The sequence below is a fragment of the Streptomyces sp. NPDC044106 genome (assembly GCF_056433985.1).
This window is the reverse complement of the sequence record NZ_JBWKFZ010000025.1, coordinates 1-57,172: the sequence shown is the minus strand read 5'-3', so window position 1 is coordinate 57,172 and position 57,172 is coordinate 1. Positions and strand designations below refer to the sequence as shown.

Here is a 57,172-nt window from a genome sequence, read left to right as displayed (position 1 = left end):
TCCGCGCGCAGCCCCGGTTCGGGAGGCAGCGGCCACCAGCGCGCCAGCCAGTCGGCGTCCGGCCCCTCGACGGGGCCGCCCAGACTCTCGCTGCCGTCGTCACGTACGAGCACCCTGCGGGGCGTTCCGTCGGCGGCCACCTCGGCGACGTCCACGGGGACGTTGTCCAGCCACTCGTTGGCGAAGAGCAGGCCCGTCACGCCGGCCGGCGGAGCGGGGTGCCACTCGACGCGCGGGTCGAGGCCCGCGGGGCGCCCGGCGCGCTCCACCGCGTACGCACGCACGCGTGGCGCCACATCGGCGGGCAACGCGGCCAGGACACCCGCGGTCAGTTCGCCGCGGCCCGCGCCCATGTCCACGAAGGCCACCTCGTCCGGGTGACCGAGCGCCGCGTCCAGGCGGCACAGCAGGAGCGCCACGGCGCGCGCGTAGAGCGGCGACGCGTGCACGGAGGTGCGGAAGTGTGCCGCGGGTCCTTCAGGGCGGCGGTAGAAGCCTTCTGGGCCGTACAGCGCGGCCTCCGTCGCCTCGCGCCAGCCGCGCGGGGCGGGGCGGGGCCGCTCATCGTCGTCGTTCGTCACAGCCCGCAGGCTAAGCGGCCTCCACCTTGGGGAGTACATGTGCCCGACAGGGATCGGACCTTCGGTTGACCCTGGGGCGCCGCCGGGCTACTTACGCTGGGTTATGTGCAGCGCCTCTATGACTTCCTCCGCAGACACCCGACGTGGGTCGACGGCTTCTGGGCTTTCGTCCTCCTCGGGATCTCCGGGCTCGGTCTGGTCACCATGGCCGAGGGGGGCGGCCGCGACCCGGGCGTGGTGGCGGTCCCGGTCGCCGTAGGCTTCTCCCTGGTGATGGCGCTGCGCCGCCGGGCGACCGACAAGATGCTGGTGTTCGCCGTGGTCCTCGGCTTCGTCCAGCTCATCTTCGACGTGGGGGCGATGCCGGCGGACTTCGCGATGCTGGTGATCATCTATACGGCGGCGGCCGTCGGGTCGACGTGGGCCTCCCGGCTCGCGCTGGTCGGCGGCTTGTGCGCGGCTCCGCTCTCGATGCTGCGCTCGCCGGTGGAGAACACCAGCGTCTCCGGCAACGTGCTCTTCACGATCTTCCAGATCGTTCCCTTCGCGCTCGCCTGGGTCCTCGGCGACTCCATCCGCACCCGCCGCGCCTACCTCGCCCAGCTGGAGGAGCGCGCCGACCGCCTGGAGAGGGAGCGCGAGGCGCAGTCGAAGGTCGCGGTGGCGGCCGAGCGGGCCCGGATCGCCCGCGAGCTGCACGATGTCGTGGCGCACAACGTCTCCGTGATGGTCGTCCAGGCCGACGGCGCCGCGTACGTCCTCGACAGCGCGCCCGACCAGGCGAGGAAGGCCCTGGAGACCATCTCGGGCACCGGTCGGCAGGCGCTGGCCGAGATGCGCAGGCTGCTCGGTGTGCTGCGCACCGGCGAGCCCGAGGAGAGCGGCGAGTACGTGCCGCAGCCCGACGTCGAGCAGCTCGACGAGCTCATCGAACAGGTGCGTACGGCGGGCCTGCCCGTCGACTTCAAGGTGGAGGGCACCCCGCGCCCGCTGCCCAGCGGCGTGGAGCTCACCGCGTACCGCATCGTGCAGGAGGCGCTGACCAACACCCGCAAGCACGGCGGGGAGAACGCCGGTGCGAGCGTGCGCCTGGTCTACTTCGACGACGGCCTCGGGCTGCTCGTCGAGGACGACGGCAAGGGCGCGCCGCACGAGCTGTACGAGGACGGCGGGGCGGACGGCAGCGGGCACGGCCTGATCGGCATGCGCGAGCGCGTCGGCATGGTCGGCGGCACGCTCGACGCGGGGCCGCGCCCCGGCGGCGGGTTCCGGATCAGCGCGCTGCTGCCGCTGAAGCCCGCACACTGACGCCGCGTCCGCACACTGACGCCGCGTCCGCACACTGACGCCCGGCCCGCCCACCGCCGCGGTCACCGAAAGCGCACACTGACACCGTCACCGAACTCTTTGAAGGGATCCCTTTGATGTCGATCCGCGTGATGCTCGTCGACGACCAGGTGCTGCTGCGCACCGGGTTCCGGATGGTGCTCGCCGCCCAGCCGGACATGGATGTCGTCGCGGAGGCGGGCGACGGCGTCGAGGCCCTGGAGGTGCTGCGCGGGACCGAGGTCGACGTGGTCCTCATGGACGTCCGCATGCCGAAGCTGGACGGCGTGGAGGCGACCCGGCGCATCTGCCAGGACGCGAACCCTCCGAAGGTGCTGATCCTGACCACCTTCGACCTCGACGAGTACGCCTTCTCGGGGCTGAAGGCAGGTGCGTCCGGCTTCATGCTCAAGGACGTGCCGCCGGGCGAGCTGCTCGCCGCGATCCGCTCCGTGCACAGCGGTGACGCGGTGGTCGCGCCGTCCACCACGCGGCGGCTCCTCGACCGCTTCGCGCCGATGCTGCCGAACGCAGGCGGGCAGCCGCAGCACAAGCAGCTGGAGCGCCTCACCGACCGGGAGCGCGAGGTGATGATCCTGGTCGCCCAGGGCCTGTCGAACGGCGAGATCGCGGCGCGGCTCGTCCTCTCCGAGGCGACAGTGAAGACCCACGTCGGACGGATCCTCACCAAGCTGGACCTGCGGGACCGGGTGCAGGTGGTGGTCCTCGCGTACGAGACGGGGATCGTGCGGGCCGGGGGCGGCGCCTAGTCCCCGATCCGCCTGGATGCGTACTGGCCCCCCGGGATCAGCGCAGCACGCCTTCGATGAAGTCGCTGCCCAGGCGTGACACGACGCCGATGTCCAGCTGGTGCTGGACATAGCGGCCGCGGCGGCGCGTGGTGATCAGGCCGGCCTTCTTCAGGACGCCCAGGTGCCGGGATATCTCCGGCGCCGTCATGCCGTGCGCGTCGGACAGCTCGCTCGTCGTGTACGCCCCGCGCGCGAGGTGGCGGCACAGGCGCATCCGCACCGGGTGGGCGAGCGCGGACATGCGGCGGGTCAGCTGCTCCACGGTGGTCGGGGCGGTGAGGCCGGGGGAGCTGATGGGGTACGTGATCGTCGCCTGCCAGCCCTTGCGGTGCAGCACCCACAGGTGCGGCCAGCCGAGGCTGGTCGGGACGATCGACAGGCCGCCGGATCCCGTGGTGGTGCGGCCCACGCTCATCTTGTCCACGGTGATGAGCCGTTCGCTCTCGTCCAGGGACACCGCCGACGAGATGGAGTTCAGGGTCTCGGCGAGCCCCTTGCGCCGCAGCAGCTCCGTCCTGTGCCGGGCGTCCGCGGCCAGTTGATGGCTCACCCGGGCCCAGGTGTCGGCGAAGAAGGCTTCGTCGCAGTCCTCCAGCAGCGAGCGGAACCACGCGCGCACGACCGGCGGATCGTCGAGCAGCCGCTTGGTGAAGCGCACCTGATGCGGGCCGCGGGCGGCGGCCAGGTCCAGCGCGCGCCGCTGCACGGCGGGGTCGGACAGCAGCTTCCTGTCCGGCTCCGAGTACGTCGACTGGCAGGTGAACTCCAGGGCCGCGTCCACGAACTGTTCGTCGGTCAGCTTGTCCAGCTGGTCGAGCTCCTCGGCGAGTGTGGCCCCCGGGAGCTCGTTCTGCCCGGGGAGTCCCGCGAACGGCGCGAAGACGTCCGAGTACGTCGTGCGCCAGAGGAAGTCGGCCTCGCACAAGCGGTCCGCCAGGCACGGGTCCAGGCGTGTGGAGACGGCCGTCACCCAGCCCTGGAGGCCCGGGTGGTGGCCCGGCTCGGACAGCGCGTGCAGCGCCATGCCGAGCTCGGCCAGGGGCGAGGGGACGAAGTGGATCCGCTCCTGGGACAGCCCGGTGATGTCGATGCTCACGCTCATGGCCCCATGGTGCACCTCCCCACCGACAGCGCGGCCGTCGATTGACGTTGCTCGTCAATCGACGCGACGCGCGCGGGGTGGCCGGAGCAGGCTGAGGTCATCGCAGGGCACGGCAGCGTCGCCGTGGCCGACGGCCCGCACAGGTGCCACCCCGCCCGAGAACCCCCACCCGCGTCCAATGACGGATTCCGCGGCACCACCTGCCCACGAGTGTCCGTTAAGTACCATTTATTCCGAGAGGTGTTCCGTCATGAGCGTCACCCAGCAGTTCCTCCTCGACAGCTACCGCGCCGCACAGCACGGTGCGCCGATGCCGCCGGCGCCCGGCCGGGACGACTGGCAGGCCGTCCGTGAGGTCCGTGACTACGGACGCTTCCGCGCCGTCGTCGAGGAACGCCCCGCGCACGGCAGGTTCCGCGCCGCCCTGGCCCGGCTCGCCCGCGGCGGCAGGCTCAGCGGGGGAGCCGTCGCACGAACTCCGCGACCGCTTCCCTGACGTCGTCGGCCGTCCACTTCAGGCCCTCCTCGGTCACGGTGACCTCCGTGACCGAGAGGCCCGGCGGCCCGTCAGGGAACCAGCGCCTGAAGAGCAGGGTCCCGGTCTCCTCCGCCTGCCCGAGAGCGGCCTCGTCCAGTACGTCCTGCGCGTACGGCAGCCACACCTGGAACTGGTGGGTGTGCGGGCGCTCCGGGTGTATGCGGGACCAGGCGACCCCCGCCGCCGCGAACCCCTTGTGCAGCGCCTCGGCGACCACGCGCGCGTGGGCCACGTATTCGGGCAGCCGGGGGAGCGTGTGCTTGAGCCCGAGAAGGGCCGACACCGCGGCCGGGAACTGCTGGAACACCTGACCGCCGTAGCGGTGGCGCCACACCCTCGCCTCCTCCACGAGGGTGCGCGGACCGGCCAGCGCGGCGCCGCTCAGACCCTCCAGGGACTTGTAGAACGACACGTACACGGAGTCGGCGAGCCCGGCGATCTCCGCGAGGCCGCGGCCGAAGTGCGAGGTGCACTCCCACAGGCGGGCGCCGTCGAAGTGCACGACCGCGTCCCGCTCGCGGGCCGCCGCCACGACCGCCTCGAGCTCGTCCCACTCCGGCAGGACGAAGCCGGTGTCCCGGAGAGGCAGTTCGAGCATCAACGTCCCGAAGGGCTCGGGGAAGTCCCGCACCTCGTCCGCCGTGGGCAGCCGCGGCTCACCCGTCGGATGCACCGTCCGCAACCCGCTGACCACGGAGAAGGCGCCCCCTTCATGGACCTCGGGGTGCGCCTTGGGATGCAGCGCGACCGTCGCGTTCCCCGTACGGCCCGCCCAGCAGCGCATCGCGACCTGCTGGGCCATGGTGCCGGTCGGGAAGAACGCGGCGTCCTCCTTGCCGAGCAGGCGGGCGACCTCGCTCTCCAGGGTGGCGACGACGGCGTCGCCGTAGACGTCGGCGGGCTCGTCAGGGCCGACCACCTCGGGGGCCGCGGCCGCCAGGGCGGAGAGGCGCTCGACGAGCGGGACGTACACGGAGCCGCGGTGCAGCGTCCGGGGCGCGCTCACGGCGACGGCGCGACGGCGACGGGTCGCCTCGGACTCGGAGTATGGCTCCGGCTGCTCTTGGGGCGTGCTGTGGGCGGGCATCCTCCGAGCATGACCCCGTCCACCGCCACCGGTCACATGATTAACCACAGCCTGTGGACAGCGAAGACGCGGCACCAACCGATCGCGTTAGCATGACGAGAAATCGTCCGGTACCCCGAGCGGACTGGAACGGAAGGCGCCGCCGCGTGAACGCATCGCATCAGCCAGACCCGCGGGACCGCCCCGCGAGGCTCACCGTAGGAGTCGTGGGCGCGGGCCGGGTCGGCCCCGCGCTCGCCGCGTCGCTGCAGCTCGCCGGGCACCGCCCGGTGGCCGCGTCCGGCGTCTCCGACACCTCCGTACGACGAGCCGCCACCCTGCTGCCCGACGTCCCCCTCGTCCCGCCCGCCGAGGTGCTCGACCGCGCGGACCTGGTGCTCCTGACCGTCCCCGACGACGCCCTGCCCGGCCTCGTCGAGGGCCTCGCGGAGACCGGGGCCGTCCGCCCCGGCCAGCTGCTCGTGCACACCTCGGGGCGGTACGGCACGCGCGTCCTTGAGCCCGCCCTGCGCGCCGGCGCCCTGCCGCTCGCACTGCACCCCGCCATGACGTTCACCGGCACCCCCGTGGACGTCCAGCGCCTCGCCGGCTGCTCCTTCGGCGTGACCGCGCCCGAAGAGCTGCGGCTCGCCGCCGAGGCCCTGGTCATCGAGATGGGCGGCGAGCCCGAGTGGATCGCCGAGGAGAGCCGCCCGCTCTACCACGCGGCCCTCGCCCTGGGCGCGAACCACCTGGTCACCCTGGTCGCCGAGGCCATGGACCTGCTGCGTGACGCGGGCGTCGCCGCTCCCGACCGGATGCTCGGCCCGCTGCTCGGCGCCGCCCTGGACAACGCGCTGCGATCGGGCGACGCGGCGCTCACAGGCCCCGTCGCGCGCGGGGACGCGGGCACCGTCGCCGCGCACGTCGCGGAGTTGCGCGCGCACGCCCCGCAGACCGTCGCCGGGTACATCGCGATGGCCCGCGCCACCGCAGACCGCGCCCTCGCCCACGGCCTGCTCAAGCCGGAGCTCGCCGAGGACCTCCTCGGAGTCCTTGCCGACGGGGCCGGCGGCCCGGGCGGCGTCGGCGGCACGGGAGGAGGAGACCGGTGAACGCCACCCTTCTGGACACCGCCGAGTCCCTGCGCACGCGCACGCGTGCCGGGCGCCGGGCCGTCGTCATGACCATGGGAGCCCTGCACGACGGCCACGCCTCGCTGGTCCGCGCCGCCCGCCGTATCGCGGGCCCCGAGGGCGAGGTCGTCGTCACGGTCTTCGTGAACCCCCTGCAGTTCGGGGCGGGCGAGGACCTGGACCGCTACCCCCGCACCCTCGAAGCCGACATCAAGGTCGCCGAACAGGCGGGCGCGGACGTCGTGTTCGCCCCTTCCGTGGACGAGGTCTACCCCGGCGGCGAGCCCCAGGTCCGGATCGGCGCGGGCCCCATGGGCACCGTCCTCGAAGGCGCCACGCGCCCCGGCCACTTCGACGGCATGCTCACCGTCGTCGCCAAACTGCTCCACCTCACCGCGCCCGACGTGGCGCTGTTCGGGCAGAAGGACGCCCAGCAGCTCGCCCTGATCCGCCGCATGGTGCGCGACCTCAACTTCCCCGTGGAGATCGTCGGCGTCCCCACCGTCCGCGAGGACGACGGCCTGGCCCTCTCCAGCCGCAACCGCTATCTCTCCCCGGCCGAGCGGCGCACCGCCCTCGCCCTGTCCCAGGCCCTCTTCGCGGGCCGCGACCGGCACGCCGCGCAGGAGGCCCTGCGCGCGCGGGCCGCCAGCGCCCCCGCCACCCGCGCGCGGGCCGCCGCCCTGAGCGAGATCGGCGAGTCCCGCGCGGCGGCCGACGCGCACGCCGTGGCGCACTCCGCGGAGCCCTCCGCGAGCGACGGCCCCGCCGCCGTCGTCACGGCCGCCCGGCTCGTCCTCGACGAAGCGGCCCGCCTGCGGCCCCCGCTGGAGCTGGACTACGTGGCGCTCGTGGACCCCGCCGACTTCAGCGAGGTCCGCCTCGGGCACCGCGGCGACGCCGTCCTCGCCGTGGCCGCGAGGGTCGGCTCGACGCGACTGATCGACAACATCCCGCTGACGTTCGGAGCCGCCGTATGAGCACCACCGGAATCCGGCTGCACGCGCCCGCCCCCGGCTGGTCCCTCGAAGCCGACGTCGTGGTCGTCGGCTCCGGAGTGGCCGGCCTCACGGCCGCCCTGCGCTGTTCGGCCGCCGGCCTGAAGACGGTCGTGGTGACCAAGGCCCGCCTGGACGCGGGGTCCACCCGCTGGGCGCAGGGCGGCGTCGCCGCGGCGCTCGGCGAGGGCGACACCCCCGAGCAGCACCTGGACGACACCCTCGTGGCGGGCGTGGGCCTGTGCGACGAGGAGGCCGTGCGCACCCTCGTCACCGAGGGGCCCGACGCCGTACGCCGCCTCATCGAGACCGGCGCCCACTTCGACACGGACGCCGAGGGCGCCATCGAGCTGGCCCGCGAGGGCGGCCACCACCGCCGCCGCATCGCGCACGCGGGCGGCGACGCGACCGGCGCGGAGATCTCCCGCGCCCTCGTCGAAGCAGTCCGCGCCCGGTCCATACCCACCGTGGAGAACGCACTCGTCCTCGACCTCCTGACGGACGCCGACGGCCGCACCGCGGGCGTCTCCCTGCACGTCATGGGGGAGGGCCAGCACGACGGCGTGGGCGCCGTCCACGCCCCCGCCGTGGTCCTCGCGACCGGCGGCATGGGCCAGGTCTTCTCGGCGACCAGCAACCCGTCCGTGTCCACGGGCGACGGCGTCGCGCTCGCCCTGCGCGCGGGCGCCGAGGTCTCCGACCTGGAGTTCGTGCAGTTCCACCCCACGGTGCTCTTCCTCGGCGCGGACGCGGAGGGCCAGCAGCCGCTGGTCTCCGAAGCGGTCAGGGGCGAGGGCGCGCACCTCGTGGACGCCGACGGCGTGCGCTTCATGGTCGGACAGCACGAGCTCGCCGAGCTCGCCCCGCGCGACGTCGTCGCCAAGGGCATCACGCGCCGCATGCAGGAGCACGGCACCGAGCACATGTACCTGGACGCCCGGCACTTCGGCGCCGACATGTGGGAGAACCGCTTCCCGACGATCCTCGCCGCCTGCCGCGCCCACGGCATCGACCCCGTCACCGAGCCCATCCCGGTCGCCCCGGCCGCGCACTACGCCTCCGGAGGCGTCCGCACCGACCGGCACGGCCGCACCACCGTCCCCGGCCTGTACGCCTGCGGAGAGGTCGCCTGCACCGGCGTCCACGGCGCCAACAGGCTCGCCTCCAACTCCCTGCTCGAAGGCCTGGTCTACGCCGAGCGCATCGCCGACGACATCGCGGCGCGGCACGCGGAGAACGCCCTGCACGCGCGCGTGCCCGCCCCCGCAACTCAGCCCGGGACGCCGACGCACCCCCTGCTCCCGCCCGAGGCCCGCTTCGCCATCCAGCGCGTCATGACCGAGGGCGCCGGAGTCCTGCGCTCCGCCGACTCCCTGACCGAGGCCGCGGACCGTCTCGCCCGCATCCACGCCGAGGCGGCGGGCGCGCTCGCCGAGCACGGCAAGACCGCCGAGCCCGGCGTCGACACCTGGGAGACCACCAACCTCCTGTGCGTCGCCCGCGTCCTGGTGGCCGCCGCCCTGCGCCGCGAGGAGACCCGTGGCTGCCACTGGCGCCAGGACCACGCCGACCGCGACGACGCGGCCTGGCGGCGCCACATCGTCGTACGCCTGAATCCGGACAGGACCCTGGCGGCGCACACGACCGAGACCCACGACTTCCCTCCGACCCGTCCCAGTCCCCAGGAGCAGTGACCGTGAGCACCCCCGACGACCTCCCCCTCGCCACCCCCTCAGCAGCCGGCGGCGGCTGCGGCGACGCCTGCGGCTGCGGCGGCGGTGACGAAGCGTTCGACCCCCTGGAGTGCGGTCTCGACCCCGCCCTCGCGCGACTCCTCGCCGAGGCGGGCCTCGACCCGCTGCAGATCGAGGACATCGCGCACATGGCCATCGAGGAGGACCTGGCCGGCGGCGTGGACGTCACCACGGCCGCCACCATCCCCGAGGACGCGGTGGCCACCGCCGACTTCGCCGCGCGCGAGCCGGGCACCGTGGCGGGCCTGCGCGTCGCCGAAGCGGTCCTCTCCGTGGTGTGCGAGGACGAGTTCGAGGTCGAGCGGCACGCGGAGGACGGTGACCGGGTCGAGGCGGGCGACGTCCTGCTGAGCGTCACGACCCGCACCCGCGACCTGCTCACCGCCGAGCGCAGCGCGCTGAACATCCTGTGCCGCCTCTCCGGCATCGCGACCGCCACGCGCGCGTGGGCGGACGCGCTCGACGGCGCGAAGGCGAAGGTCCGCGACACCCGCAAGACGACGCCCGGCTACCGCGCCCTGGAGAAGTACGCGGTACGCATGGGCGGCGGCGTCAACCACCGCATGTCGCTCTCCGACGCGGCCCTGGTCAAGGACAACCACGTGGTCGCGGCCGGCGGCATCACGCAGGCCTTCAAGGCCGTCCGCGAACACTTCCCCGACCTGCCGATCGAGGTCGAGGTCGACACGCTGCACCAGCTGCGCGAGGTCGTCGACGCGGGCGCCGACCTGATCCTCCTGGACAACTTCACGCCCGGCGAGACCGAGGAGGCCGTCGCCCTCGTGGCCGGCCGCGCGCTCCTCGAATCCTCCGGCCGCCTCACCCTGGAGAACGCCCGCACGTACGCGCAGACCGGCGTCGACTACCTCGCGGTCGGCGCGCTCACGCACTCCTCCCCGATCCTCGACATCGGCCTCGACCTGCGGGAAGCGGTGCGGGACTGATGCTGCTGACGATCGACGTAGGGAACACCCACACCGTCCTCGGCCTCTTCGACGGTGAGGACATCGTCGAGCACTGGCGCATCTCCACCGACGCGCGCCGCACGGCCGACGAACTCGCCGTGCTGCTCAACGGCCTGATGGGCATGCACCCGCTGCTCGGCGACGAGCTGGGCGACGGCATCGACGGCATCGCGATCTGCTCGACGGTCCCCTCGGTCCTGCACGAGCTGCGCGAGGTCACCAGGCGCTACTACGGCGATGTGCCGGCCGTCCTCGTCGAACCGGGCATCAAGACCGGCGTCCCGATCCTCATGGACAACCCCAAGGAGGTCGGCGCCGACCGCATCATCAACGCGGTCGCGGCGGTCGAGCTCTACGGCGGCCCGGCGATCGTCGTCGACTTCGGCACCGCCACGACCTTCGACGCGGTCTCCGCGCGCGGGGAGTACGCCGGCGGTGTCATCGCGCCCGGCATCGAGATCTCCGTGGAGGCGCTCGGCGTACGCGGCGCGCAGCTCCGCAAGATCGAGCTGGCCCGCCCGCGCAGCGTCATCGGCAAGAACACGGTCGAGGCCATGCAGGCGGGCATCCTGTACGGCTTCGCGGGCCAGGTCGACGGAGTGGTGAACCGCATGGCGCGCGAACTCGCGGGCGCGGGCGGCGACCCCGACGACGTGACGGTCATCGCGACGGGCGGTCTCGCGCCGATGGTGCTCGGTGAGGCCTCGGTCATCGACGAGCACGAACCGTGGCTGACGCTGATCGGTCTCCGCCTCGTCTACGAACGGAACATCACCCGTACCTGACCGATTGCCGACGCCGTCGTGTGCACAACCCTCCGCCATCTGCAAGAGTCTGCGCAGGGACGGGACTTGGCGGGTGTGGGCGGGTTGGTACGGATGAGGCGCAAGAGACGAGTGAGCGTGGCGTTGGCCGCGCCGGCACTGGCGCTGGTGGCTGTCATCGGCGCCCCGACGTCCGCCATGGCGCGGTCCGCCTCCCCCGCGATGGCCGGGGCGGGCGCGGGGATCCTCCCCTGGCTCGCCGTGGCGGCGGTCGCCGTGCTGGGCATCGGGGCGGTGGCCTACGCGGTGGCCCGCCGGGCGGAGTAGCCGTCCCGGTCGGAGTGGCCGTCCCGGTCGGAGTGGCCGTCCCGGTCGGAGTGCATTGGCTTGCCCTGGCCCCGCTCCCCACCCAACGCGCCGTGAATTGGCGTTAAGCCGATTTTGTCCGTTTAGCGCGTATCGTCAGTCCATGCCCACGCCATACGGATCCCGGGGCGGCATGGCCTTCAGCGCGGAGGAGCTGCGTGTGCTCCGTCGCGCTCTGGCGCTCGCCCTGCACCCCAGCCCCGCCTGCGACGACGACGTCCAGGACTGTCTCCGTCTAGCCGAATCGGTCGACGAAGCGGTGCGCGAGGGCGCCAGGCTACGTGCCTTCCTCGTGGCCGACCTCGCCCGCTACCGGGCGGCCCTGCCCGGCACCGCGTCCGGTTACCTGGCCCTCCTCGACGACGTCCTCGCCACCGGCTACCAGCCCGGCGTCGACGACCTCGCGGCTCTGCGTGCCCTGCGCGGCAACCCGGTCGCGGCCGCCCTCCTCGACCGCTGCCGCGTCCTCGCCGAACGGTCCGTGCGCGCCCGCCTCGCGGGCCGCGCCGTCCCCGCACAGGAGCGGGCCGCCCTCCCCGTCCCGGCCCCCGCGTCCCGCACCACCCGCCTCCTCGCCCTGCCCGGCGCCAAGAGCGAGCCCGCCGAGCGCCGCCCTGCCCCCGCCCCGGCGCCGCCGCGCCCGGTCCCGACCCCGGCGGAGGTGTTCCCGCCCAAGCGCCGCCCCGAGACACCCGAGGGTCCGCCGCGTCAGCTCGCGGCGGGCTAGCTACCCTGGGGGCATGGACTACGTTTCCGCGCTCGTGCCCCCCGTAGTGATGGCCGTGTTCTTCATCGGTCTCATCGTGACGATCGTGAAGACCCAGGGCGGTGCCAACAAGGCCAAGGAGGACGCGGCCGTCGACGCCGCGATCAGCCGCGCCGAAGCGGCCCGCCGGACCCCGGAGGCAGGCGGCGCCTGAACGGCCGCCGCATCCCGCCCCACCCTGCCCCACCCCGCACCCAGGCGTACGACTCGCGTGCCTTTCGAGTCGTACGCCCTTTTTGTTGCGGAAATTAGTGGTACGCCACGTCCCTCACGCATCACGCCAATAGTGACGTCTCCCACTATTGTTCAACTGTGCCTCGTCCATTGGGAGAACTCGAAGACTCAGTCATGACGCGGGTGTGGAAGTGGAACCGCCCCGTGACCGTTCGAGAAGTCCTGGAAGACCTTCAGCAGGAACGGTCCATCGCGTACACGACCGTGATGACCGTTTTGGACAATCTCCATCAGAAGGGCTGGGTGCGCCGCGAAGCGGAAGGCCGCGCCTATCGATATGAGGCGGTCTCCACTCGCGCCGCCTACGCCGCCGCACTGATGAACGAAGCCTGGTCGCGGAGCGACAACCCGGCGGCGGCGCTGGTCGCCTTCTTCGGCATGATGTCCGAGAGCCAGCGCGAAGCGCTGAGCGACGCGATGCGTATCGTCCAAGGCCCGGAGAACCCCGGTGCCGCGGAGCGCGCCGCAGAGCGATAGCGTCCGCTCATGCCAGCAGAGGTCCCCGAACGCAGCGAACTCAGCGAACTCAGCGCAAAAGCGGTCTCGGTCCGCAGGGCGCGAACCTCCGATGTGCCGGCCGTGCGCGGGCTCCTCGACTCCTACGTCCGCGAGCGGATCCTCCTGGACAAAGCGACGGTCACGCTTTACGAGGACATCCAGGAGTTCTGGGTGGCGGAACGCGACGACAACGCGGAGTTGGTCGGCTGCGGGGCTCTGCACGTGATGTGGGAAGACCTCGCGGAAGTGCGCACGCTCGCGGTGAATCCGGTGGTCAAGGGGGCCGGAGTGGGGCATCAGCTGCTGGGCAAGTTGCTGCAGACCGCCCGTTGGCTCGGAGTCCGCAAGGTTTTCTGTCTCACCTTCGAAGTCGACTTCTTCGCGAAGCACGGCTTCGTGGAGATCGGTGAGACTCCGGTCGACGGAGATGTCTACAGCGAGCTCCTGCGTTCCTATGACGAGGGCGTCGCGGAGTTCCTGGGCCTCGAACGAGTGAAACCGAACACCTTGGGCAACAGTCGGATGCTTCTGCACCTGTGATCGTCCGACCGTAACGCCCGGGCGTAAGGCGGGGACGTAACGTCACGCCGTATCGGACCCCCGTATCAGCACCAGTATCGTCACGTCGTATCGACCCCCGTATCGGCCCCGTATCGGCCCCCGGTATCGGCACGTCCGTATTCCTGGCAGCCAGCATGCCCCGGTCGTCTATGTCCGAAACGCGCACGTTTCCAGGCTTCTAGGGGTGCCAGGTCTCTCCCAGGGGTTTGTGTTTTTCCGGCAAAAGCGGTTTGCTTTCCGACGTACTGCAGTACTGCATATAACAGGGGCCGGGGAATCGGCGGCGTACGTCGTGCGGCCCGGTCTCACAGTTATCGATGAAAGGAAATCCGGTGGCACAGAAGGTTCAGGTCCTTCTTGTCGATGACCTCGACGGTGGCGAGGCAGACGAGACCGTGACGTTCGCGCTGGACGGCAAGTCCTACGAGATCGACCTCACCACGGCCAACGCGGACAAGCTCCGTGGCGCCCTTGAGGACTTCGTCAAGGCTGGTCGGCGCACCGGAGGCCGTGGTTCCGGCGGCCGTGGCAAGGCCCGCGCGGCGACGTCGGGCGGCAGCCAGGACACCGCCGCGATCCGCGCCTGGGCGAAGGAGAACGGTTTCGAGGTCAATGACCGCGGCCGTGTTCCCGCTTCGATTCGCGAGGCCTACGAGAAGGCCAACGGCTGACGGCTGCGACGCCGCAACCGGACCCGGTGGCATTGAGTCGCCGCCGTGTCCACCAGCCGTACGAGACCGGAGCCCACGGCGGGGTCGCTGTGGAGCGCGGACCCGTCACCCCCCATCGGGGACAGGGACGGCAGCGCGGGCAGCGTCGGCTCCACCTCACAGCCGGGCTCCGGGGGCCGCAGCCAGACGGCGGCCCCCCAAGAGCCGGACAAGCCCGGGGGTGCGGGCGCCTCGATCCGCCCACCCGCCCCGATCGCGGTGAGGCCGAGGGGAATGTCCCCCCACTCCAGCCAGTCGAGCAGGCCCGGCAGCTCCTCCGCGCTCCCCGCGCTCACCAGGAGTCGCATCGTTTCCCCGCGCAGTGCCACCGGAGCCTTCGGCCCGAGGTGGCGCAGCGCAGCGAAGCCCGCCTCCGCCGGCAGTTCCAGGACGTCGAAGCGCAGCCCCGTCACCAGGAACACCGGGCCGGGGCCGGGGACCGTCGCCCAGCCGAGCTCGTTCTCGTACCACTGCCGCACCGGGTCGCTCTGCTCGACCGGCACACGGGGCTGAGGAACTGTGGGGGCCATGTCCTGGCAACAGCCGAGAGGGCGCAAGGGTTACGGAAAGTATCGGCCCGGATGCGTTACGTGGTCGATGAGGGGGCGTAAAGGGGTATCCGGGGATGCAAGGGTGTTCGCCCGTAGCTGAGGGAACCGGGGCGCGCCGCATGGAGTGTCAGTCCCGACGGGTAAGACATCCCTAGTGGGAAGGGGCGACACGCAGTCTCGGACGCCGTACGTTCGCCATCGGCGTAGTGCTGGTGAGGGTAACTGTCTGGCCTGCGGGAACATCGTCTCGCACCATCGGGTTGATGCTGTTGTCGGCGTTCGAGGTCAGGACTTCCCCTGCGAAGGGGGCCGGGTGTCGGCAGTTGGAATGAGCGGTCCCCGCTTGCGGGACTAAGCTGCGGAAGGACAGGGAGGGGACCGACCCCTTACTGCCTGACCGCTCTGAGGAGCGATTAACGATGTTCGAGAGGTTCACCGACCGCGCGCGGCGGGTTGTCGTCCTGGCTCAGGAAGAAGCCCGGATGCTCAACCACAACTACATCGGCACCGAGCACATCCTCCTGGGCTTGATCCACGAGGGCGAGGGTGTCGCCGCTAAGGCCCTGGAGAGCCTCGGGATTTCGCTCGAGGCGGTCCGCCAGCAGGTGGAGGAGATCATCGGTCAGGGCCAGCAGGCCCCGTCCGGGCACATCCCCTTCACCCCCCGTGCCAAGAAGGTCCTGGAGCTCTCGCTCCGCGAGGCCCTTCAGCTGGGCCACAACTACATCGGCACGGAGCACATCCTGCTCGGCCTGATCCGCGAGGGCGAGGGCGTCGCCGCCCAGGTCCTGGTCAAGCTGGGCGCCGATCTCAACCGGGTGCGGCAGCAGGTCATCCAGCTGCTCTCCGGCTACCAGGGCAAGGAGACCGCCACCGCCGGCGGTCCTGCCGAGGGCACGCCCTCCACGTCCCTGGTCCTCGACCAGTTCGGCCGGAACCTCACCCAGGCCGCTCGTGAGTCCAAGCTCGACCCGGTCATCGGGCGCGAGAAGGAGATCGAGCGGGTCATGCAGGTGCTGTCCCGCCGTACGAAGAACAACCCGGTGCTCATCGGTGAGCCCGGCGTCGGCAAGACCGCCGTCGTCGAGGGGCTCGCCCAGGCCATCGTCAAGGGCGAGGTGCCCGAGACCCTCAAGGACAAGCACCTCTACACCCTCGACCTCGGCGCGCTGGTGGCCGGCTCGCGCTACCGCGGTGACTTCGAGGAGCGCCTGAAGAAGGTCCTCAAGGAGATCCGCACCCGCGGCGACATCATCCTGTTCATCGACGAGCTCCACACCCTGGTGGGTGCGGGCGCCGCCGAGGGCGCGATCGACGCCGCCAGCATCCTCAAGCCGATGCTGGCCCGCGGTGAGCTGCAGACCATCGGCGCCACCACGCTCGACGAGTACCGCAAGCACCTGGAGAAGGACGCGGCCCTTGAGCGCCGCTTCCAGCCCATCCAGGTCGCGGAGCCGTCGCTGCCGCACACCATCGAGATCCTCAAGGGTCTGCGCGACCGTTACGAGGCCCACCACAGGGTCTCCATCACGGACGAGGCGCTGGTGCAGGCCGCCACCCTGGCCGACCGGTACATCTCGGACCGCTTCCTCCCCGACAAGGCGATCGACCTGATCGACGAGGCCGGTTCCCGGATGCGCATCCGCCGGATGACCGCGCCGCCGGACCTCCGCGAGTTCGACGAGAAGATCGCGGGCGTCCGCCGCGACAAGGAGTCCGCGATCGACTCGCAGGACTTCGAGAAGGCCGCCTCGCTGCGCGACAAGGAGAAGCAGCTCCTGGCCGCCAAGGCCAAGCGCGAGAAGGAGTGGAAGGCCGGCGACATGGACGTCGTCGCCGAGGTCGACGGCGAGCTGATCGCCGAGGTCCTCGCCACGGCGACGGGCATCCCGGTCTTCAAGCTGACCGAGGAGGAGTCGTCCCGCCTGCTGCGCATGGAGGACGAGCTCCACAAGCGTGTCATCGGCCAGAAGGACGCCGTCAAGGCGCTCTCGAAGGCGATCCGGCGTACGCGAGCGGGTCTGAAGGACCCGAAGCGTCCCGGCGGCTCGTTCATCTTCGCGGGCCCGTCCGGTGTCGGTAAGACCGAGCTGTCCAAGGCGCTCGCCGAATTCCTCTTCGGCGACGAGGACGCGCTGATCTCCCTCGACATGTCGGAGTTCAGCGAGAAGCACACGGTCTCGCGGCTCTTCGGTTCGCCCCCCGGTTACGTGGGTTACGAAGAGGGCGGCCAGCTGACCGAGAAGGTCCGCCGCAAGCCGTTCTCCGTCGTCCTCTTCGACGAGGTCGAGAAGGCCCACCCGGACATCTTCAACTCGCTCCTGCAGATCCTGGAGGACGGTCGCCTGACCGACTCCCAGGGCCGGGTCGTCGACTTCAAGAACACGGTCATCATCATGACGACCAACCTCGGCACCCGGGACATCTCGAAGGGCTTCAACCTCGGCTTCGCGGCCCAGGGCGACACGAAGTCCAACTACGAGCGGATGAAGAACAAGGTCAGCGACGAGCTGAAGCAGCACTTCCGCCCGGAGTTCCTGAACCGCGTGGACGACGTCGTCGTCTTCCCGCAGCTCACGCAGGACGACATCCTCCAGATCGTCGACCTGATGATCACCAAGGTGGATGAGCGCCTGAAGGACCGGGACATGGGCATCGAGCTCTCCCAGTCCGCGAAGGAGCTGCTCTCGAAGAGGGGCTACGACCCGGTGCTCGGCGCGCGTCCGCTGCGGCGCACGATCCAGCGCGAGGTCGAGGACACCCTCTCCGAGAAGATCCTCTTCGGCGAGCTGCGTCCCGGTCACATCGTGGTCGTCGACACGGAGGGCGAGGGCGAGACCGCCACGTTCACCTTCCGCGGCGAGGAGAAGGCGGCGCTGCCCGACGTGCCGCCGATCGAGTCGGCCGCCGGTGGCGGCGCGGGCCCGAACCTGAGCAAGGAGGCGTAGCCCCCGGGCACGCTTCGAAGGGGCTGCCCCGGACCGTTCCGTACGGAACGGTCCGGGGCAGCCCCTTTTCTGCGTCTGCGTCTGCGCGATGGCCCTCAGGCCGTGATCGTGACGCCCTCCGGCACGTTCCGTACGCGCGGCAGGCGCGGGTTGACGCGCAGGACACGCAGGCCGGGGAGGCGGGCCAGCCACGCCATGTCCGGGTCGGGCAGCTCGGCGTTGATCCACAGGTGCGTGAGAGGTCCCGGGACCAGGCCCGCGAGCAGCTCCTCGGTGCGCATGATGCCGGCCACCTGGATGCGGGGCCGCCCGCCGAGTTCCCGCAGGGCCGCGAGCTCGGCCGCGTCGGACACGGGGAAGTACAGGCCCTCCGGGTCGAGGTGGGCGATGATCTCGCGCGCGTACCGCTCGGTCTCGAAGTGGCGCCAGGGGCGGGCGAGCTCGGTGCGGATGGCCAGTGAGGAGCGGGTGCGCAGCCGGGCCAGGTAGTCGATCGCCGCGTCGTCCTGCACGCGGGTCGCGGTGATGGCCAGGAGCAGCGCCTGCTGGTCACCGGGTACCTGCTCGGGCTCCGGCAGCTGCTCAAGGACGATGGGGCCGACCCAGCCGAGACTGCGGGCGCCCTGCTCGGTGGTGGGGCGCAGGAGGTTCTTCGTGCGCCGGTGCACGAGTTCCTGCATGGCCGGGTCCAGCTCGCTGACGTGCTCCAGGCAGGCCGCGGCCATCAGGCGCCGGTGGTTCACGTGCGGCCTGCGCAGGTGGGGCGCGGCGGCCAGCAGGTGCTCCAGGAAGTGGGCGCATTCGTCGGGGCGGGCGTGGGCCGCGGACATCCGGATGACCTCCTCCCACTCCGGCTGGTGGGCGTGGTCGACGAGGGTGTGCAGATGGCCGCGGGCCACGATCTCCTTGGCGGCCAGGTAGTCCTGGAAGGTCCGGTGGATGAACTCGACGGAGATGCCGGCCAGTTCGCGCAGCAGTCCGGTGCGGTGCAGCAGATGGCGGAAGATCTTCTCGCCGTCGCCCGCGGCGCGGGCCGAGGGGATGGCGGGCAGCGCCGCGTCGAGGACCTCGACGACCCGCCCGCGCGGCAGTTCCGAGACGCCCTCCGCGAGCATGGCGTGGGCGAGTTTGCGCAGCAGGAGTTCCCGGGCGCCCTGCTGGAGGCGTACGTCGTCCGCGTAGAGCACGTCGCGTTCGGGGTCGCGGCGTTGCAGGAGCATCTCCAGGGCGGCGTCGTAGAGCTCCTTGCGGCCCTTGGGCAGGGAGCCCGAGCGGTCGCGGTTGAGGGCGCATATCAGACCGCACATCAGCGGGTTGGTGGCGAGCTGGCGCAGCTCGCGGTAGATGCGTACGGAGTGCAGGAGGCGCTGCTCGTACTCCTTGAGGTCGTCGCGGTCGGGCTGCTCCCCGTACTGGTCGTCGCCCATCGCGGCGCTGTGCCAGTCGCGGATGAAGCGGGTGACCTGGTCGCGGGACATCGGGGCGAGCGACAGCTCCGTGAAGCCCTCCTCGGCGAGGCGCTCCTGGGCGAGCCAGCCGTCCTCCACGGCGGAGGGGCGCGAGGTGACCAGGCAGGCGGTGCCTGAGAAGACGCGGAGGAGCCGGCGGAGCTGGTCGCGCAGGGCGCCGCGGGTCTCCTCGGGCGCCTCGTCGATGCCGTCGACGAGGAGCAGGGCGCGGCCCGCGAGGAGCGTGCGCACGACCCAGCCCTCGGGTTCCCGCCCGGCCAGCGGATGGCGCACGGCGCGCAGGAAGTCGTCCGGGGCGGGGAAGCCCTCGCGGGCGAAGCGGCGTACCGGCAGGACGAAGGGGACCCTGGCTCCCTCGCGGGCGGCGGCCACCGCGAGCCACTGCACGAGGGTCGTCTTGCCGGAGCCCGCGACACCGCGCAGCAGGACCCGTTCGTGGCCCTCCAGCGCCCGGTCGGCGAGGAGCACCGTGCGCTGCTGGGCGCCTGTCACAGGGCCGCCGGGGTGCTCCTCCGCCTGGAGGCTGAGGTAGGTGTCCTCCAGGGGCCAGCGGTCGGGCGCGTTGGCGAAGTCGACGCCGACGATGGTCAGCCAGCCGTGCTGGCGCACGACCTCCTGCGCGTACGCGGCCTCGAAGTCGGCGTCCTCCTGGGAGGGCTGGGGGCGGCGGGCCGCGGCGGCGGCCTCGGCGTCGTTGAGGTCGACGAGTTGGCGCACCCGGCTCGCGCGCTCGGGCAGGTGCCGCTGGATGTACGGGGAGCGGCGCACGAGGTGGTGCAGGACGTGCAGGCAGACGGCGACGAGCAGTTCGTCGTGGAACCAGGCGGCGTCGGGGGAGAGGCGGCGGTCGGCGCCCTGGACGGCGCCGCGCAGCCGCCTGGCGTAGTCCTGGGGCCCCAGGCGCACGGCGTCGGCGTCGGTGAGGTCGAGTTCGCCGATGGCGAGCAGGGTGCGGGTCAGCACGTCGGCCACGGCGGGAAGTTCGCGGGTGGGCGTGGAGTGCGTCTCGGCGGCGAGCTGGATGAACTCGGCGGCGGTGCGGTGGACTTCGTCCGGGTCGGCCGGGGCGTCGGGCCCCCGCCAGGTGGCGAGGGCGGCGATCAGGTCGGGGGTCTTGGGGGGCCGGGGCGGGACGCGGAACAGCCGCTGCACGAGGGGGGCGGAGAGGGTCGACGGGGTGCGTACTACGGGCTCCATGGGCATCGCGGTCCCTGGGTCGGGTCGTGCCGTAGTCGGGTCGTGCCGTGGTCTGGTGGTGCCGTGGTCTGGTGGTGCCGTGGTCGTGCGTGGTCCGGTGTGCCGCAAGAGGGCGTGCCGCAGACGGGCCTGCCGCAGGAGCCAAGCCTAGGTCAAGCGCGCCTGCGCGGGGGCTGGTTGAGCTGCACACCGGGCGGTATCCGCTGCGCGGTCGCGGCGCTCACCTCGGTGCCCATGTCGACGACGGCGAGGTGGGGGAAGGCCGAGAGCCAGGCGAGGCCCTCCACGGGGTGCGGCGCGTCCAGGGCGAGGCGGACGAGCTGCTCGGGCACGATGAGTTCGACGAGGTCCTCGACGCGGTAGGCGCCGACAACCTTGATGCTGGGCCAGCCGCCGATGGAGCGCAGGGCGCGCAGGTCGTCGGGGCCGTGCGCGGGGACCATGGGGCGCTGCGAAAGCCGCATGATGATCTCCCGGAGGTAGAGCTCCCGGTCGTAGAACGTCCAGGACGCCGCGAGGGCCAGCTGCACCTTGCGGTCGGGGTGGTCGCGGAAGCGGGTCAGGAAGTGCAGCGCGGCCGGGCTCGCGACCTTGGCGGCGGCCAGCGGCACCAGGTACGCGATCTCGTCGTCGACCTCGCCGGGCCCGGGCAGCAGGCCGAGTGCCAGCTCGCTGCCCACCTCCGCCAGGTCGTACGCCTCGCGCTCCGACCTGGGCGGCACGAGCGAGCGCAGGCCCTCCTCCACCAGCGCCCGCACGGCAGGCGCCACCTCCGCCGCGTACGGCAGCGAGGCCGCCGCGAGCAGTTTGGCGTGCGGACTGCCGCGCTCCACGAGGCGCCGCAGCATCTGTTCCGCCTCCTTCGGCCGCGCGTGCGCGACGGCCAGCAGGATGACGTCCTCCCACTCGGCCGCGTCGGCGTGGCTCAGGAGCAGGTCGAAGTCCAGCTCCTGCACGGCGAGGCGGGAGCCCAGGTAGTCCTGGAAGGTGCGGTGCAGGAAGTGCACCCGGCCCTCGGCGGGCTCGCGCAGCAGCCCCGACCGCAGGAGCAGCGAGCCGTAGACGCCCTCGCCGCCGCCGTCGAGACCCATCGAGGGCGCCGCGTCGCCGAGGATGTGCACGGCGTCCGAACGGTCCATCTCCGCCCGGCTGTTGCGGATCAGCCACCACGCGAGCTTCTGGAGCAGCTGGATCTGGATGGCGAACGGGATCCGCGACCCGGACGAGGGATACAGCTCCCGCTCCACGTCCCGGCGCTCCAGGAGCATCGTCAGCGCGGCCTCGTACAACGACTTCCTGTCCTGCGGCAGAAAACCCCGCCGGTCGCGGTGGAGGGCGCAGAGCATGCCGCACATCAGCGGATTCGTGGCGAGCCGGTTCAGCTCGGAGGCCGCCCGCACCGACTGAAGGAGCGCCTCGCCGACCGACTCCTCGACGCCCGCCGCACGGTGCCAGCGGTGGACGAACGTGGCGACGTCGTCCCGCCCCATCGGCGAGAGCGTGAGCTCGGCGAAACCGGTGGCGTCCAGCCACTTGTCGGGGACGGCGGACGGGCGGGACGTGACGAGCCACAGATTGCCCGGGAACGTACGTGTCAGATCCCGCAGCCAGCGCTTGGCCGCCGCGCGCCGGTCCTCGGAGATCTCGTCGAGGCCGTCGACGAGCAGCACGCCGCGCCGCGCCCGCAGCACCCGCTCCACCCAGCCCGCCGGCTGCTCCCCGGCGACCAGGCATCCGACGGCGGCCAGGAAGTCACTCGGAATGGGCAGTTCCGCCCCCGTCCTGACGATCCGCCGCATCGGCAGCACGAACGGCACGCGGCCGATGAGGTGCGTGAGCCCGTGCGCGTACGTCCGGTCGGCGGCCGTCACCGCCAGCCACTGCACGAGCGTGGTCTTGCCCGACCCGGCGACGCCGCGCAGCAGCACGTGGTCGTGGTGGGCGAGGACCCGCTCGGCGGCCACCCGCGTCCCGCCCTCCTCGGGCTGCTCCTTGGTCGCCTCCAGGCTGAGGTAGGCGGCGTCCAGCGGCCATTCGCTGGTCCCCGCGTAGACGTCGAGACCATAGATGGTGAGCGTGCCGTGCCGCTCCACGATGTACGCCGCGTACCGCGCCTCGAAGGCGGCGTCCGCGCTCGACTGCGACGGCAGCCGTTCGAGGAGTACGTCGATGGCGGTGACGAGCCGCGCGAGCTGCTGGCTCTGCGCGGTCTGGAGCCGGGCGATGTACGTGGAGCGCTGCGTGAAGAAGTTCAGGATGTGCAGGGACGCGGTGTGCAGCAGCCGCTCGTAGAAGATCTCGGCGTCGGCGCTCAGCGCGAACGTGACGACGACCACGGCGGAGTTCGCGCTCAGCCTGCGCGCGAACTCCTCGGGCCCGAGGGCGACGGCCTCGTAGTCCTCGATGGTGAGCGTCCCGAGCCCGGCGAGCGCCCGCGCGAGCGCGTCCCTGACGGCGACGGCCTCCCCGGCGTCCACGGGCCGCTCGCCGGGTCCGGCGGCTTTCAACGCCCTGCGCACCAGCTCATCGGCGATCTTCTCGACGTCCTTCGGCGTGACGCCGCGCTTCTCGCCCCTGAACGAAACGAGCGCGGATATCCGCACGGGCTTGGCGACCAGCCCCGCCCCCGGCTGATCCTTCACGAAGAGCTTCTTCACGAGCGGCGCGACCGCACTGGAGGCGAGACGGGCACCGAGGGCTCCGGGGTCGACCATGTACCGAGGGTAGGCCAACGGGGCTTGTGGTCGCCGCAGTTACGTCATGCGCGGGCGGCACCCGGCGAGGGCTGGACCCCATCGATGGCGTCCTGCACCACGCGGGCCAAGTCTTCTTCACTGGGCACCAATTCCCGCTCCTTCGGGGCGAGCGTGGAGTACGAGGTGAGGGCCATCGGGTTGCTGCCGGCGTCGAGGGCCAGCTGGACGGCGGCCTTGTTGTGGCGGGCCCCGATGAGGAACCCGATGGTCGCGTCCGTCCGGCACGGTCGCGGCGAAGTTGTTGGTGGCGGCGCCCTGGGTGAGGTGCAGCCCCTGGTGGATGAAGCGGTCCAGAATGGCACGGGACCAGCCGTTGCGGACGGCTTGGGCGGCGTAGAAGTCCAGCTCGGACGGGGTGTCCAACTTGGTCATGAGGACGGTGATGTGTCCCCAGGGCAATTGTGCAACGGGTTGTTGCGCAATTGCTCGCGGCCACGTGCGGGCCATCTTCTGGGGCTGGGGCGCGATTGGGGTCACGTCACCCGAACGGTGTGGTCGGACGAGGTGAGGGTGCGTATCAGGGCGGCGAAGGCGGTGGGGCTGGTGGTGAGTGTGGTGGCCGGGGCGTCGCTCTCTTGGAGGTGGATCCGCCCGGTGTGGTGTGCGGCCACGTAGACGCAGTTCGCCTGGTCGCCGCTGAAGGAGGACTTCTGCCAGTCGAGAGTGCTCATGCTTGTGCTCCCAGGAGGGTGTACAGGATGTGTTGGACGAGGCCCAGCGAATCCCGTGTTCCGTGCTTGACGGGGATCACCGTCGTGTCGATCGCCGGGAGTGCTGCTGCGCCGAGCCGTTCAAACTGGCGGCGGTACTTGGTAACGGTGTCTTCCCCGTGGAGGAACATCGACTGCGCGGGATGTTCCATCAGTACGGTCTCCAGCGCGCCGCCATGCGAGGCGGAAACCCTCGGCCTCGGCCACCTGGGGGACGCCGCCGCTCTCTGCACCTCCGAGCTTGCGGGGTGACACCCGCGGGAGTTGGCAAAGGCGTGTGGTTTCAGCTCAATCGGTGAGGGGGTCGTAGGCGGTCACCCCGACCCGGGCGGGCAGGGCTTCCAGGCCGGTGGCCGTGGGAGTGGGTACGCGCAGGCGGCTGAGGGACGGAAGGCCTGCCAGGGGCGCGACGTCCAGCGTTTCGTGCCCCGGAGGGGTGAGCACGTTCACGTCGATGAGTGCGGGCAGGAGCGTCACGAGGCGGGCTACCGCGGCATCCCACACGCCCTTGGGGGACACGTGCAGCTCTGTGACGCCGGGCAGGGTCAGTCCGGGCGGCGCGGCTGCGAGGCTGTCGGACGACATGGTCAGCTTCGAGAGATGAGGGAGGCGGGCGAGGACACCCCACTGCGCGGCGTCCAGGCGGATCGAGGCGCTGAAGATGACCCAGTCCAACTCCCTCCATCGTTCCATGTGGTGGATGTCGGTCACGCTGTCGACGGCGTCCAGCAGCCCCAGCGTGCGCAGGGGCGCGTCGGAGGGGAACAGGGAAAGGTCCCAGGGCTCGTCGACGTCGATGATGCGCAGGTCGGTGAGGTCCCGCAGGGATGCCAGCGCTTCCGGGGTGAGGCGGGCCGGAGGAGTCTGGAGCATCAGGAACGTGGGCGCGCAGGCCACGAGCAGCCGAGAGGCGGTCTGCGGGGAGACTCCCGTACGCAGGTCCAGATATTTCGGCCGCACCCCCAGCCGCTCCAGTTCCGCCGCCTGGTCGTCGTTGAGGATCGTGAAGTGTGTCTCCCCGTCGTCGAGCTGGGTGATGACCTGGTCGGCGTACGCGCGACAGTCGTACCGGTGCCACCCCCACATCAGCTGGCTGCGTACGGCGAGACTCGGGTGCCGCGCGAACCGGGCCAGGAAAGGGATCGCCGCGTCCGACCGGACGCGGGTCGCGGTGATGGTCACGTGCCGGGCCCCGTCGTCGGTCAGTTCGTCCGGTCCCGGGAGCAGGTCGAGCACCACGGGGCCGGCATCCGCGAGCGCGCGGGCCTCCGAAGCGTTGCGCGGCGGAATCAGTGCCGCCGTCCGCCGCTCCACCTCCTCCCGCACCGCCGGCGCCAGCTCCGCCGCGTGTTCCAGGCAGGCCGCCGCCAGGAGATGGATGCGCTTCCTGGCCCGCTCGTCCGGGTGGCCGTCCCCGTACGCGAGCAGTCCGGTCAGGATCTCCGCCCGCTCACGAGGACGCGCCTGCGCCACCGCCATGCGGATGACGTCCTCCCACTGGTCGTCCGCGGCGTGGCGCGCGAGGAGCCCGAAGTCGCCCTCGTCGACCGCGGCCCGCGCGCCCAGGAAGTCCTGAAAGGTGCGGTGGACGAAGTGGACGGTGCCGGGGCCGGGTTCGCGCAGGAGGCCGCTGCGGTGCAGGAAGTGGGTGTAGACCGCCCGTGCGTCGCCGAGCACGACCAGCTCGGGCACCGCGGGCAGCGCGTCCGCGATGAGCGACTCCGCCCGCGAAACGTCCATCACCGTACGGCCGTTGCGGATCAGCCAGTACGCGAGCCGTTGCAGGAGCTGGAGCTGCGGTTCCTCGCGCAACTCCGGCACCGCCATGTGACGTTCGCGGTCGCGGCGTACCAGGAGCATGGAGAGGGCCGCCGTGTACAGGTCCTTGCGGCCCAGCGGCAGGAAGCCCCGCCGGTCCCGGTGCAGGGCGCAGATCAGGCCGCACATCAAAGGGTTGGTCGCGAGCCGGCCCAGATCCGGCTTGGACCGCACCGCTTCCAGGAGCTGCGCCTCGTACCGTGCGAGCGCGGCGTCCTCCTCGGGGACTCCGGTGGTCGCCGCCGCGTGCCATCGCTCGACGAAAGCCGCCACCTCCGTCCCGCGCATCGCGGAGAGCGTCAGTTCCGTGAAGCCCTCCTCGGTCAACCAGTCCTCGCGCACGGCCGAGGGGCGCGACGTCACCAGCCAGCGGTTGCCGGGGAACGCGTCGATGAGGTCGCTCAGCCAGGCGCGGGTCCGGGCGCGCTCGGCCTCCGGGATCTCGTCGATGCCGTCGATCAGGACGAGGGCACGGCCTGCCGTCAGGACGCGTGCCTCCCATCCCTTCGGCTGGGTCCCCGCGAGGGGGCACCCCACTGAGGCGAGGAAGTCCGCGGGGGCGGGCAGGCGCTCGCCGTGGCGGGTGAGGGTACGCAAGGGGAGTACGTAGGGGACGCGGTCGTCGAGGTACGTCATGTGCTTACCGGCGCCGCCGGGGTCAGCCATGTCCCCGCGCGCCGCGCCCACCGCCAGCCACTGCACGAGCGTGGTCTTGCCGGAGCCCGCCTCGCCCCGCAGGAGGACCCGGTCGTGGGTGGCGAGCGCCTGGTCCGCGGGGAGCGGGGGCGTGAGCTCGACGACCGCCACCTCTTCCGTGCGGTGCTCGGCCCCCGTCGCATAGCGGACCGTCTCCAGCCGTCCGGGCGCCACCGCCTCCAGTGACATGTAGGCCGCGTCCAGCGGCCACTTCCCCGGGGAGCCCGTCAGATCGATGCCGAAGATCGTCAGCTTGCTGTGCTTCTTCGCGACGTACGCGAGATAGCGGCGTTCGAAGGCGAGGTCCTCCGCGCCGGGCGTCGCCCCGCGGGCGATCAACTCGTCGACCTTCGCGATCAGCTCGTCCTGGCCCCGGCCCTGTGCGACCAGGGTCGCCGCCACGAACGTGGACCGCTGGGTGAAGAACTGCAGGATGTGCAGGCAGGCCCACTCGGTGACCGAGTCGAGGTAGAGGGCGGCGTCCCGGGAGAGCCCGGCGGCGGGGTGCGGGCCGCCGGCCGCCGCGGCGCGCAGGAGGTCGCGGGCCAGTTTCTGGTGGCCGAGTCGGACCGCCTGGACGTCGTCCATGTCCAGGTCACCGACCGCGAGCAGCACCCGGGCCAGGGCATCCGTGACCACCCTGTCCTCGTCCGGCGGGAAGGGACGCTCACCGGGGGAGGCCAGGGACTGCCGCACCAGCCGCTCCGCGAGACGGCGCACGTCCAGCTCGCCGAGCGTGCGTTTCTCCCCTTTGAACGACACCAGCGCGGACAGCCGCACCGGCCTCTCCACCAGGCCCGCCCCCGGCCCCTCCCGCACGAACAGCTTCTTGATCAGCGGGGTGATGGCGCTCGATGCCAGGCGGGTGCCGATGACCGCGGGATCCATGGGCGTGAGCGTAGCCCCGGTCACACTCGCGGCGGAGTGGATCCCGGGAGGCGGTGACATGGCGCACAGGACCTACGTCACGTACTAGGCGGAATAGTCGATGCCGAGAGGCGCCCGCTCGGGACCTTCGGCCCGCAAGCCCGGGGACCTCCGTCGCATCCGAGTGAGCCTGGTCCGTGACCGGGGGGTCAGGAACTCGCGGGCCGCCCGACGTGCGGTTGAGCCGGGGGCGGGGTCGAACATGGCCCTATCGGACTAAGGGGTAATTGTCCGGATTTCAGCTCCTCAAGAGGGCTAAATGCTCCCGCGCCGCTACGGCTTCGGGTAGTAGAAGGGGGGTTTGAGCATCCGTGGGGCGGGGGGTTACCAAGGGATGGCCGGCCCGGCGAAGCGCGGTCGGCGGGTGATCCACCCGCCCCGCCCGCCGGGTCCGTTCATGCCCCCCTCGGTCGTCGCGTCAGGCGTCGCCGTCGTACACCCCGGAGGACATCCTCATGCTCAAGCGCACCCAGTCTCCCCGCCCCGGCTCGTCGTTCCTCGGTGCCCGTGTGGCCGTGCTCGCCCTCGGCATCGGAGCGTCGGCGGTCCTCGGTGGTGGGGTCTCGGTCGCCGCAGGGGACACCAAGAGCGGTGGCGCGCTGTCCGGCGTCACCGCGAACCCGGTCAAGGCGCAGGCCGCCGCGCAGGCGAAGAAGGCCGAGGCTCAGGCGAAGAAGGCCGAGGCCGAGGCCAAGAAGGCCGCCGAGGTCAAGAAGGCCGCCGCCGCGAAGGCCGCCGCCTGGATCGACCCGGTCAAGAACTACACGCTCTCCGCGGCCTTCGGTCTCGGCGGCAACATGTGGGCCCACAAGCACTCCGGCCAGGACTTCGCCGTGCCGATCGGCACCTCCGTCGCGTCCGTGCACGGCGGCACCGTCGTCAAGGCCGGCCCGAACGGCGCCGGTGACGGACCCGCGTACGGCAACGCCGTCGTGATCAAGCACAGCAACGGCACGTTCTCCCAGTACGCGCACCTCTCCAGGATCGATGTCCGGGTGGGCCAGACCGTCGGCACCGGCCAGCACATCGCGGCCTCGGGCAACACCGGCAACTCCAGTGGCCCGCACCTGCACTTCGAGATCCGCACGACCCCGAACTACGGCACGGCCGTCGACCCGGTCGCCTTCCTCCACTCGGTGGGCGTCAAGGTCTGAGCAGTATGTGAGTACTAGGCGCCCGTGTGCGCCCGTGTCACCAGATCGATGGCGACCTCCAGGATGGCCTTGCGCTTCTCCTCGGGGTCGCCTTCGGCGTCCTTGAGCGCGAACATCCCGCCGTGCATGGTGAACAGCGCGCTGAAGCAGCGCACCTGGTCGGCCATCGGCGCGTCCGGATCCTTGAGGATCTCGTAGAGCCCGAACATGCGGTCCTTGAAGCTCTCGCCGGTCTTCAGGTCGCGCATCGTCGCCTGGTTCTCCTGCATGAAGCGGAAGAGCGGCGCCGCTTCGACGAGGATCTCGCTGTAGCGGCTCAGGGTCTCCTGCTTGACCTCCAGGGAGACCGGCCGCGGCTGCTCGTGGCCCCAGGCGATCAGCTCGTCGATGGGCCTGGTCAGGTCCTCGAAGATGCTGTTGAGGATGTCTTCCTTGGTCTTGAAGTGGTAGTACAGCGCCGCCTTCGTGACGTCGAGGCGCTCCGAGATCTCTCGCAGTGACGTCTTCTCGTACCCCTGCTCGGCGAAGAGTTCGAGGGCCACGTCCTGGATGCGCTGGCGTGTGTTCCCGCGGCGCTGCTGCTTGCTCATGCTCGTGCCCGTGCCCATCGGGATGCTCCTCGGCTCCACTGTACTTCGAATAACTTACTTGACGCCCGGCTAGTTGGGGGTCTACCTTCCCTCAGTGTAGTCAACTAGCCGGTCGGCAAGTAAGTGCCGGGGGTCGGCGGGAGTCAGGACAGTGCGGGGAGCACGGGGAGTGGGGAACATGTCGTCAGACAAGACCAGGACCAGGGAGAAAGCCGGGCCAGGGGCGGCGACCGCCGGACCCGGTACGGCGTACGCCGACGAGTCGGAGACGCAGGCGGAGATACAGGCGCAGACGCAGGCAGAGTCACTAGCGGAGGTGACGGTCGAGTCCGGGACCAAGTCCGGGGCCAAGGACGAGCCGCAGCCCCGCAGCGTCCGCGTCGTCCTCATGGCGCTGATGATCGCCATGCTGCTCGCGATGCTCGACAACATGATCGTGGGCCCCGCGATGCCGACCATCGTCGGCGACCTCGGCGGCATGGAGCACCTGTCGTGGGTCGTGACCGGGTACACCCTCGCCACCGCCGCCTCCACCCCCATCTGGGGCAAGCTCGGCGACATGTACGGGCGCAAGGGTTCGTTCCTCACCGCGATAGTCATCTTCCTCGCGGGCTCCATGCTCAGCGGCATGGCGCAGAACATGAACCAGCTCATCGGCTTCCGCGCGATCCAGGGGCTCGGCGCGGGCGGTCTGATGGTCGGCGTCATGGCGATCATCGGTGACCTGATCCCGCCGCGGGACCGCGGCAAGTACATGGGCATGATGACCGGCGTCATGGCGGTCGCGATGATCGGCGGCCCGCTCGTCGGCGGCTCCATCACCGACCACCTCGGCTGGCGCTGGGCCTTCTACATCAACCTGCCGCTCGGCGCCGTCGCCCTCGTGATGGTGACCTCCGTCCTGCACCTGCCCAAGAAGAAGGCGCAGGGACGCATCGACTACCTCGGCGCAGCCCTGCTCACCGTCGGCATCAGCTCGCTCGTGCTCGTCACCACCTGGGGCGGTACGGAGTACGCGTGGGGCTCCGCCGTGATCATGGAGCTCATCGGGATCGGCGTCGCCTCGCTCATCGGCTTCCTCTTCGTACAGAAGAAGGCCGCCGAACCGGTCATGCCGCTGCACATCTTCCGCAGCCGCAACTTCTCCCTGATGGCCGTGATCGGCTTCATCACCGGCTTCGTGATGTTCGGCGCGATGCTCTTCCTGCCGCTCTACCAGCAGACGGTGCAGGGCGCGTCGGCGACCAACTCCGGTCTGCTGCTGCTCCCGATGCTGCTGTCGATGATGGCCGTCTCGATGGTCGCGGGCCGGGTCACCACCTCCACCGGCAAGTACCGGTCCTTCCCGATCATCGGCACCATCCTGATGATCACCGGCTTCTTCCTGCTCGCGCAGATGGACACCGGGACCTCGCGGCTCACCTCGGGCCTCTACATGGCCGTGCTCGGCGCCGGCATGGGCTTCCTGATGCAGATCACGATGCTGGTCGCCCAGAACAGCGTCGAGATGAAGGACATGGGCGTCGCCTCGTCCTCGGCCACCCTGTTCCGTACGCTCGGCTCCTCGTTCGGCGTCGCGATCATGGGCGTGCTCTTCAACAACCGCGTCCAGGAAGTCATGACCGACCGCGCCGGAGCGCTCGGCGGCAAGGTCACCGAGTCGTCCGCCCAGCTGGACGCGGAGAGCCTCAAGCACCTGCCGCTGCCCGTCAAGGACGCCTACCAGCACGCGGTGTCGTCCGGTACGCACTCGGCCTTCCTGCTCGGCGCCGCCATCGCCGTCGTGGCGCTCCTCGCGGCGCTCTTCGTGAAGGAGATCCCGCTGCGCGGCTCGGGCCCCGCGGACGCGAAGACGGTCGCGGAACCCATGTAGTCCCCACCGCCCGCCTCCTCGGCGAAGCGAACAAGGCCCCCGGCGCGAGACGCCGGGGGCCTTGTCGTGTCGGTATGCGGCGTGTGTCGGTATACGGCGTGCCGGTACGCGGCGGCAGGGTCAGAAGTTGTCCGGCAGCTTCAGCACCGGATAGCTGCCCGTGTTCGTCGGCGCGTGCTCCGGGAGCCACAGCACCGCCACCGCGCCCTCGGCCGGTTCGTCGGGCGCCGCGCCCGCCGGGCGTACGTTGCGGAAGGTGAGCCGCGCGCCGAGCACCCGGGCCTGGCCCGCCGCGATCGTCAGGCCCAGACCGTGCCCGTGCCCCGCCCGGTCGGTGCTGCCCGTGCGGAAGCGGCTCGGCCCCTCGTCGAGGAGCGCCTCGGGGAAACCGGGGCCGTGGTCGCGCACCCGGACCACCCGGCCCTCGACGCTGACCTCGATGGGCGGCTTGCCGTGCTTGGTGGCGTTGGCGACGAGGTTGCCGAGGATGCGTTCGAGGCGGCGCGGGTCGGTGGTGACCTCCGACTCGTGCACGACCGTCACCGTCACGTCCGTGGTCAGTATCGCCATGCGCCGGGACACGAACTCGCCGAGCGTGATGTCCTGCAGCTCGGCCCGCTCGGCGGCGGAGTCCAGGCGCGCCACTTCCAGTACGTCCTCGACGAGCGTACGCATCGCCTGCGCGCGGTCCCTGACCAGCTCGGTCGGACGGCCGGGCGGCAGCAGCTCGGCGGCCGTGAGCAGCCCGGTCACCGGCGTACGCAGCTCGTGCGCGATGTCCGCGGTCACCCGGCGCTCGGCCTCGAGACGCTGCTTGAGCGCGTCGGCCATGGCGTCCACGGCGCGCGCCACGTCGTCGGTCTCGTCCTTCACGACACCGCCGATCGCGTCGCTGACACTCACGTCCGTCTGCCCCTGCGCGACCTCGCTCGCCGCCGTCGCCGCCTTGCGCAGGCGCCGCGACAGCTGGCCGCCGATCAGCACGCCGAGGGCGCAGCCGCCGAAGACGACCGCGATCGACCCTATGACCAGGGCCTGGTCGAGGTCCTTCATGACAGTGGCGCTGCGGTCGGTGAAACGGGAGTGCAGCGAGAGGACGTGCCCGTCGGCGAGCGGTACGGCGGCCCAGATGTCGGGCACACCGTCGGGCTTCTGCTCGACGAAGGTGGCGCGGCGGCCCTTGAGCACCTTCTGGCGCAGCTCCTGCGGAAGCTCCGGGTCGTCGACCTTCGTACCGAACTGGAGGGTCTGGCGCTGCGAGGCGGAGGAGTAGAGCCGCAGGGCGAACTGGATGCGTTCGTCCTGGACGTCGCGCGAGTTGTCGAGCATCGAGACACGTGCGGCGTTGTGCACGACCAGGCTCAGGGCGACGGCGACCAGCGCCCCGACCAGCGCGATCGCCGCGGCGATCTTCCAGCGCACGCCGGTGCGGAAGTTCAGGTTCCGGCGGAAGCGCGGGCCCTTGCGGAGGTGCGGGCCGGACCGGAGCCTTTCGCGGACACGCTCGATCGCCCTGCGCCCCCCGTTCATATGCGTCGTCCCCTGAGTGCCCTGTGGTCGGTGTGTGTGGTGGTGCGCGTACTGGTGCCGCAGCGGATGCCCGTCACGCGTGTGCTCACGCCTTGAGTTTGTAGCCGAAGCCGCGGACCGTCTCGATGCGGTCCTGGCCCACCTTCGTACGCAGCCGCTGCACATGGACGTCGACGACGCGGGTGTCACCGCCCCAGCCGTAGTCCCACACGCGCTCCAGGAGCTTGTCGCGGGAGAGGACCGTGCCGGGCGCGGAGGAGAATTCGAGCAGCAGGCGCATCTCGGTCGGCGTCAGCGCCACCGGCGCACCGCCTTTGTGCACCTCCATGCCGACCGTGTCGATCTCGAGATCGCCGAAGTGCAGCACTCCGCCGTCCGTGCCCCCGCCGTCCTCGGGCCCTGAGCCCGCCGAGCCGGGACCGCTTGCGTGCCCGAAGCGGCGCAGGACGGCGCGGATGCGGGCGACGAGGACGGCGCCGTCGAACGGCTTCGTCACGTAGTCGTCGGCGCCGGCCTCCAGGCCGAGCACCACGTCGATGGAGTCGGCACGCGCCGACAGCATGATCACCGGAACCGTCGACTCGTCCCGGATGCGGCGGCACAACGAGACCCCGTCGAGGCCCGGCACCATCACGTCGAGCAGCGCGATGTCCGGCTGATCGGCACGGAACGCCGCCAGGCCCGCGAGGCCGTCGGGCATCGCCGTCACCTCGAAACCGTCGCGCTCCAGAGCGAGCTGGGTGGCCTCGCGGATGACGTCGTCGTCCTCGACGAACAGGACGTGGGTCTGTTCTGCCATCGGATGCTCTCAGTCCTTTTCGGTGCGGCGTGCGGTGTTCCGTATACGTGGGGGGAGTCGTCGGTGGGGAGGCGGGGTCAGTCCGCGGACGGCGGCTCGAACTCGCCGTCCACCGCGTTGCCGAAGTCGTTGTGCGTGCGCCCCGACTCGGTGAAGCGGTTGGTGGACCAGTGGTACGTGATCACTTCCTCGCCGGAGGGGTAGGCCACCGAGTCGCCCTTCGCGTACAGCTGCTTCGTCACGACCAGGTCGCCCCGGTCGATCTCGGCGTAGACGGAGGCGGGTTCCTCGGCCTTGAAGACATTCTCGTACTTATCGCCCTGGGCGCGATAGACGTAACTCCCGATGCCCACCGCGTCACCGCAGGTCAGCACGTTCACCACCACATCGGAGACAGATCCTCCGGTCAGGTTGCCGTACGACACGTCGACCGGGTACGCCTTTCCCGCGCACGGCTTCAGATCCCGCTTGATCGCCGGACTGACCTGCGGGTCGTTCTTGACGAGCCGCACCGCGTCGATCTTCTTCGCGGGCATCGGCGTGGAGGCCGAGGGCGACGGGGACGGCACCGCGGAGACCACGGGCTCACCGCCTGCCGGGCCTTCGTCGCGCGCGCCGGAGCCGCCCGTCGCGCAGGCGGAGAGCAAAAGGCCGAGGGCGGCGACCGCGGTCATCGCCGCGGTCGCCGCCTGCACGCTTCGTCCGACCCGAGGGCCTAGGCCGCGCAACTCTCCCGCTCCTCACGTTCGAGCGCGCGGGCGTCCAGGTCGCGGCTCTCCAGCTCCTGGCGGAGCCGTGCGAGCGCCCGGTGCAGCGTGCTCTTGACCGTTCCGGCCGACATGCCGAGGGCGGCGGCCGTCTCCTCTGTGGACATCTGCTCCCAGTGTCGCAGCACGACGACGCTGCGCTGCTTGGGAGCAAGCACCTTCATGATGTCCATCAGCAGCGCGCGGTCCGCGTGCTGCTCGGTGGAGTCTTCCACGCTCGCGTCGGGCAGCTGCTCGGTGGGCACCTCTTCGAGCTTGCGGGCCCGCCACCACTCCGTACGCGTGTTGATCATGACGCGGCGCAGGTAGGCGTCCGCGAGCCGCTTGTCGGCTATGCCGTCCCAGCGGCCGTACGTCCGCACGAGCGCGGTCTGCAGCAGGTCCTGCGCGTCCACGGGGTCCGGAACCAGGCGCCGGGCGCTGCGCAGCAGGGCATCCTGCCGAGTGCGGACGTACTCTTCGAACTCGAGCACCTCGCCGTGCGCCATACCAAACCGCCTCCGTTCCGTCCCCAATGCCGACCGCTGTCCCTGCTCTGCGGTACGGATACGAAGGTACGGAGGCGTTGTCACGAGGTTGTGCGGAGCAGCCAGCGGCGGACGCACGGCTGTACGTAGGTTGTGTAACAGTCGCAGGAATCCGCCGGATAACTACGGTTTTCGGCTCGGCGGCCGGGCGTGCAAAGACAGGCTCTCAGGTCAGCGGCAGCCGGTACAGGCCGTCGGGCAGCGGCTCGACGAGACCGTCCGCGACGAGTCCGTCCAGCGCGCGGGCCCGCTGCACCGGCTCGTCCCACACCCGGTCGAGGACGGCCTGCGGCACCGGCACCACGGCCTCGCGCAACACGGCGAGCAGCTTGCCCCGCACCTGCCGGTCCGTCCCCGCGTACGTCTGACCCCGGCGGGCCGGGCCCTCGTGCGCGGGCTTCCCCGCCGCGCGCCAGGCGCACTGCGCCGCGATCGGACACTGCGCGCAGTTCTCGTTCCTGGCGGTGCAGATCAGGGCGCCGAGCTCCATCGAGGCGGCGGCCCACCGCGACGCGGTGCGCTCGTCCTGCGGCAGCAGGGCGCGGGCGAGCTTGCGCTCGGCGGCGGTCGTCGCGTTCGGCGGGTACTGCACGCCGGTCACGGCCCGCGCGAACACGCGCCGCACGTTCGTGTCGAGCACGGCGTGCCGCTGTCCGTACGCGAACGAGGCGACGGCCGCCGCCGTGTACTCCCCGATGCCGGGCAGCGCGAGCAACTGGGCGTGCTGGGCGGGTACGTCGCCGCCGTGCCGTTCCGTTATGGCGACGGCGGCGCCGTGCAGCCGCAGGGCGCGGCGCGGATAGCCGAGCCGGCCCCAGGCGCGGACGGCCTCGCCGGGCGCTTCCTTGGCGAGATCGGCGGGCCGGGGCCAGCGGGCGAGCCACTGCTCGTACACGGGCAGGACGCGGCTGACCGGCGTCTGCTGGAGCATGAACTCGCTGACCATCACGCCCCACGGCCCGGCGTCCGCACGACGCCACGGCAGATCACGGGCGTGTGTGTCGAACCACGCGATGACGGGGGTGTGCAGGTCCGCACCGGCGGACCCGGGAACGTCTCCGGCGGCGGGACCTTCGGTGTGGCTCTGGGCGGGACGCTGGGCGGGGCTGTCTGGCATGGGCTTCGTGGGCGCAGTCATGGCACACCCGATCCTGCCACGGGGGCGGCGGGGCGCGGGCCAACCGCGCGGTTCGGCTCGGGGGTTTCGCGGGGGGTGGGGGGTGGAGTGGCGTTGGGGTGGGGAGGGCGTGCGTGCTCGGGGAGGGCGTGCTTGCTCGGGGAGGACCTGACGATCGGCAGGGGCGGGTGAGCGTGCGAGGGAAGTAGCGTCGGGGGCGTGGGGAGACGAACGGGGGACGCGCTGCTGTGGGCGGTCCTGGCCGTGCCCGTCGTGACCGTGGACCGGCTGGGCCTGAACGAGCCGCGTTCCGCCGCACAGCAACTCACCGGCCTGGCCGTCCTCGCGATCGGCGCCGCCGTCTGCCGGACCCGCCCGCTCCACGCCTTCCTCCTCGCGGCTGCCCCCGGCCTCCTCACCGCGCCCTCCCTCTTCACCCTCGGCTTCGGCCCGGCCTTCGCCGTCTTCGCGCTGCTCCTCGGCCGCCGCGCGGACCACGCCCGCCCGGCGCTGCTCGCCCTGGGCGGCATCGCCGTCGTCGGCACCGTCAAGATCGCCGCACGTGATGTCGACCCGGTCGTGGAGTGGCTCGTCCTCATGGCGACGCTGGTGTTCGGCGCGGCCTTCCCGTGGCTCGCGGGCCGCTACTGGCGCCAGGGCCGGGAACTGGCCGCCGCGGGCTGGGCCCGCGCCGACCAGCTGGAGCGGGAGCAGCGCATCGTCGCCGACCGGGCCCGGCTGCGCGAACGGGCCCGTATCGCCCAGGACATGCACGACTCGCTGGGCCACGAGCTGAGCCTGATCGCGGTACGGGCGGGCGCCCTCCAGGTCGCCCCCGACCTGCCCGAGCCGCACCGCGAGGCCGCCGCCGACCTCCGCGCCGCCGCCGCGCAGGCGACGGACCGGCTGCACGCGATCATCGGCCTGCTCCGCGAGGAGGGCGACGAGCAGGCGCCGCTGGCCCCGGCGGGCGAGAGCGTCGCGGCGCTCGTGGCGCGTGCCGGGGAGTCAGGTTTGAGCATCACGTACGCGGATGCCGGAGGCGGCGCCCCGGACGGCACCGCCGAGCCGACTCGCGGAGTCGCCCACCGCGTCGTCCAGGAAGCCCTCACCAACGCCGCCAAGCACGCGCCGGGCGCCCACGTCACCGTGACGGTGGCGCGCGACGACTCCGCGACGACCGTGACGGTCACGAACGGCGGGCCGCGCGACGGGAGTACGGGCAACAGGAGTACCGGTGACGGGAGTACGGGCAACGGGAGTACCAGTGACGGGGGTAAGGGCGAGGGGGATTCACACACTCCGGGGCCGCCCCCGTCCGCGCCCGGTGGCGGCTCCGGCCTGCGTGCCCTGCGTACGTACGTGACGGATGCGGGCGGCACCCTCTCCGCCGGCCCGTACGGCGACGGCTTCCGGGTCACCGCCCGCATCCCGGCCGACCGGCCCGCCCCCACGAGGCCCCCGTCCGCCGGCGTCCGCCTCGCGTACGCCCGGCGCCGCACCGTCCTGGCCTTCGGCGTCGCCGTCGGCACGGGCGCGCTGCTCGTCGGGGGGACCTTCGCCTGGTACGCGTACTCACGGACGCACTCCGTCCTCGACCCCGCCGACTACGCGCGCCTGCGCGTCGGCGAGAGCCGCGCCGACGCGGAGCGCGTCCTGCCGGACAGGACCGTCGCCGATCCACCGCTGGAACGGGCGCCCACGCCGCCGCCCGCGGACGCCGACTGCGTGTACTACCGCGCGAGCGGCGAACTCTTCACCGCCGTGGCGCACTTCAGGATCTGCTTCGGCAAGGACGGACGCGCCGAGGACGGACGAGCCGAGGGCGAGGGCCGTCTCGTGGACAAGACCGTCATTCCTACGGTGACGAACATGAGGGACGGGGAGAGGGAGAGGACGCGGTGAACGAGTACCGAGCGGCGGGCCGAGCAGGGGAGGGCGCGGAAGGGGAGGGCACGGACGGGACGCGGTCTGCCATCCGCGTTCTCCTGGCCGACGACGAGGCCATGATCCGCGCCGGCGTGCGCGCCATCCTCGCAGCGGGCCGGGACATCGAGGTCGTCGCGGAGGCGGGCGACGGGCGCGAGGCGGTGGCGCTGGCGCAGGCCCACCGCCCCGACGTGGCGCTCCTCGACATCCGCATGCCCCGCCTGGACGGCCTCGCCGCGGGGGAGGAGATCGTCCGGACCGTGCCGGGCGCCGCGGTCGCGATGCTGACGACGTTCTCCGAAGACGCGTACATCGCGCGGGCGCTGAGCGGCGGAGCCACGGGCTTCCTGCTGAAGTCGGGCGACCCGCACGAACTCATCGCGGGGGTACGGGCGGTGGCGGGCGGCGCCGCCTTCCTCTCGCCCAAGGTCGCCCGGCACGTCATCGACGGCTTCGGCGCCCGGCGCATGGAACGCGGCGCCACCGCCCGCGCCCGCGTCGAGGCCCTGACCCCGCGCGAGCGCGAGGTGCTCGGCCTGGCCGGGGCGGGCCTGTCCAACCCGGAGATCGCGGCCCGGCTGCATCTGGTGGAGGGCACGGTCAAGGCGTACGTCAGCACGGTCCTCGATCGGCTCGGCGTCAAGAACCGCGTGCAGGCGGCGATCGTCGCGTACGAAGCGGGGCTCGTCCCGGAGACGGAGACGGAGACGAAGACGAAGACTGAGACGGACTGACGGAGCGAATCCCTCGCGGCCGGGTCAGCTCCAGTTCGAGTCGTCGCGGCGGAACGACATCGTCGGGGAGTCGTACGCCGCCGGGTCGTAGGCGACGGGGTCCTGGGGGGCGGCTCCGTGGGCGGCGGGCCGGTGGGTCGCGGGCCCGTGAGCGGGTACCGCGGCCGGGGCCGGGGTGTGCGCGTGCGCGTGGGCGGTGGCGCGTACGGGGCCCGGGCCCGCGAACCACTTCACGATCCCCGTGGACGACCCGCGCATCGCCAGCGTGACCCGCGCCACGGCGCGCGTGGTGATGCGTACGAGGACGAACACGACCACCGCGCCGAAGACGAGGCCCACCGCCACGTCGTGCGGGTAGTGCACACCGACGAAGACCCGCGAGAAGGCCATGAGCACGGCCATCGGCACCGTCAGCGCCGCGATGCGCGGCCAGGCGAGCGCGAGGCCGACGGCGGCGGCGCCCGCGATCGTCGAGTGGTTGCTGGGGAAGGACCAGTCGCCGTGCGGCGGGCACTGGACGAGCGGGTTCAGCGCGCCGGACACCGCACGGCAGGGACGCTCCTCGTCGATCGCGGACTTGAGCAACTCACTGCCCACGTACGCCACCGCGGTGGCGAGCGGAGCGAGCACCGCGATCGCCAGCGCACGGGGCTCCCCGCGCCTCGCCCGCCACCAGGCGACGATGAAGAGCACGCCGAAGAGCAGCAGGCCGAGCTCCGTCCACACCTCGGCGAGGTGCTGGAACCACGACGGCGTGTCGTGGGCGAAGTCGGTGATGTCGCGGTAGAGGTCGTCCGTCATGGTGTCCATGATTGCGGACGGTACGGAGTGGGGCCGAATCGTCACACCTGGCGATCGACCCGTCACAGACCCTGTCCATGGACAGGGGTGGCGGGCGGTTCCAGGATGATGATCCGCAAACTTTGTGGCTCAAGGCGGCGGGTGGGGCGGGAGAAGTACCGGATCTCTCGTAAGGTTTGGGCGTGGGATCTCTGCGCAATCCGGTCGGGCCGCTTCCCTCCACCATCTACTGGCGTCGGAGGGCCGTTCTGCTGTCCGTACTCGGCCTGTTGGTACTGCTCGTCGTCTGGATCGTCGTCTCCGGTGGTGGCGGCGGCAAGAACGATGCCGACGGGCCGGGCGGCAACGGACCCGCCACGTCCATCACTCCAGGCCCCACCGGGTCCGGGCCCGCGATCAGTGAACACCCGGGCGGGCGGGACGAGTCGAGCGAGGGCTCCGGCTCGGGCTCGGGCGGTTCGGGGGGCTCCGGTTCCGGCTCGGGCGGGGCCGGTGGTTCCGGCGGCTCCGGTGGCTCGGCGGGTGCTGTGGGCGGTGGCTCCGGTGATGACGCCAAGGGGGGCGGGGGGTCGGGTGACCGGCTTTCGGCCGGTTCGCGGTTGCCCAACTGCACCAGCGGCGACGTGAAGTTGAAGCTGCGCAGCATCCGGAACACGTACGGCATCGACGAGAAGCCGAAGTTCGAGCTGATCGCCCAGAACAGCGGCGACAAGGCCTGCAAGGTCGATCTCGGCGGCAAGGGCACGGTGCTGACGATCACTCAGGCCGACGGCGACGACGAGTTCTGGTCGTCGGCCGACTGCCCTTCCGGCGACGGGATCCTGCTGCTGCGGGTGCCGTCGGAGGGGCGGGTCACGCACTCCGTCCAGTGGGACCGGCGGCCCAGCGCTCCGCACTGCGCTACGCCTTCGGCGGGAGTCGCGGAGCCGGGAACGTATCTCGTCGAGGCGAAGGCGGCGGGCCTTGGCACTGTGCGGGCGTCTTTCGTCCTTGAGAAGGACTGAGGGGCTGAGGGACTGAGGGGGCGCACGCCACCAAAGGGAACCCGCCCCCCGCACCCGCCGAAGGCTAGACGTACCGCTCCAAGATGGAGGACTCCGCCAACCGCGAGAGCCCCTCCCGTACGCTCCGTGCCCGCGCCTCTCCGACTCCGTCCACCGTCTGGAGGTCGTCCACGCTGGCGGCGAGCAGCTTCTGCAGGCCGCCGAAGTGCTCCACGAGGCGGTCGATGATCGCGCCGGGGAGCCGGGGGACCTTGGCGAGGAGGCGGAAGCCCCGGGGGGAGACCGCCGAGTCCAGCGCCTCGGGCGAGCCCGTGTAACCCAACGCCCGTGCCACCGTCGGCAGTTCGAGGAGCTCCGCATGCGTGAGGGAGTCCAGCTCCGCGAGCGCCTCGTCGACCGTACGTGACCGCTTGGCCGTCGGCTCGGGAACGTAGTCCCGGACGACCAGCTCGCGCTCGGGCTCGACGCCCGCGATCAACTCGTCCAGCTGGAGGGCGAGAAGGCGCCCGTCCGTGCCGAGCTCCACCACGTACTCGGCGATCTCCGTGGCGATGCGCCGCACCATTTCGAGGCGCTGGGCGACCGCGGTCACGTCCCGCACCGTCACCAGGTCCTCGATCTCCAGCGCGGAGAGCGTGCCCGCGACCTCGTCGAGGCGGAGCTTGTACCGCTCCAGGGTGGCTAGCGCCTGGTTGGCGCGGGAGAGGATCGCCGCCGAGTCCTCGAGGACTCGGCGCTGCCCGTCCACGTACAGCGCGATCAGGCGCATCGACTGGGAGACCGAGACGACGGGGAAGCCGACCTGCTTGCTCACCCGGTCCGCCGTGCGGTGCCGCGTGCCCGTCTCCTCCGTGGGGATCGTCGGGTCCGGCACCAGCTGCACGCCGGCGCGCAGGATTTTGGTGATGTCCTTGTCGAGGACGATGCCGCCGTCGAGCTTGCACAGCTCACGCAGGCGCGTCGCCGTGAACTCGACGTCCAGGATGAAGCCGCCCGTACACATCGACTCGACCGTCTTGTCCCAGCCGAGGACGATGAGGCCGCCGGTGTTGCCGCGGAGGATGCGCTCGAGTCCGTCACGCAGTGCCTGGCCGGGCGCGACGGCGCTCAGGGAGGCGCGCATCAGCCCATCGGCACCGGAGCCTGAACCCGGCTTGCCGGGAACCGCTGCCCGGTCGTTGGCTGCCACTGCACTCCCTCGGTCGCAGGTTGTCCAAGCCTCTGCCGACACCTTGTTTCGTACGGAGCGTCATGCGGCGCTTCGTACGGATGGGCGAGACCAGGGCAAAGTCTACCGGCGCTCTTCCTCCTTCCGTGGGGCCTCTCGGCGACGGGAGGTCGGAAGGACACGCAGGGCGTCACCCATGTCGGCGACTTCGATGACCTTCATACCGGCGGGGATCCTGCCGGGGTCGGCCGGTACGAGGGCGTGGGTGAAGCCCAGGCGGTGCGCTTCGGCCAGTCTGCGCTGGACGCCCGTGACCCGTCTGACCTCGCCCGCCAGGCCCACTTCCCCGATCGCGACGAGGTTCTTGGGCAGGGGAGTGTCGCTGGCGGCGCTGGCCAGGGCGAGGGCGACGGCGAGGTCTGCGGCGGGCTCCGTCAGCTTCACGCCGCCGACCGTCGCGCTGTAGATGTCGCGCTTGCCGAGGGCCGTGATCCGGCCGCGCTGCTCCAGGACGGCCAGCATCATCGAGACGCGGGAGGTCTCCAGGCCGGAGGTGGTGCGGCGCGGGCTCGGGATCTGCGAGTCGACGGTGAGCGCCTGGACCTCGGCGACCAGGGGGCGGCGGCCCTCCAGGGTGACGGTGAGGCAGGTGCCGGGGACGGGCTCGGCGCGGCGGGTGAGGAAGAGGCCGCTGGGGTCGGCGAGTCCGGTGATGCCCTCGTCGTGCAGTTCGAAGCAGCCGACCTCGTCCGTCGTCCCGTACCGGTTCTTGACGCCTCGTACGAGGCGCAGGCGCGCGTGCCGGTCGCCCTCGAACTGCAGGACCACGTCGACGAGATGCTCGAGGAGGCGGGGTCCTGCGATGGCGCCGTCCTTGGTGACGTGGCCGACCAGGAGCGTGGCCATGCCGCGCTCCTTGGAGGCGCGGATCAGCGCCCCTGCGACCTCGCGGACCTGCGCCATGCCGCCGGGCGCCCCGTCGATCTCGGGCGAGGCGACCGTCTGGACCGAGTCGAGGACCAGGAGCGAGGGCTTGACCGCGTCCAGGTGGCCGAGGACGGCGGACAGGTCGGTCTCCGCCGCCAGGTACAGGTGGTCGTCGATCGCGCCGATGCGGTCGGCGCGCAGCCGGACCTGGCTCGCCGACTCCTCGCCGGTCACATAGAGCGTGCGGTGCTCCTCGCTGGCCGCCTTCGCCGCGACGTCAAGGAGGAGGGTGGACTTGCCGACGCCCGGCTCGCCCGCGAGGAGCACGACGGCGCCGGGGACGAGGCCGCCGCCGAGCACCCGGTCCAGCTCGGGCACGCAGGTGGAACGCGCGGTGGCCCGGCGCACGTCGACCTCGCCGATCGGGACGGCGGACGAGGTGACCCGGCCGGGGGCGGTCGTGCGGACCGCGGGCGCGCCGTACTCCTCGACCGTCCCCCAGGCCTGGCACTCGGGGCAGCGGCCGAGCCACTTGGCCGTCTGCCAACCGCATTCGGTGCAGCGGTAGGACGGACGGTCCTTGGTGGATTTCGTACGGGCAGCCATGCTCGAAACCGTAGCCGAGCCCACTGACAACGCGTCCCGGCGTCGTACCTCGTCCACTCCGTCCTCGCCCGGAGTACTAGCCAAGGCCACGGAATCGCGGGTTCCTGTCCCCTTTTGAGGGATCTGTTCACCCGTAAGGGTTAAAAGTGCTGGAGAGAGAGGAAGGGAACTGCAGCAGCCACCTAACTTCGCACGGGTGACGAGCAGCAGGGCGGAAACTTCCACGAACGCAACCGGCGCACACCGGGCGCACCGTGACGCGCACAAGCGCGTGGTGCCACGACCGGCGCCCGGCCCCACTCTGCCCGCGCGCTACGAGCCGTTCCTGGACGGTCTGTTCACGTACTGCCTGTCCGTGCTCTGCGATCACGACGCGGCGGCCGCGGCCCTGGGTGACGTGCTGCATCTCGCCGAGCGCCGGGGCACCCGCGGACCCGAGGCCGACGGCGACCTCAAGGCCTGGCTCTACGCCCTCGCCCGCTGGGTCTGCCTGCGCCGGCTCGCCGAGGCCAAACGCAGCCGCGAGGGCAGACACGCGCACGCCTCCCGCGCTTCCCACTCCTCTCACGCCTCCCACGCCTCTCACGCCCCCAAAAGCGCCGAGCGAGAGGCGAGCGGGGCGAAAGAACCCGGCACTTCGGAAGACACCGCCCGTCAGCAGCACCGCGAACTCGCCAAGCTCGCCTGGCCGGAGGCCGCCGGTACGACGCCCGAGCAGCGCGAAGCCCTCGAACTGGCCGTACGCCACCAGCTCACCCCGGCCGAGGTCGCCGCCGTCCTCGGCATGGACCTCACCAAGACCCGCAGCCTCCTCGCCTCCGCCGCCTGCGAAGTGGAGCGCACCCGCGCCGCGCTCGCCGTCGTGGAGACCGGCAGCTGCCCCATCGTGGCCCGCCTCACCGGCGACAACCAGCTGCTCCTCGGCGCCGCCCTGCGCCGCGAGCTCGTCCGGCACGTCGACGACTGCCCGCGCTGCCGCCGCACCGCCGAGCGCGCCGGGTCCAGCGCCTGGCCGGGCACGGCCGTCAGCCCGGCCACGCTCCCCGTCGTCGAGGCCCCGCGCGCAGCCCTCCACGTGGCGATGGCGCACCTCCCACGCGCGCGGGGCGCCGTCCCCCGCTACGACCGGCGCGGCTTCCCGATGGACCCCAAGGACCATGCCGCCCGCCGGGACCGCATCCGCGCGCGTGCCGTCACGACGACCGTCGTCGCCACCGTGGTGGCCGCCCCGGTGTTCGCCCTCTGGGCCGCCTACCGCGGGGCGCCGCTCACCGGCGAGGGACACGACGGGCGTTCGGTCAGCGCGAGCGACGAAGGCTCCGACGGCTTCGGCAGCGACCGCGCGCGGGACAGCTACGAGAACGCGGGCAACGCCCGCAAGGGCCCCGAGCCCCGCTTCACCGCGGGCAGCCACTCGCCCGACGTCTCCGTGGAGGTCATCAGCGGCGGGTCCTCGTCCGGTTCGTCGACCGGCTCCGGGCGCCTCACCGTCCGGGCCCGGTCCAGCGGCGACACGACACTCATCACGCTGACGGCGTCGGGCGGCGCCCCCGTCCACTGGTCGGCGAGCGAGAGCGCGTACTGGCTCTACTTGAGCCGCTCGTCGGGGACGCTCGCGCCGGGCGAGTCGGTCACCCTCCAGGTGTACGTCGACCACGCCCGCGAACCGGCGGGTCACTGGAGCGCACGGGTCTCCATCGCCCCTACGGGCGCGCTCGTCTCGATCGACGGCTACGGGGCCGGGCGGCCACCGGGCCACCCGGGACCGAGGCCGAAACCCACCGACCCGGGCCGGCCCCGCCCCCACCCGACCGACCCCGGACCCTCGGACCCGGGGCCCTCCGACCCCGGACCTTCCGACCCCGGCCCCACGCCGACGCCCACGGACCCGACGCCCACGCCCTCGGACCCGCAGGACCCGGGAGACTCGTCACCGCCACCGGGCAACGGCGACGAAGGGCCGAGCCCCGGCTGAGGGCCGAGCCCCGACGAAGGGCCGTGCCCGAGCTGAGCGCCGCGCCCGAGCTGAGCGCCGCGCCTACCGTGAACGCGTCACGCGGAGGACCCGGGAACCGCAGAAGCCGGGGGGCTCGCAGGGCTCGCGGGACGTGCGGGATCCGCGGGGTGCGGCGCCAGCAGCGGCAGCTGGGAGGCGAGACGCTCCTCGCACAGCTCCACGAGCCGGTCGTACCCCTCCTTGCCCATCAGCTCGATCAGCTCGGGACGGTAGGAGACGTACACCGGGTCGCCCGCGCCGTGCGCCGACGTCGCCGACGTGCACCACCAGTGCAGGTCGTGGCCGCCGGGGCCCCAGCCACGCCGGTCGTACTCACCGATCGACACCTGCAGGACGCGTGTGTCGTCGGGCCGGTCGATCCACTCGTACGTCCGTCGCACCGGTAGCTGCCAGCAGACGTCCGGCTTGGTCTCCAGCGGCTCGCGGCCCTCCCTGAGCGCCAGGATGTGCAGCGAGCAGCCGGCGCCGCCCGCGAAACCGGGGCGGTTCTGGAAGATGCACGAGCCGTTGTACGGACGGGTCTGGCGGTCGCCGTCCTCGTCCGTGGAGACCCAGCCGGTCTCCCGGCCCACGTCGTGGTGCTGCCAGATGTCGGGCGTGAGCCGCTCGACGTATCCGGCGACCCGCTTCTCGTCGTCCTCGTCCGAAAAATGGGCACCCAGAGTGCAGCACCCGTCGGCGGCGCGGCCCGGCTGGATGCCCTGGCAGCCGTTTCCGAAGATGCAGTTCCACCGGGAGGTCAGCCAGGTCAGATCGCAGCGGAAGACCTGCTCGTCGTCCGCCGGATCGGGGAACTCCACCCAGGCGCGGGCGAAGTCGAGCCCCTTCTCGTCCGGCTCCGGCTTCCCGGACTTGCCCTGCTTGGGCAGCTTGGCGGGCTTGCCGGACTTGCCAGGCTTCTCCGCCTTTTCCGGCCTGCCCGCCTTCGCCTCCTTTGAGGCTTTGTCGGTCTTCGCGCCCTTTGCCGCCTTTTCGGCCTTCTCCGGCTCTCCCTGCTTCGTCGGCTTCTCCGACGCGGCCTGCTTCGTCGACGGCTTCCCCGACTTCGATTTGTCGGTCTTCGCCTTTTTCGTCTTTGGCACGTCTCCAGGGTATGCGGGCGGCCGACCGCCCGGGGCCAGCCAATCGCCCTACGCGGCGTAGCGTTCCGTACATGAGACTCGGTGTCCTCGACGTGGGGTCGAACACGGTGCATCTGCTCGTGGTCGACGCTCATCCCGGTGCGCGCCCGCTGCCCGCCCACTCGCACAAGGCCGAACTGCGCCTTGCCCAACTCCTCGATCCCGCCGGGGCCATAGGCCCCGAGGGCGTCGACCGGCTGGTCACCGTCGTCCGCGAGGCGATGGAGGCCGCCGAGGACAAGGGCGTGGAGGAAGTGCTGCCCTTCGCCACCTCCGCCGTGCGCGAGGCGAGCAACGCCGACGCGGTGCTCGCTCGGGTCAAGGACGAGACCGGCGTCGACCTTCAGGTCCTGTCGGGCGAGGAGGAGGCCCGGCTGACCTTCCTGGCCGCCCGGCGCTGGTTCGGCTGGTCCGCGGGCAAGCTGCTCGTCCTCGACATCGGCGGCGGCTCGCTGGAGATCGCGTACGGCCTGGACGAGGAGCCGGACGCCGCGGCCAGCCTGCCGCTCGGCGCGGGCCGCCTCACCGCCGCCTGGCTGCGGACGGACCCGCCGGACCCCTCCGACGTCAAGGCGCTGCGGCGGCACGTGCGCGCCCAGATCGCCCGCACGGTGGGCGAGTTCGCCCGCTTCGGCGCCCCCGACCGCATCGTGGCGACGTCGAAGACGTTCAAACAGCTCGCCCGTCTCGCCGGGGCCGCCCGCTCCGCGGAGGGCCTCTACGTACAGCGGGAGCTGAAGCGCAGGTCCCTGGAGGACTGGGTTCCGCAGCTCGCCGCGATGACCACGGGGGAGCGCGCGGAGCTGCCAGGCGTCTCCGAGGGGCGGGCCGGACAGCTGCTCGCGGGGGCGCTCGTCGCGGAGGGCGCGATGGACCTCTTCGGGGTCGAGACGGTGGAGATCTGCCCGTGGGCCCTGCGCGAGGGCGTGATCCTGCGCCGGCTCGACCACCTTCCGGCGCCTTGAGGCCCTATGCGTACCGAACGAACCGAACGAACTGGGCGTACTGAACGAACTGAACGAAGCGGGAACGGGCGGACCGGCACAGGCCGCGGCGAGACCGGAACCGTCCCTGACCAGCGCGGTACGAGGCCACCTCCCCGGCGCGCCGACCCGGCCCGTACGCTGTCCTTCGTGGCAGAACCAGTGGTGCGCATCCCGGATGCGAAGGTCGCCCTGTCGACGGCCTCGGTCTATCCGGAGTCGACGGCGACGGCCTTCGAGATCGCCGCGCGCCTCGGTTACGACGGTGTCGAGGTCATGGTCTGGACGGATCCCGTCAGCCAGGACATCGAGGCTCTGCGCAGGCTGAGCGACTACCACCAGATCCCGATCCTGGCCGTCCACGCACCCTGCCTCCTGATCACGCAGCGCGTCTGGTCCACGGACCCCTGGGTCAAGCTGCGGCGCGCACAGGCCGCCGCCGAGAAGCTGGGCGCCTCGACCGTCGTCGTGCACCCGCCCTTCCGCTGGCAGCGGCAGTACGCGCGCGACTTCGTCGACGGAATCTGGCGGATGGCCGACGAGACGGACGTCCGGTTCGCCGTGGAGAACATGTACCCCTGGCGCTACCGCGACCGCGAGATGCTCGCGTACGCCCCCGACTGGGACGTCACCAAGGACGACTACCGCCACTTCACCGTCGACCTCTCGCACACCGCGACCGCCCGCACGGACGCGATGGAGATGATCGACCGCATGGGCGACCGGCTCGGCCACGTCCACCTCGCCGACGGCAAGGGCTCGGCCAAGGACGAGCACCTCGTCCCCGGCCGCGGCACGCAGCCCTGCGCCGAACTCCTGGAGCGCCTGGCGGCCACCGGCTTCGACGGGCACGTCGTCATCGAGGTCAACACGCGGCGCGCGATGTCCAGCGCCGAGCGCGAGGCCGACCTCGCCGAGGCCCTCGCCTTCACCCGGCTGCATCTGGCGTCGGCGGTGAAGGTGCCCCGCTCGTGACCGCCGGCGCGCGACCGGAGGCCACCGCTCCGCGCCGCCGGGGACGCCCGTCCCGTACGCAGGTCGAGACCGCGCCCGCCACGCGCGATCAGATCCTGCGCGCGGCCCGCGAGGAGTTCTCCGAACGCGGCTACGAGAAGACGTCCGTGCGCGGCATCGCCAAGGCCGCGGGCGTGGACCCGGCACTCGTACACCACTACTTCGGTACGAAGGAGCAGGTTTTCGAGGCGGCCATCACGGTCGCCTTCGCGCCCGCCCTCGACGCGCCCGCAGCGATCGAGGAAGGCCCACTCGACGCGGTCGGCGAGCGCCTGACCCGCTTCATCTTCGGCATCTGGGAGAACCCCGCGACGCGCGCGCCGGTGCTCGCCATCGTGCGCTCGGCGATGAACAACGACACGGCCGCCGCCGTCTTCCGCCGTCTCGTCGCCGCCCAGCTCCTCGGGCGCATCGCCCACCGCCTCGACCTCCCCGACGCGGAACTGCGGGCCGAGCTCGCCGCCGCGCAACTGGTGGGGATCGCCATGCTGCGGTACGTGATCAAGGTGGAACCGCTGGCTTCGGCGGACGTGGAGCAGATCGTGGCGCGGGTGGCACCGGTGGTGCAGGGGCATCTGACCGGGGCGTGAAGGCGGGGGGCGTGAAGCCGGGGGCGTGAAGCCGGGTGCGTACGCCGGAGAGGGCGCTCCGCGCACCTCGCGCACCTCGCGCACCTCGCGCACCTCGCGCACCTCGCGCACCTCGCGCACCTCGCGCACTCCGCGCCCCGCGCACTCCGCGCCCCGCGCACGATCGCGCACCGAGACGTCCGTCCCGACATTCGGACAGCCTGTCCAGATCCTGGAGCGGCGGCGTACGCTCGACAGCAGTCTTGTCTCTCCGTCTCTCCGTAGATCGCCGATTTCCTGAAGGAGCGAGCGACGATGCCCGAGCTCAGGTCCCGCACAGTCACCCACGGCCGCAACATGGCGGGCGCCCGCGCCCTTATGCGCGCCTCCGGTGTACCCGGGGCCGACATCGGGCGGAAGCCGATCATCGCCGTGGCCAACTCCTTCACGGAGTTCGTGCCCGGCCACACCCACCTGCAGCCGGTCGGCCGCATCGTCTCCGACGCGATCCGCGAGGCAGGCGGCATCCCCCGCGAGTTCAACACGATCGCCGTGGACGACGGCATCGCGATGGGCCACGGCGGAATGCTGTACTCGCTGCCCTCCCGCGACCTGATCGCGGACTCCGTGGAGTACATGGTGGAGGCGCACTGCGCCGACGCCCTGATCTGCATCTCCAACTGCGACAAGATCACCCCGGGCATGCTGATGGCGGCGCTCCGCCTCAACATCCCGACGGTGTTCGTCTCCGGCGGCCCGATGGAGGCAGGCAAGGCCACGCTGGTCGACGGCACGGTCCGCAAGCTCGACCTGGTCAACGCGATCAGCGACGCCGTCGACGAGAGCGTCTCGGACGAGGACATCCTCCGTATCGAGGAGAATGCCTGCCCGACCTGTGGCTCCTGCTCCGGCATGTTCACCGCCAACTCGATGAACTGCCTGACCGAGGCCATCGGTCTCTCCCTGCCCGGCAACGGCTCGGTCCTCGCCACGCACACCGCCCGCAAGGAGCTGTACGAGCGCGCGGGCGCCACGGTCGTCGACATCACCAGGCGCTACTACGACGGTGACGACGCCTCCGTCCTGCCGCGCAACATCGCCACCCGCGCCGCCTTCGAGAACGCCATGGCCCTCGACATCGCCATGGGCGGCTCCACCAACACGATCCTGCACCTGCTCGCCGCGGCCCGCGAGGCCGAGGTGGACTACGACCTCTCCGACATCGACGCCGTCTCGCGCCGCGTCCCGTGCCTGGCCAAGGTCGCGCCGAACGCCGCGCCCACCACCACGTACTACATGGAGGACGTGCACCGCGCGGGCGGCATCCCCGCGCTGCTCGGCGAGCTCTACCGCGGCGGCCTCCTCAACGAGGACGTGCACACGGTCCACTCACCCTCCATCAAGGAGTGGCTGGACACCTGGGACATCCGCTCGGGAGCCGCCTCCGCCGAGGCCGACGAGCTGTGGCACGCGGCCCCCGGCTGCAAGCGCTCCGCCGAGGCCTTCTCGCAGTCCGAGCGCTGGGACACCCTCGACACGGACGCCGCGAACGGCTGCATCCGCGACGTCGCCCACGCCTACTCCAAGGACGGCGGCCTCGGCGTCCTCAAGGGCAACATCGCCGAGGACGGCTGCGTCGTGAAGACCGCCGGTGTCGACGAGTCGATCTGGACCTTCGAGGGCCCCGCGGTCGTCTGCGACTCGCAGGAGGAAGCGGTCGAGAAGATCCTCAACAAGGTCGTCAAGGAAGGGGACGTCGTGGTCATCCGCTACGAGGGCCCCAAGGGCGGCCCCGGTATGCAGGAGATGCTCTACCCCACCTCCTTCCTCAAGGGCCGCGGCCTCGGCAAGGCCTGCGCCCTCGTCACCGACGGCCGCTTCTCCGGCGGTACGTCGGGTCTGTCGATCGGCCACGCCTCGCCCGAGGCGGCGTCCGGCGGCACGATCGCGCTGGTCGAGGACGGCGACCGGATCCGCATCGACATCCCCGGCCGTTCGATCGAGCTCCTCGTGCCGGAGGCCGAACTGGCCGCCCGCCGCGAGGCCCTGGGCGGCGTCTACGCGCCCAAGGCCCGCGAGCGCAAGGTCTCCGCCGCCCTGCGCGCGTACGCGGCGATGGCGACGAGCGCCGACAAGGGCGCGGTGCGGGACGTGTCGAAGCTCGGCTGAGACCGGGCTCGGCCGAGACCGGTCTCAGCCGAGTCCCGAAACCTTTTCCGACGCGGGCGCGTCCTTGGTGTGAGAACACGCCGAGGGCGCGCCCGCGCCCCTGTCACGGGGGAGAGCACAGTGAGCGAGAACGTCATCACGCCCGAAGTCGACATCGCGGCTGAGGTCGACGCCGCTGCTGAAGTCGACATCACGCCCGACATCACGCCCGACATCGCGCCCGAAATCGTCGACGGGCTCGGTCAGGCCGACCTCGCCGCGGCGACGGCCGCCAGGACCTACTCGATCGCCGCGGACGTCAATGTCCGCTCCGGGCCCGGCACCTCGTACGGCAAGGTCGGCCGCCTGCGCGCCGGCGCCCGCGTCACCATCGCCTGCCAGAAGCCCGGCGAGACGGTCAAGGGCCCGACGGGCACATCGAAGCTGTGGGACAGGATCGGCAGCGGCCGCTACGTCTCGGACACGTACGTCCGTACGGGCAGCGACGGGTACGTGGCACCACGCTGCTGACGCTCCTCACCGCGGCACCGCGGCACCGGGCACCGGGGGAGCGGCGGGAAGCCATGAGCAACCCACCGGAGCCCACCGGAACCCACCGGAACCTGCCCGGCCTGTCGCCGCCGGAGCCCCGGCCGGGGATATGACACAGGCTCTCAGTCGGACTTCGGCGGCTTCGTCGCGTCGTAGGCGAACACCGTGTTCCGCGCGGCCGCCACGACCACCACGCTCCCCGCGACGGTCACGCGCGGACTGGCGTTCACCTCGCCCGCGAGCCCCTCGGCCCGCGGGTCGGTCGTCCCCAGCAGCTCGCCGTCGCGCGACGAGAGCGAGACGACCCGCCCGCTGGCCGAACTGAGGTACAGGACCCCGTCGCCGTCCCCGGCCACCGGCCCCGACACACCCTCGACACCGGTCTGCCGGTCCCACTTCTTCCTGCCGGTCGCCGGGTCGAACGCCGTGACGAGCCCGGTCTGCCCGCTCACGAAGACGCTGCCGCCCGCCAGCCCCGGCGTCCCCGCGTACGTCTTCGGCAGCCGCGCGTACCTGACCTTCCGCGTGTCCCGGTCCACCCGCAGCACGCCGTCGTACCCCGTCGTCGCGGGCCCCTCCCGCCGCTCGTGCAGGAGTACGAGGCTGCCGTCGGCGGTGCCGACCGGCTGGGCGGGACCCTTGACGGCGATGGCCCTGCCGAGTGTTCCGGAGGCCAGGTCGACCAGGTGCAGGGTGGGGTGGCGCACCCCCTCGCCCTTGGCCACCTCGGCGCTCGGCGCGCACATCGCGTACAGCCGCGTGCCCGCAGGGACCGGGGCGCATTGCTCACCCGAGGGGAATGGTTCCTTCCAGCGCACCTCGCCGCTGTGCGCCCGCCGGGCCTCGAACCGGGTGTTCGACGCGTCGACCGTCACGACGGTCGAGTCGATCACCACGGCGTCCTGCGTACGGCCCGTCACCGCCGTGGACTGGGCACCGGACGGCACCGACCACAGCTCGTCGCCCTTGTCCGCGTCGATGGCGACCACTTCGGCGACGCCGTCGTCCGGCGCCCCCTCGGCCCCGAAGCGGTAGCCGAGAACGGTGTCGCCGGTCGCGCCCACCAGATGCATGCCCTGCACCGGTACGCCGGGACTCTTCTGTGTCCAGACCCGGGAACCGTCGGAGAGCTTCAGCCGGGTCGCGACGACGCCACCGCCCCCGCAGAACAGCGCGTCGCCGCGCGCCACACAGCGCAACTCGTCCGGAATGTCCGCACGGCCGCCCGGCACGGTCTTGTGCCACGGCGCGAAACCGCCCGGCAGCCGCGCCCCGGCCGCCGCGAGATCGCGCCCCTCGTCACCGGCGCCGCCCGCCCCGTCCGAACCGCCGGCCCGCACCACCGCGACCCCGCCGCCGATCGCGGCCACGGCCACGGCGGCCGCGAGCACCGGACGCCAGCGCCGACGCAGCCGACGGCCGAGGAACGTACCGGTGTCGGATCCCGCGGCCCCCGGGGCCTCCTCGGTGCCGGTGCGCGCCGCTACGGCACTCGGCACCGGAGTGTGGTCGTCCGTCGCCAGATGGTGCTGCGTGTCGGTCTCCCGGGTGCTGCGCCGCGCCCCGTCGACAGGACCCGCCGCGCCGCCCAGATCGGAGGGCAGATCACGCAGCCGTACGAGGAGTTCGTCGGCCGAGGGCCGCGCGTCCGGCTCCTTGTCGAGGCACGGCTCGACCACCGCGCGCAGCGCGTCCGGTACCTCGCCGAGGGACGGAGCCTCGTGCACCACTTGATAGGCCGTCATATACGGGCTGTCCGCGTCGAAGGGGCCCTGCCCCGTCGCCGCGTACACCAGCAACGTGCCCAGCGAGAACACGTCGGAGCGCGGACCGACCCCGCGCGGCGCCTGCAACTGCTCCGGCGACATGAACGGCGGCGTACCGATCACCCGCCCCGTCATCGTCAGCGTCTGCTGGTCCGCCGCGCGCGAGATCCCGAAGTCGATGACGCGCGGGCCCTCGGGGGAGAGGACCACGTTGGACGGCTTGAGGTCACGGTGCACGACGCCCGCGCGGTGGATGTCGCGCAGCGCCTCCGTCAGACCGATGGCGAGCGTGCGCAGCTCGGCGCCGCCGATGGGGCCCTTCTTGGAGATGTGCTGCGCGAGCGTGTGGCCCTCGATGTACGTCGTGGCCATCCACGGGTGCTCGGCCTCCGGATCGGCGTCGATCACGGCCGCGGTGAAGGCACCGCTGACCCGGCGGGCCGCCGCCACCTCCTGCCGGAACCGGATTCGGAACTCGTCGTCGTCCGCGAACTGCCGATGGATCAGCTTGATCGCGACGGGACGCCCCGACGCCGTGCGCGCCAGGTAGACCGTGCCCATGCCGCCCGAACCGAGACGCGCCTCGAGCGGATAACCGCCGATCTCCTCCGGGTCCCCGCCACGGAGCGTCATACTCACCGACCTCCCGTGTGCCCCCGCTACGTCTTTACGCCAACCAAACTAGTCGCCGGGCGGGGCGGCCTGGCAAGGCGGGGGACGAAAAGGGCGAGCCTGCGCTTCGCCGACCGTTCGGCACGGCAGGCAATAATCAAACGGTGAGCGAAGACCCCGGCACCCAAGGCCCATCCACCGGTACGTCCGGTAAGCCCGGCCCCACCGGTACGCCCGGCCCCACCGGTACGTCCGGCGCGGCGACCCCATCCGCCACGGCGAACCCATCCGCCACCGCCACCGCCACGGCCCCGGGACCCCGGCCCGAGCCCCTCCGCTTCTTCGGAACGACCTGGGTCACGCACGATGGCGGCTACGGCGCCCGCCGCGCCGGTGTGGCCGTCGGCTCACTGGTCGCGGCGGCCGCGGGCTGCTTCGTACTGCGCTTCGCCTACGAGGGCCTGGCCATCGCCGCGGTGGGCAAGTTCGTGAACCTGCTCGTCGTCCTGATGTTCGCGATCTGCAGCGCCGTCGCCTTCCGCCGCACCTGGGAAGGGTTCTCCCGCCGCCACGACCCGGCCTCGCAGTCCTCGACACGCGGCCTGATGACCATCGGCTTCGTCGGCAGCCTCCTCGCCTACTTCTTCCGCTCCCTGAAGGAGGCCCCGGGCGAACAACTGCACCGCGAGGAGTACGAAACGGCACGCACCGAGTACGAGAAGCGCACGGCCCGACGAACAGGCAACCCGACCCGAAAGAAGAAGCGCAAGCGCTAGAGAAGAGCGCAAGCGCTCCCTCTCCCTCCGCCTCCCGCGCCCATTCCTTCAACGCGGCCGCCGCCCAGTACGCCGAGCACCGCCCTTCCTACCCGCCTGCCCTCTTCGACGCCGTCGAGCGCCTCGCGGGGCAGCCCCTCGCCGACGCACGCGTGGTGGACGTGGGCGCGGGCACCGGGATCGCCACCGCCCCGCTGGTCGAACGAGGGGCACACGTCGTCGCGGTTGAGCCAGGAGCCGGCATGGCGGAACAGTTCCGCCGCACCTGCGCCGCCGCACGGCCTGACCGCCCTCTCCTCTCTCCGCTCTCCCTCCTCTCCCCTCTCTCCACGCTGTTCCGCCCACCGGACACCGCCGCTGCCCCCGGCTCCCCGATGCGAGGATGGTCCCCGGACGACGCAACCCCGGAGGCCACCGTTCATGAGCAGCAACACCAGCCAGAAAGTCGCAGTCCTCGGCACCGGAAAGATCGGTGAAGCCCTGCTCAGCGGCATGATCCGCGGCGGCTGGGCGGCCACCGACCTCCTCGTCACCACCCGCCGCCAAGAACGCGCCGACGAGCTCCGCACCCGCTACGGCGTCACCCCCCTCAGCAACGCCGACGCCGCCAAGCAGGCCGACACCCTGATCCTCGCCTGCAAGCCGCAGGACATGGCCAAGCTGCTCGACGAAATCGCCCCGCACATCACCCCTGACCGCCTGGTCATCAGCGCCGCCGCCGGAATCACCACCTCCTTCATCGAGGAGCGCCTGCCCGAGCGCACTCCGGTCGTCCGTGTCATGCCGAACACGCCTGTCCTCGTCGACGAGGGCATGTCCGTGATCTCCGCCGGCAGTCACGCCTCCGGCGACGCCCTTGCCCACGCGGAGGCTGTCTTCGGCGCGGTCGGCAAGACCCTCCGTGTCCCCGAGTCGCAGCAGGACGCCTGCACGGCCCTGTCCGGCTCGGGCCCCGCGTACTTCTACTTCCTCGTCGAGGCCATGACGGACGCGGGCATCCTTCTCGGCCTGCCCCGCGACAACGCCCACGACCTCATCGTCCAGGCAGCGATCGGCGCGTCCGTCATGCTCCGCGACAGCGGCGAGCACCCCGTGAAGCTCCGCGAGAACGTCACGTCCCCCGCGGGCACGACGATCAACGCGATCCGCGAGCTGGAGAACCACGGAGTGCGCGCAGCCCTCATCGCCGCCCTGGAAGCAGCCCGCGATCGCAGCCGCGAACTGGCCTCCGGCAAAAACAACTGACGGCACGCACCCCGCCCCGAACGCCTACCGTGCCTCGGGCACCGGCGGCAGCAGCCCGATCGACCGATAGGCGCCGTCCACCGTCGGCTTGGCCATTCCCCTGGCCCGCTCAGCTCCCCTTCGCAACACCTCCTCCACATAGGCGGGGTCCGCCATCAGCTCCTTGTGCCGCCCCTGTACGGGCCTGAGAAGTTCCACCACGGCGTCGGCGGTGTCCTTCTTCAGCGCGCCATACGACTCATATACACCGCTCAAGGCTTCTGGGTTCCCACCCCGGCAAGCCGCCAGGATCTCCAGCAGGTTCGACACCCCCGGCTTTGACGCCCGGTCGAACGCGACTTCGGTCCCGCTGTCCGTGACGGCTCGCAGGATCTTCTTGCGTACGACCTCCGGCTCATCGAGCAGGTAGACGATCCCGGCCCCGGACTCGTGGGACTTGCCCATCTTCGACGTCGGGTCCTGGAGGTCCATGACGCGCGCCGCCACCTTGGGCGGGGTGGCCCGAGGGACCACGAAGGTCTGTCCGTACCGCTGGTTGAACCGCACCGCCAGGTCCCGCGTCAGCTCGACGTGCTGGGTCTGGTCATCGCCGACCGGCACCTCGTCGGCGCCGTACGCCAGGATGTCCGCCGCCATCAGCACGGGATACGTGAGGAGCGACAGCCGCACACTCCCGCCCCGCGCCTGCTCCAGCACGGACTTCTCCTTGTACTGGATCATCCGGCGCATCTCGCCGTCCGTCGCGACGCACTCGAGCAGATACGAGAGCCGGGCGTGCTCGTCCACATGACTCTGGGCGAAGACAGTGGCCCGCTCGGGATCGATGCCGGAGGCGAGCAGCAGCGTCGCCGCCTGACGACTGAGCCTGCGCACCCGGCCCGGATCGTGGTCCACCGTCAGCGCGTGCAGGTCCACGATGCTGAACAGCGCGTCGGCCCGGTACTGATCGACCTCGGCCCACTGCCGGATGGCTCCCAGGTAGTTGCCCAAGGTCAGGTGCCCCGTCGGCTTTACCCCGCTGAAGATCCTCGTCATCTCTCCGCCTTCTGGTCAGGACCGCCGGCCCGGCCGCCGGGCTCCAGGTCCTCCAGGGGGAGAAACAAGAACGGCCGCCGAGGCGGCGGCCGTCAAGTACATGCGTATGTACGGCCGCCCTCAGGCGGCCCACCACAGTTGGGCGTACGCACGTGTAGTCACGCCCCCCAGACTAGACCCGCCAGAGGCCCGTTGTCCGGGGTTGACACGCATGGGGCTGCTACGTAGTGTTCTCCGAGTTGCCCGACGTGAGCGTCGACCACATGGTCGGTCCCCGGGCAGCCATTCCGCAAGAACCATTCAAGCGATCGACGTCGTGCGCCCTTCTGGGACTCGCCTTCGTTCTGCTTTCATGCGTATTTGCGAAATGAGGAATCGGCGTTCGAAAGGACGCCCCCGATTAGGTCGGGAGCCGCGATTCCGCTAAAGTCTCACTCGTCGGAACGGCCCAACAGCCGGGAAGACAACCCCACTTCGACTGGGAGTCAGGCCCGAAAGGATCTGATAGAGTCGGAACCGCCGGAAAGGGAAACGCGAAAGCCGAAAGGCCGGAGCGGGA

At 71.6% G+C, this 57,172-nt stretch carries 50 protein-coding genes and 2 pseudogenes (1 of these 52 cut by a window edge); 29 read left to right on the top strand and 23 right to left on the bottom strand.

What is annotated here, in order from left to right:
- Positions 1-581, bottom strand: the 5' portion of a protein-coding gene (locus tag AC07DI_RS33470; protein WP_478908336.1) for an SAM-dependent methyltransferase. Its footprint begins 472 nt before the window's first position; the window shows 581 of its 1,053 coding nt (coding positions 1-581); the start codon lies at positions 579-581; its stop codon lies beyond the left edge, outside the window.
- 105 nt (positions 582-686) lie between these two features.
- Here AC07DI_RS33470 and AC07DI_RS33465 point away from each other — a divergent pair, with 105 nt between their 5' ends.
- Both AC07DI_RS33465 and AC07DI_RS33460 read left to right on the top strand, forming a co-directional pair.
- The gene (locus AC07DI_RS33465; protein ID WP_478908335.1) at positions 687-1,889 is read left to right on the top strand and encodes a sensor histidine kinase; all 1,203 of its coding nucleotides are present in this window, start codon (positions 687-689) and stop codon (positions 1,887-1,889) included.
- Positions 1,890-2,005: 116 nt separating this feature from the next.
- Positions 2,006-2,677, top strand: a complete 672-nt coding sequence (locus AC07DI_RS33460) for a response regulator transcription factor (protein ID WP_384259166.1) — start codon at positions 2,006-2,008, stop codon at positions 2,675-2,677.
- Positions 2,678-2,714: 37 nt separating this feature from the next.
- Here the strand turns inward: AC07DI_RS33460 and AC07DI_RS33455 are convergent, their stop codons facing one another.
- Positions 2,715-3,821, bottom strand: coding sequence for a DUF5937 family protein (locus tag AC07DI_RS33455; RefSeq protein WP_384259164.1), 1,107 nt, complete (start codon positions 3,819-3,821; stop codon positions 2,715-2,717).
- 250 nt (positions 3,822-4,071) lie between these two features.
- On the opposite strand from AC07DI_RS33455, the gene AC07DI_RS33450 reads away from it, so the two are divergent.
- Positions 4,072-4,317, top strand: coding sequence for a hypothetical protein (locus tag AC07DI_RS33450; RefSeq protein ID WP_384259161.1), 246 nt, complete (start codon positions 4,072-4,074; stop codon positions 4,315-4,317).
- On the opposite strand, the gene AC07DI_RS33445 is transcribed toward AC07DI_RS33450, so the two are convergent.
- The gene (locus tag AC07DI_RS33445; RefSeq protein WP_478908332.1) at positions 4,274-5,446 is read right to left on the bottom strand and encodes a threonine aldolase family protein; all 1,173 of its coding nucleotides are present in this window, start codon (positions 5,444-5,446) and stop codon (positions 4,274-4,276) included. The genes AC07DI_RS33450 and AC07DI_RS33445 overlap by 44 nt on opposite strands.
- A gap of 146 nt (positions 5,447-5,592) precedes the next feature.
- Here AC07DI_RS33445 and AC07DI_RS33440 point away from each other — a divergent pair, with 146 nt between their 5' ends.
- The 11 genes from AC07DI_RS33440 to AC07DI_RS33390 all read left to right on the top strand — a co-directional run bounded on the left by AC07DI_RS33440 (position 5,593) and on the right by AC07DI_RS33390 (position 14,138).
- On the top strand, positions 5,593-6,540 hold the full coding sequence (locus AC07DI_RS33440; RefSeq protein WP_478908330.1) for a Rossmann-like and DUF2520 domain-containing protein: 948 nt from the start codon (positions 5,593-5,595) through the stop codon (positions 6,538-6,540).
- Positions 6,537-7,541, top strand: a complete 1,005-nt coding sequence (panC, locus tag AC07DI_RS33435) for a pantoate--beta-alanine ligase (protein ID WP_478908329.1) — start codon at positions 6,537-6,539, stop codon at positions 7,539-7,541. Before AC07DI_RS33440 ends, panC begins: the two co-directional genes overlap by 4 nt.
- Positions 7,538-9,253 (top strand): L-aspartate oxidase, encoded by a 1,716-nt coding sequence (locus tag AC07DI_RS33430; protein WP_478908328.1) that lies wholly within the window; start codon positions 7,538-7,540, stop codon positions 9,251-9,253. The genes panC and AC07DI_RS33430 overlap by 4 nt, the downstream gene beginning before the upstream one ends.
- 2 nt (positions 9,254-9,255) lie before the next feature.
- Positions 9,256-10,257 (top strand): carboxylating nicotinate-nucleotide diphosphorylase, encoded by a 1,002-nt coding sequence (nadC, locus tag AC07DI_RS33425; protein WP_478908326.1) that lies wholly within the window; start codon positions 9,256-9,258, stop codon positions 10,255-10,257.
- On the top strand, positions 10,257-11,063 hold the full coding sequence (locus AC07DI_RS33420) for a type III pantothenate kinase (protein WP_384259147.1): 807 nt from the start codon (positions 10,257-10,259) through the stop codon (positions 11,061-11,063). Before nadC ends, AC07DI_RS33420 begins: the two co-directional genes overlap by 1 nt.
- 117 nt (positions 11,064-11,180) lie before the next feature.
- Entirely contained in the window at positions 11,181-11,369 is a 189-nt protein-coding gene (locus AC07DI_RS33415) for a hypothetical protein (protein WP_384259145.1), read from the top strand.
- A gap of 172 nt (positions 11,370-11,541) precedes the next feature.
- The gene (locus AC07DI_RS33410; protein WP_384259223.1) at positions 11,542-12,135 is read left to right on the top strand and encodes a hypothetical protein; all 594 of its coding nucleotides are present in this window, start codon (positions 11,542-11,544) and stop codon (positions 12,133-12,135) included.
- A 13-nt stretch (positions 12,136-12,148) separates the two neighbouring features.
- On the top strand, positions 12,149-12,328 hold the full coding sequence (locus AC07DI_RS33405; protein WP_478908323.1) for a hypothetical protein: 180 nt from the start codon (positions 12,149-12,151) through the stop codon (positions 12,326-12,328).
- Between the two features lie 170 nt (positions 12,329-12,498).
- The gene (locus AC07DI_RS33400) at positions 12,499-12,885 is read left to right on the top strand and encodes a BlaI/MecI/CopY family transcriptional regulator (protein ID WP_384259140.1); all 387 of its coding nucleotides are present in this window, start codon (positions 12,499-12,501) and stop codon (positions 12,883-12,885) included.
- 9 nt (positions 12,886-12,894) lie between these two features.
- Positions 12,895-13,446, top strand: coding sequence for an amino-acid N-acetyltransferase (locus AC07DI_RS33395; RefSeq protein ID WP_384259138.1), 552 nt, complete (start codon positions 12,895-12,897; stop codon positions 13,444-13,446).
- A gap of 353 nt (positions 13,447-13,799) precedes the next feature.
- A complete protein-coding gene (locus AC07DI_RS33390) occupies positions 13,800-14,138 on the top strand; it encodes a histone-like nucleoid-structuring protein Lsr2 (protein WP_384259135.1) in 339 nt (112 codons plus the stop codon).
- On the opposite strand, the gene AC07DI_RS33385 is transcribed toward AC07DI_RS33390, so the two are convergent.
- Positions 14,117-14,707 carry an SCO3374 family protein gene (locus tag AC07DI_RS33385; RefSeq protein ID WP_478908320.1) on the bottom strand — a complete coding sequence of 197 codons (591 nt, stop codon included), beginning with the start codon at positions 14,705-14,707 and terminating at the stop codon, positions 14,117-14,119. The two genes, AC07DI_RS33390 and AC07DI_RS33385, sit on opposite strands and share 22 nt — an antisense overlap.
- Before the next feature lie 440 nt (positions 14,708-15,147).
- On the opposite strand from AC07DI_RS33385, the gene AC07DI_RS33380 reads away from it, so the two are divergent.
- Positions 15,148-17,676 carry an ATP-dependent Clp protease ATP-binding subunit gene (locus tag AC07DI_RS33380; RefSeq protein WP_384259130.1) on the top strand — a complete coding sequence of 843 codons (2,529 nt, stop codon included), beginning with the start codon at positions 15,148-15,150 and terminating at the stop codon, positions 17,674-17,676.
- A gap of 95 nt (positions 17,677-17,771) precedes the next feature.
- Here the strand turns inward: AC07DI_RS33380 and AC07DI_RS33375 are convergent, their stop codons facing one another.
- The 7 genes and pseudogenes from AC07DI_RS33375 to AC07DI_RS33345 all read right to left on the bottom strand — a co-directional run bounded on the left by AC07DI_RS33375 (position 17,772) and on the right by AC07DI_RS33345 (position 27,210).
- Complete coding sequence (locus AC07DI_RS33375; protein ID WP_384259128.1) at positions 17,772-20,342, bottom strand: NACHT domain-containing protein; 2,571 nt, start codon at positions 20,340-20,342, stop codon at positions 17,772-17,774.
- A gap of 152 nt (positions 20,343-20,494) precedes the next feature.
- Complete coding sequence (locus tag AC07DI_RS33370) at positions 20,495-23,056, bottom strand: NACHT domain-containing protein (RefSeq protein ID WP_478908318.1); 2,562 nt, start codon at positions 23,054-23,056, stop codon at positions 20,495-20,497.
- Between the two features lie 44 nt (positions 23,057-23,100).
- Positions 23,101-23,400 (bottom strand): hypothetical protein, encoded by a 300-nt coding sequence (locus tag AC07DI_RS33365; protein ID WP_478908397.1) that lies wholly within the window; start codon positions 23,398-23,400, stop codon positions 23,101-23,103.
- A 22-nt stretch (positions 23,401-23,422) separates the two neighbouring features.
- Positions 23,423-23,545 (bottom strand): annotated as a pseudogene (locus AC07DI_RS33360) (DUF1016 domain-containing protein); the annotation flags it as partial.
- Positions 23,546-23,571: 26 nt separating this feature from the next.
- Positions 23,572-23,769 (bottom strand): DUF397 domain-containing protein, encoded by a 198-nt coding sequence (locus tag AC07DI_RS33355; RefSeq protein WP_478908316.1) that lies wholly within the window; start codon positions 23,767-23,769, stop codon positions 23,572-23,574.
- Positions 23,766-24,041: a Scr1 family TA system antitoxin-like transcriptional regulator gene (locus tag AC07DI_RS33350; RefSeq protein WP_478908314.1), complete on the bottom strand. Its 276-nt coding sequence runs from the start codon at positions 24,039-24,041 to the stop codon at positions 23,766-23,768. The genes AC07DI_RS33355 and AC07DI_RS33350 overlap by 4 nt, the downstream gene beginning before the upstream one ends.
- A 55-nt stretch (positions 24,042-24,096) precedes the next feature.
- Entirely contained in the window at positions 24,097-27,210 is a 3,114-nt protein-coding gene (locus tag AC07DI_RS33345) for an NACHT domain-containing protein (RefSeq protein WP_478908312.1), read from the bottom strand.
- A 494-nt stretch (positions 27,211-27,704) separates the two neighbouring features.
- Here AC07DI_RS33345 and AC07DI_RS33340 point away from each other — a divergent pair, with 494 nt between their 5' ends.
- Positions 27,705-28,403 carry a M23 family metallopeptidase gene (locus AC07DI_RS33340; RefSeq protein WP_478908310.1) on the top strand — a complete coding sequence of 233 codons (699 nt, stop codon included), beginning with the start codon at positions 27,705-27,707 and terminating at the stop codon, positions 28,401-28,403.
- A 14-nt stretch (positions 28,404-28,417) separates the two neighbouring features.
- Here the strand turns inward: AC07DI_RS33340 and AC07DI_RS33335 are convergent, their stop codons facing one another.
- Entirely contained in the window at positions 28,418-29,011 is a 594-nt protein-coding gene (locus tag AC07DI_RS33335) for a TetR/AcrR family transcriptional regulator (protein ID WP_478908308.1), read from the bottom strand.
- Positions 29,012-29,171: 160 nt separating this feature from the next.
- On the opposite strand from AC07DI_RS33335, the gene AC07DI_RS33330 reads away from it, so the two are divergent.
- A complete protein-coding gene (locus AC07DI_RS33330; RefSeq protein ID WP_478908306.1) occupies positions 29,172-30,866 on the top strand; it encodes an MDR family MFS transporter in 1,695 nt (564 codons plus the stop codon).
- Between the two features lie 120 nt (positions 30,867-30,986).
- Here the strand turns inward: AC07DI_RS33330 and cseC are convergent, their stop codons facing one another.
- The 5 genes from cseC to AC07DI_RS33305 all read right to left on the bottom strand — a co-directional run bounded on the left by cseC (position 30,987) and on the right by AC07DI_RS33305 (position 35,627).
- Positions 30,987-32,396, bottom strand: a complete 1,410-nt coding sequence (gene cseC / locus AC07DI_RS33325) for a two-component system sensor histidine kinase CseC (protein ID WP_478908305.1) — start codon at positions 32,394-32,396, stop codon at positions 30,987-30,989.
- Between the two features lie 85 nt (positions 32,397-32,481).
- On the bottom strand, positions 32,482-33,195 hold the full coding sequence (gene cseB / locus AC07DI_RS33320) for a two-component system response regulator CseB (RefSeq protein WP_478908303.1): 714 nt from the start codon (positions 33,193-33,195) through the stop codon (positions 32,482-32,484).
- A 77-nt stretch (positions 33,196-33,272) separates the two neighbouring features.
- On the bottom strand, positions 33,273-33,869 hold the full coding sequence (locus AC07DI_RS33315; protein ID WP_478908393.1) for a hypothetical protein: 597 nt from the start codon (positions 33,867-33,869) through the stop codon (positions 33,273-33,275).
- 41 nt (positions 33,870-33,910) lie between these two features.
- Positions 33,911-34,450, bottom strand: a complete 540-nt coding sequence (locus AC07DI_RS33310) for a SigE family RNA polymerase sigma factor (RefSeq protein ID WP_055567865.1) — start codon at positions 34,448-34,450, stop codon at positions 33,911-33,913.
- Between the two features lie 205 nt (positions 34,451-34,655).
- Positions 34,656-35,627, bottom strand: a complete 972-nt coding sequence (locus AC07DI_RS33305) for an HhH-GPD family protein (protein WP_384259106.1) — start codon at positions 35,625-35,627, stop codon at positions 34,656-34,658.
- A 198-nt stretch (positions 35,628-35,825) separates the two neighbouring features.
- On the opposite strand from AC07DI_RS33305, the gene AC07DI_RS33300 reads away from it, so the two are divergent.
- Together AC07DI_RS33300 and AC07DI_RS33295 are read left to right on the top strand one after the other, a co-directional pair.
- Positions 35,826-37,511, top strand: a complete 1,686-nt coding sequence (locus tag AC07DI_RS33300; protein ID WP_478908301.1) for a sensor histidine kinase — start codon at positions 35,826-35,828, stop codon at positions 37,509-37,511.
- 101 nt (positions 37,512-37,612) lie between these two features.
- Positions 37,613-38,269 (top strand): response regulator, encoded by a 657-nt coding sequence (locus AC07DI_RS33295; RefSeq protein WP_478908392.1) that lies wholly within the window; start codon positions 37,613-37,615, stop codon positions 38,267-38,269.
- Positions 38,270-38,293: 24 nt separating this feature from the next.
- Here the strand turns inward: AC07DI_RS33295 and AC07DI_RS33290 are convergent, their stop codons facing one another.
- The gene (locus AC07DI_RS33290; RefSeq protein ID WP_478908299.1) at positions 38,294-39,079 is read right to left on the bottom strand and encodes a phosphatase PAP2 family protein; all 786 of its coding nucleotides are present in this window, start codon (positions 39,077-39,079) and stop codon (positions 38,294-38,296) included.
- Between the two features lie 173 nt (positions 39,080-39,252).
- Between AC07DI_RS33290 and AC07DI_RS33285 the strand changes: the two genes are divergently transcribed.
- Positions 39,253-40,074, top strand: a complete 822-nt coding sequence (locus AC07DI_RS33285; protein ID WP_478908298.1) for a hypothetical protein — start codon at positions 39,253-39,255, stop codon at positions 40,072-40,074.
- A 64-nt stretch (positions 40,075-40,138) separates the two neighbouring features.
- Here AC07DI_RS33285 and disA read toward each other — a convergent pair whose 3' ends face one another.
- Positions 40,139-41,263 carry a DNA integrity scanning diadenylate cyclase DisA gene (gene disA, locus AC07DI_RS33280; RefSeq protein WP_384259096.1) on the bottom strand — a complete coding sequence of 375 codons (1,125 nt, stop codon included), beginning with the start codon at positions 41,261-41,263 and terminating at the stop codon, positions 40,139-40,141.
- A gap of 102 nt (positions 41,264-41,365) precedes the next feature.
- A complete protein-coding gene (radA, locus tag AC07DI_RS33275) occupies positions 41,366-42,775 on the bottom strand; it encodes a DNA repair protein RadA (RefSeq protein WP_384259094.1) in 1,410 nt (469 codons plus the stop codon).
- Between the two features lie 196 nt (positions 42,776-42,971).
- Between radA and AC07DI_RS33270 the strand changes: the two genes are divergently transcribed.
- Complete coding sequence (locus tag AC07DI_RS33270) at positions 42,972-44,750, top strand: BACON domain-containing protein (RefSeq protein ID WP_478908295.1); 1,779 nt, start codon at positions 42,972-42,974, stop codon at positions 44,748-44,750.
- A gap of 77 nt (positions 44,751-44,827) precedes the next feature.
- Here the strand turns inward: AC07DI_RS33270 and AC07DI_RS33265 are convergent, their stop codons facing one another.
- On the bottom strand, positions 44,828-45,874 hold the full coding sequence (locus AC07DI_RS33265) for a DUF3109 family protein (RefSeq protein WP_478908293.1): 1,047 nt from the start codon (positions 45,872-45,874) through the stop codon (positions 44,828-44,830).
- 71 nt (positions 45,875-45,945) lie between these two features.
- Between AC07DI_RS33265 and AC07DI_RS33260 the strand changes: the two genes are divergently transcribed.
- From AC07DI_RS33260 to AC07DI_RS33240, 5 genes are all read left to right on the top strand, one after another.
- Positions 45,946-46,878, top strand: a complete 933-nt coding sequence (locus AC07DI_RS33260) for a Ppx/GppA family phosphatase (RefSeq protein ID WP_478908292.1) — start codon at positions 45,946-45,948, stop codon at positions 46,876-46,878.
- 168 nt (positions 46,879-47,046) lie between these two features.
- Positions 47,047-47,871 carry a sugar phosphate isomerase/epimerase family protein gene (locus AC07DI_RS33255; protein ID WP_384259085.1) on the top strand — a complete coding sequence of 275 codons (825 nt, stop codon included), beginning with the start codon at positions 47,047-47,049 and terminating at the stop codon, positions 47,869-47,871.
- Entirely contained in the window at positions 47,868-48,500 is a 633-nt protein-coding gene (locus AC07DI_RS33250) for a TetR/AcrR family transcriptional regulator (protein ID WP_478908289.1), read from the top strand. Before AC07DI_RS33255 ends, AC07DI_RS33250 begins: the two co-directional genes overlap by 4 nt.
- 294 nt (positions 48,501-48,794) lie before the next feature.
- The gene (gene ilvD / locus AC07DI_RS33245) at positions 48,795-50,648 is read left to right on the top strand and encodes a dihydroxy-acid dehydratase (protein WP_384259080.1); all 1,854 of its coding nucleotides are present in this window, start codon (positions 48,795-48,797) and stop codon (positions 50,646-50,648) included.
- Between the two features lie 201 nt (positions 50,649-50,849).
- A complete protein-coding gene (locus AC07DI_RS33240; RefSeq protein WP_478908390.1) occupies positions 50,850-51,158 on the top strand; it encodes an SH3 domain-containing protein in 309 nt (102 codons plus the stop codon).
- Positions 51,159-51,301: 143 nt separating this feature from the next.
- Here AC07DI_RS33240 and AC07DI_RS33235 read toward each other — a convergent pair whose 3' ends face one another.
- Positions 51,302-53,578, bottom strand: a complete 2,277-nt coding sequence (locus tag AC07DI_RS33235) for a protein kinase domain-containing protein (protein ID WP_478908287.1) — start codon at positions 53,576-53,578, stop codon at positions 51,302-51,304.
- 143 nt (positions 53,579-53,721) lie between these two features.
- Here AC07DI_RS33235 and AC07DI_RS33230 point away from each other — a divergent pair, with 143 nt between their 5' ends.
- From AC07DI_RS33230 to proC, 3 genes and pseudogenes are all read left to right on the top strand, one after another.
- Entirely contained in the window at positions 53,722-54,333 is a 612-nt protein-coding gene (locus tag AC07DI_RS33230) for an EamA/RhaT family transporter (RefSeq protein ID WP_478908285.1), read from the top strand.
- Positions 54,334-54,362: 29 nt separating this feature from the next.
- Positions 54,363-54,599: pseudogene (locus AC07DI_RS33225) on the top strand (class I SAM-dependent methyltransferase); the annotation flags it as partial.
- Between the two features lie 154 nt (positions 54,600-54,753).
- Entirely contained in the window at positions 54,754-55,578 is an 825-nt protein-coding gene (gene proC, locus AC07DI_RS33220) for a pyrroline-5-carboxylate reductase (protein WP_384259067.1), read from the top strand.
- A gap of 24 nt (positions 55,579-55,602) precedes the next feature.
- Here proC and trpS read toward each other — a convergent pair whose 3' ends face one another.
- Complete coding sequence (gene trpS, locus AC07DI_RS33215; RefSeq protein ID WP_478908283.1) at positions 55,603-56,613, bottom strand: tryptophan--tRNA ligase; 1,011 nt, start codon at positions 56,611-56,613, stop codon at positions 55,603-55,605.
- Positions 56,614-57,172: the final 559 nt, after the last annotated feature.

Excerpts from the sequence above, each read along its gene's own strand:
- AC07DI_RS33345 (WP_478908312.1), bottom strand. The coding sequence starts at position 27,210 with ATGGATCCCGCGGTCATCGGCACCCGCCTGGCATCGAGCGCCATCACC.
- AC07DI_RS33375 (WP_384259128.1), bottom strand. The coding sequence starts at position 20,342 with ATGGAGCCCGTAGTACGCACCCCGTCGACCCTCTCCGCCCCCCTCGTG.
- cseC (WP_478908305.1), bottom strand. The coding sequence starts at position 32,396 with ATGAACGGGGGGCGCAGGGCGATCGAGCGTGTCCGCGAAAGGCTCCGG.
- AC07DI_RS33460 (WP_384259166.1), top strand. The coding sequence starts at position 2,006 with ATGTCGATCCGCGTGATGCTCGTCGACGACCAGGTGCTGCTGCGCACC.
- AC07DI_RS33420 (WP_384259147.1), top strand. The coding sequence starts at position 10,257 with ATGCTGCTGACGATCGACGTAGGGAACACCCACACCGTCCTCGGCCTC.
- AC07DI_RS33330 (WP_478908306.1), top strand. The coding sequence starts at position 29,172 with ATGTCGTCAGACAAGACCAGGACCAGGGAGAAAGCCGGGCCAGGGGCG.
- cseB (WP_478908303.1), bottom strand. The coding sequence starts at position 33,195 with ATGGCAGAACAGACCCACGTCCTGTTCGTCGAGGACGACGACGTCATC.
- AC07DI_RS33370 (WP_478908318.1), bottom strand. The coding sequence starts at position 23,056 with ATGGTCGACCCCGGAGCCCTCGGTGCCCGTCTCGCCTCCAGTGCGGTC.
- AC07DI_RS33385 (WP_478908320.1), bottom strand. The coding sequence starts at position 14,707 with ATGGCCCCCACAGTTCCTCAGCCCCGTGTGCCGGTCGAGCAGAGCGAC.
- AC07DI_RS33260 (WP_478908292.1), top strand. The coding sequence starts at position 45,946 with ATGAGACTCGGTGTCCTCGACGTGGGGTCGAACACGGTGCATCTGCTC.
- trpS (WP_478908283.1), bottom strand. The coding sequence starts at position 56,613 with ATGACGAGGATCTTCAGCGGGGTAAAGCCGACGGGGCACCTGACCTTG.
- ilvD (WP_384259080.1), top strand. The coding sequence starts at position 48,795 with ATGCCCGAGCTCAGGTCCCGCACAGTCACCCACGGCCGCAACATGGCG.
- AC07DI_RS33380 (WP_384259130.1), top strand. The coding sequence starts at position 15,148 with ATGTTCGAGAGGTTCACCGACCGCGCGCGGCGGGTTGTCGTCCTGGCT.
- AC07DI_RS33235 (WP_478908287.1), bottom strand. The coding sequence starts at position 53,578 with ATGACGCTCCGTGGCGGGGACCCGGAGGAGATCGGCGGTTATCCGCTC.
- radA (WP_384259094.1), bottom strand. The coding sequence starts at position 42,775 with ATGGCTGCCCGTACGAAATCCACCAAGGACCGTCCGTCCTACCGCTGC.
- AC07DI_RS33290 (WP_478908299.1), bottom strand. The coding sequence starts at position 39,079 with ATGGACACCATGACGGACGACCTCTACCGCGACATCACCGACTTCGCC.
- AC07DI_RS33405 (WP_478908323.1), top strand. The coding sequence starts at position 12,149 with ATGGACTACGTTTCCGCGCTCGTGCCCCCCGTAGTGATGGCCGTGTTC.
- AC07DI_RS33395 (WP_384259138.1), top strand. The coding sequence starts at position 12,895 with ATGCCAGCAGAGGTCCCCGAACGCAGCGAACTCAGCGAACTCAGCGCA.
- AC07DI_RS33445 (WP_478908332.1), bottom strand. The coding sequence starts at position 5,446 with ATGCCCGCCCACAGCACGCCCCAAGAGCAGCCGGAGCCATACTCCGAG.
- AC07DI_RS33340 (WP_478908310.1), top strand. The coding sequence starts at position 27,705 with ATGCTCAAGCGCACCCAGTCTCCCCGCCCCGGCTCGTCGTTCCTCGGT.
- proC (WP_384259067.1), top strand. The coding sequence starts at position 54,754 with ATGAGCAGCAACACCAGCCAGAAAGTCGCAGTCCTCGGCACCGGAAAG.
- AC07DI_RS33315 (WP_478908393.1), bottom strand. The coding sequence starts at position 33,869 with ATGACCGCGGTCGCCGCCCTCGGCCTTTTGCTCTCCGCCTGCGCGACG.
- AC07DI_RS33305 (WP_384259106.1), bottom strand. The coding sequence starts at position 35,627 with ATGACTGCGCCCACGAAGCCCATGCCAGACAGCCCCGCCCAGCGTCCC.
- AC07DI_RS33355 (WP_478908316.1), bottom strand. The coding sequence starts at position 23,769 with ATGAGCACTCTCGACTGGCAGAAGTCCTCCTTCAGCGGCGACCAGGCG.
- AC07DI_RS33450 (WP_384259161.1), top strand. The coding sequence starts at position 4,072 with ATGAGCGTCACCCAGCAGTTCCTCCTCGACAGCTACCGCGCCGCACAG.
- AC07DI_RS33335 (WP_478908308.1), bottom strand. The coding sequence starts at position 29,011 with ATGGGCACGGGCACGAGCATGAGCAAGCAGCAGCGCCGCGGGAACACA.
- AC07DI_RS33455 (WP_384259164.1), bottom strand. The coding sequence starts at position 3,821 with ATGAGCGTGAGCATCGACATCACCGGGCTGTCCCAGGAGCGGATCCAC.
- AC07DI_RS33410 (WP_384259223.1), top strand. The coding sequence starts at position 11,542 with ATGGCCTTCAGCGCGGAGGAGCTGCGTGTGCTCCGTCGCGCTCTGGCG.
- AC07DI_RS33295 (WP_478908392.1), top strand. The coding sequence starts at position 37,613 with ATGATCCGCGCCGGCGTGCGCGCCATCCTCGCAGCGGGCCGGGACATC.
- AC07DI_RS33430 (WP_478908328.1), top strand. The coding sequence starts at position 7,538 with ATGAGCACCACCGGAATCCGGCTGCACGCGCCCGCCCCCGGCTGGTCC.
- AC07DI_RS33310 (WP_055567865.1), bottom strand. The coding sequence starts at position 34,450 with ATGGCGCACGGCGAGGTGCTCGAGTTCGAAGAGTACGTCCGCACTCGG.